At 44.8% G+C, this 57,038-nt stretch carries 37 protein-coding genes; 26 read left to right on the forward strand and 11 right to left on the reverse strand.

The window, feature by feature from the left end:
• Positions 1 to 9: 9 nt before the first annotated feature.
• Complete coding sequence (locus tag U2P89_RS03135; protein ID WP_322190591.1) at positions 10 to 648, reverse strand: multiheme c-type cytochrome; 639 nt, start codon at positions 646 to 648, stop codon at positions 10 to 12.
• Between the two features lie 11 nt (positions 649 to 659).
• Positions 660 to 2,177 carry a GMC family oxidoreductase gene (locus U2P89_RS03140; protein WP_322190592.1) on the reverse strand — a complete coding sequence of 506 codons (1,518 nt, stop codon included), beginning with the start codon at positions 2,175 to 2,177 and terminating at the stop codon, positions 660 to 662.
• A 313-nt stretch (positions 2,178 to 2,490) separates the two neighbouring features.
• On the opposite strand from U2P89_RS03140, the gene U2P89_RS03145 reads away from it, so the two are divergent.
• Positions 2,491 to 3,456: a bile acid:sodium symporter family protein gene (locus U2P89_RS03145; protein ID WP_322190593.1), complete on the forward strand. Its 966-nt coding sequence runs from the start codon at positions 2,491 to 2,493 to the stop codon at positions 3,454 to 3,456.
• Positions 3,457 to 3,501: 45 nt separating this feature from the next.
• Positions 3,502 to 4,812, forward strand: a complete 1,311-nt coding sequence (locus tag U2P89_RS03150; protein WP_091905445.1) for a 1-acyl-sn-glycerol-3-phosphate acyltransferase — start codon at positions 3,502 to 3,504, stop codon at positions 4,810 to 4,812.
• 65 nt (positions 4,813 to 4,877) lie between these two features.
• Here the strand turns inward: U2P89_RS03150 and alaS are convergent, their stop codons facing one another.
• The 4 genes from alaS to U2P89_RS15225 all read right to left on the reverse strand — a co-directional run bounded on the left by alaS (position 4,878) and on the right by U2P89_RS15225 (position 10,027).
• Positions 4,878 to 7,496, reverse strand: coding sequence for an alanine--tRNA ligase (gene alaS, locus U2P89_RS03155; protein WP_322190594.1), 2,619 nt, complete (start codon positions 7,494 to 7,496; stop codon positions 4,878 to 4,880).
• Positions 7,497 to 7,658: 162 nt separating this feature from the next.
• Entirely contained in the window at positions 7,659 to 8,603 is a 945-nt protein-coding gene (locus U2P89_RS03160; protein WP_313380863.1) for a sugar phosphate isomerase/epimerase family protein, read from the reverse strand.
• Positions 8,604 to 8,611: 8 nt separating this feature from the next.
• Positions 8,612 to 9,934, reverse strand: a complete 1,323-nt coding sequence (locus tag U2P89_RS03165; protein WP_313380865.1) for a Gfo/Idh/MocA family oxidoreductase — start codon at positions 9,932 to 9,934, stop codon at positions 8,612 to 8,614.
• A 24-nt stretch (positions 9,935 to 9,958) separates the two neighbouring features.
• Positions 9,959 to 10,027: a RagB/SusD family nutrient uptake outer membrane protein gene (locus tag U2P89_RS15225; protein ID WP_139233419.1), complete on the reverse strand. Its 69-nt coding sequence runs from the start codon at positions 10,025 to 10,027 to the stop codon at positions 9,959 to 9,961.
• A gap of 123 nt (positions 10,028 to 10,150) precedes the next feature.
• Between U2P89_RS15225 and U2P89_RS03170 the strand changes: the two genes are divergently transcribed.
• The 4 genes from U2P89_RS03170 (at position 10,151) to U2P89_RS03185 (ending at position 13,903) form a co-directional block, all read left to right on the forward strand.
• Positions 10,151 to 10,909: a LexA family transcriptional regulator gene (locus tag U2P89_RS03170; RefSeq protein WP_091905458.1), complete on the forward strand. Its 759-nt coding sequence runs from the start codon at positions 10,151 to 10,153 to the stop codon at positions 10,907 to 10,909.
• Between the two features lie 374 nt (positions 10,910 to 11,283).
• A complete protein-coding gene (locus U2P89_RS03175; protein ID WP_322190595.1) occupies positions 11,284 to 12,162 on the forward strand; it encodes a class I SAM-dependent methyltransferase in 879 nt (292 codons plus the stop codon).
• A 103-nt stretch (positions 12,163 to 12,265) separates the two neighbouring features.
• Complete coding sequence (locus U2P89_RS03180; protein WP_076928294.1) at positions 12,266 to 12,658, forward strand: MerR family transcriptional regulator; 393 nt, start codon at positions 12,266 to 12,268, stop codon at positions 12,656 to 12,658.
• A 78-nt stretch (positions 12,659 to 12,736) separates the two neighbouring features.
• Complete coding sequence (locus U2P89_RS03185; RefSeq protein ID WP_322190596.1) at positions 12,737 to 13,903, forward strand: DUF1343 domain-containing protein; 1,167 nt, start codon at positions 12,737 to 12,739, stop codon at positions 13,901 to 13,903.
• Between the two features lie 56 nt (positions 13,904 to 13,959).
• Here the strand turns inward: U2P89_RS03185 and U2P89_RS03190 are convergent, their stop codons facing one another.
• Positions 13,960 to 14,832 (reverse strand): AraC family transcriptional regulator, encoded by an 873-nt coding sequence (locus tag U2P89_RS03190; protein ID WP_322190597.1) that lies wholly within the window; start codon positions 14,830 to 14,832, stop codon positions 13,960 to 13,962.
• 472 nt (positions 14,833 to 15,304) lie between these two features.
• Here U2P89_RS03190 and U2P89_RS03195 point away from each other — a divergent pair, with 472 nt between their 5' ends.
• From U2P89_RS03195 to U2P89_RS03245, 11 genes are all read left to right on the forward strand, one after another.
• On the forward strand, positions 15,305 to 18,289 hold the full coding sequence (locus U2P89_RS03195; RefSeq protein WP_322190598.1) for a TonB-dependent receptor: 2,985 nt from the start codon (positions 15,305 to 15,307) through the stop codon (positions 18,287 to 18,289).
• A gap of 13 nt (positions 18,290 to 18,302) precedes the next feature.
• On the forward strand, positions 18,303 to 19,970 hold the full coding sequence (locus U2P89_RS03200) for a RagB/SusD family nutrient uptake outer membrane protein (protein ID WP_322190599.1): 1,668 nt from the start codon (positions 18,303 to 18,305) through the stop codon (positions 19,968 to 19,970).
• Positions 19,971 to 19,972: 2 nt separating this feature from the next.
• On the forward strand, positions 19,973 to 20,848 hold the full coding sequence (locus U2P89_RS03205) for an alpha/beta hydrolase (protein ID WP_322190600.1): 876 nt from the start codon (positions 19,973 to 19,975) through the stop codon (positions 20,846 to 20,848).
• Between the two features lie 12 nt (positions 20,849 to 20,860).
• Positions 20,861 to 23,371 carry a right-handed parallel beta-helix repeat-containing protein gene (locus U2P89_RS03210; protein WP_322190601.1) on the forward strand — a complete coding sequence of 837 codons (2,511 nt, stop codon included), beginning with the start codon at positions 20,861 to 20,863 and terminating at the stop codon, positions 23,369 to 23,371.
• A 76-nt stretch (positions 23,372 to 23,447) separates the two neighbouring features.
• On the forward strand, positions 23,448 to 24,965 hold the full coding sequence (locus tag U2P89_RS03215; RefSeq protein ID WP_322190602.1) for a right-handed parallel beta-helix repeat-containing protein: 1,518 nt from the start codon (positions 23,448 to 23,450) through the stop codon (positions 24,963 to 24,965).
• A gap of 22 nt (positions 24,966 to 24,987) precedes the next feature.
• The gene (locus U2P89_RS03220) at positions 24,988 to 26,010 is read left to right on the forward strand and encodes a glycosidase (protein WP_322190603.1); all 1,023 of its coding nucleotides are present in this window, start codon (positions 24,988 to 24,990) and stop codon (positions 26,008 to 26,010) included.
• Positions 26,011 to 26,063: 53 nt separating this feature from the next.
• Positions 26,064 to 27,308, forward strand: a complete 1,245-nt coding sequence (locus U2P89_RS03225; protein ID WP_322190604.1) for a serine hydrolase domain-containing protein — start codon at positions 26,064 to 26,066, stop codon at positions 27,306 to 27,308.
• A gap of 121 nt (positions 27,309 to 27,429) precedes the next feature.
• Positions 27,430 to 28,953, forward strand: a complete 1,524-nt coding sequence (locus U2P89_RS03230) for a hypothetical protein (RefSeq protein WP_322190605.1) — start codon at positions 27,430 to 27,432, stop codon at positions 28,951 to 28,953.
• A gap of 6 nt (positions 28,954 to 28,959) precedes the next feature.
• Positions 28,960 to 30,537 (forward strand): sodium:solute symporter, encoded by a 1,578-nt coding sequence (locus U2P89_RS03235; protein WP_322190606.1) that lies wholly within the window; start codon positions 28,960 to 28,962, stop codon positions 30,535 to 30,537.
• Positions 30,538 to 30,878: 341 nt separating this feature from the next.
• Positions 30,879 to 33,503: a valine--tRNA ligase gene (locus U2P89_RS03240; protein ID WP_322190607.1), complete on the forward strand. Its 2,625-nt coding sequence runs from the start codon at positions 30,879 to 30,881 to the stop codon at positions 33,501 to 33,503.
• Positions 33,504 to 33,580: 77 nt separating this feature from the next.
• The gene (locus tag U2P89_RS03245) at positions 33,581 to 34,450 is read left to right on the forward strand and encodes a fructosamine kinase family protein (RefSeq protein ID WP_091905471.1); all 870 of its coding nucleotides are present in this window, start codon (positions 33,581 to 33,583) and stop codon (positions 34,448 to 34,450) included.
• Positions 34,451 to 34,906: 456 nt separating this feature from the next.
• Here U2P89_RS03245 and pbpC read toward each other — a convergent pair whose 3' ends face one another.
• The 3 genes from pbpC to U2P89_RS03260 form a co-directional block, all read right to left on the reverse strand.
• Positions 34,907 to 37,237: a penicillin-binding protein 1C gene (gene pbpC, locus U2P89_RS03250; RefSeq protein WP_322190608.1), complete on the reverse strand. Its 2,331-nt coding sequence runs from the start codon at positions 37,235 to 37,237 to the stop codon at positions 34,907 to 34,909.
• A gap of 270 nt (positions 37,238 to 37,507) precedes the next feature.
• Positions 37,508 to 43,081, reverse strand: coding sequence for an alpha-2-macroglobulin family protein (locus U2P89_RS03255; RefSeq protein ID WP_322190609.1), 5,574 nt, complete (start codon positions 43,079 to 43,081; stop codon positions 37,508 to 37,510).
• 73 nt (positions 43,082 to 43,154) lie between these two features.
• Positions 43,155 to 43,949, reverse strand: coding sequence for a helix-hairpin-helix domain-containing protein (locus U2P89_RS03260; RefSeq protein ID WP_076928286.1), 795 nt, complete (start codon positions 43,947 to 43,949; stop codon positions 43,155 to 43,157).
• 257 nt (positions 43,950 to 44,206) lie between these two features.
• Here U2P89_RS03260 and U2P89_RS03265 point away from each other — a divergent pair, with 257 nt between their 5' ends.
• Positions 44,207 to 45,439 carry a nucleoside recognition domain-containing protein gene (locus U2P89_RS03265; protein ID WP_076928285.1) on the forward strand — a complete coding sequence of 411 codons (1,233 nt, stop codon included), beginning with the start codon at positions 44,207 to 44,209 and terminating at the stop codon, positions 45,437 to 45,439.
• 38 nt (positions 45,440 to 45,477) lie between these two features.
• The gene (ybeY, locus tag U2P89_RS03270; protein WP_076928284.1) at positions 45,478 to 45,906 is read left to right on the forward strand and encodes an rRNA maturation RNase YbeY; all 429 of its coding nucleotides are present in this window, start codon (positions 45,478 to 45,480) and stop codon (positions 45,904 to 45,906) included.
• Between the two features lie 45 nt (positions 45,907 to 45,951).
• On the opposite strand, the gene U2P89_RS03275 is transcribed toward ybeY, so the two are convergent.
• Complete coding sequence (locus U2P89_RS03275; protein WP_322190610.1) at positions 45,952 to 46,599, reverse strand: hypothetical protein; 648 nt, start codon at positions 46,597 to 46,599, stop codon at positions 45,952 to 45,954.
• Positions 46,600 to 47,001: 402 nt separating this feature from the next.
• Here U2P89_RS03275 and mnmG point away from each other — a divergent pair, with 402 nt between their 5' ends.
• The 7 genes from mnmG to U2P89_RS03310 all read left to right on the forward strand — a co-directional run bounded on the left by mnmG (position 47,002) and on the right by U2P89_RS03310 (position 56,894).
• Positions 47,002 to 48,876 carry a tRNA uridine-5-carboxymethylaminomethyl(34) synthesis enzyme MnmG gene (mnmG, locus tag U2P89_RS03280; RefSeq protein WP_076928282.1) on the forward strand — a complete coding sequence of 625 codons (1,875 nt, stop codon included), beginning with the start codon at positions 47,002 to 47,004 and terminating at the stop codon, positions 48,874 to 48,876.
• Between the two features lie 300 nt (positions 48,877 to 49,176).
• Positions 49,177 to 49,701: an adenine phosphoribosyltransferase gene (locus U2P89_RS03285; protein WP_019538136.1), complete on the forward strand. Its 525-nt coding sequence runs from the start codon at positions 49,177 to 49,179 to the stop codon at positions 49,699 to 49,701.
• 89 nt (positions 49,702 to 49,790) lie between these two features.
• Positions 49,791 to 51,596 (forward strand): excinuclease ABC subunit UvrC, encoded by a 1,806-nt coding sequence (gene uvrC / locus U2P89_RS03290; protein WP_076928281.1) that lies wholly within the window; start codon positions 49,791 to 49,793, stop codon positions 51,594 to 51,596.
• Positions 51,593 to 52,045 (forward strand): D-aminoacyl-tRNA deacylase, encoded by a 453-nt coding sequence (gene dtd / locus U2P89_RS03295; protein ID WP_076928280.1) that lies wholly within the window; start codon positions 51,593 to 51,595, stop codon positions 52,043 to 52,045. The genes uvrC and dtd overlap by 4 nt, the downstream gene beginning before the upstream one ends.
• Positions 52,046 to 52,152: 107 nt before the next feature.
• On the forward strand, positions 52,153 to 52,494 hold the full coding sequence (locus U2P89_RS03300) for a nucleotide pyrophosphohydrolase (protein WP_091905478.1): 342 nt from the start codon (positions 52,153 to 52,155) through the stop codon (positions 52,492 to 52,494).
• Between the two features lie 27 nt (positions 52,495 to 52,521).
• On the forward strand, positions 52,522 to 53,391 hold the full coding sequence (gene deoC / locus U2P89_RS03305; protein ID WP_091905482.1) for a deoxyribose-phosphate aldolase: 870 nt from the start codon (positions 52,522 to 52,524) through the stop codon (positions 53,389 to 53,391).
• A 104-nt stretch (positions 53,392 to 53,495) separates the two neighbouring features.
• On the forward strand, positions 53,496 to 56,894 hold the full coding sequence (locus U2P89_RS03310) for a glycoside hydrolase family 2 TIM barrel-domain containing protein (protein WP_416188607.1): 3,399 nt from the start codon (positions 53,496 to 53,498) through the stop codon (positions 56,892 to 56,894).
• The last annotated feature ends 144 nt before the right edge of the window (positions 56,895 to 57,038 follow it).

Genomic DNA, 57,038 nt, shown 5'->3' on the forward strand with positions numbered 1-57,038 from the left:
ATTTCCCTTCTATTTCTTTGTCAATGGTTTGAGGGAAGTGCGAAACATGAGTAACGAGGTATATCCAATTCGCTTATCTTGTCCACCATGCATCTGGTGACATGTCAGGCAGGTTATCGTCGGACGATCGGCCTGTTTGCCGTCCCTTATCTCCCACGCTGTGGCATCTCCCTCAAGTGACATCAGATCGTGGATATTGCCGTCATAATGTGCGCCGTGGCAACGAAAACAATCCCAATAGGGCTTTTCCATTTTATTGTGATCCACATCCATAAAAATATCCCTGTAGGTAGTGGAATGCGCCCCCGATTTCCAGGCCGTATACTCCGCCTTGTGACATTCCGCACACTTGTCTGCCATGGCCATAGCCTGCGATTCGTTAAGGTAAAGGTCTTCGTTGGTCTTTTTCCGGGTAAAGTGGACATATACCATCCGGGCCTTCTCCGACAGGCTTGTAAAACCATCACTTAATGCTGTGCCATGACACTGCGTGCAGGAAATATCTGTATGGACGGAGTTTTTCCAGGAGACGCAACTGGGTCTTATTTCATGGCACAAAGCGCAGGTGAAATCCGGATCCATTCTGTTCCATGCAACATAGGAGATTGCTATAGTGAGAAATCCTGCGACCGCAATTGCAATGATCATATAACTTTTTTTCATGCCTCACCCCCTGTATATTTTTTCACAATCTGTTCACCGGTACGGTAAGCCATGGCCATAATGGTAAGAACCGGGTTAAAACCGCCGTTGGTGACCAATACGCTTCCATCGGCTATATAGAGGTTATCCAGATCATGCACCCTGCAAAACCGGTCGACAACCGATGTGGCCGGATCATCTCCCATACGGCATGTACCTGCCTGGTGCTGCCCGCCTGTCATTCCACCACCGCCACCATGTGCCCATGCCCGGGAGGCTCCTGCACGTTGCATGATCTCCAGTGCTTTCCCCGAAAGGAAAGCACAATGCTTTTGATCAATGGGATGACGTGATCCGGAGATGGCTGCAACCGGTACCCCCCAATAATCCCTTACCGTTTCGTCTACTGTCACCCGCATATCAAAATTGGGCATTTCCTGTATAGGTCCTATCATCCGGCTCACCCGGTAATAATTCTCACGCTGGAAACATTTATGTTCAGCCCCCCACCGGGGTGACCCACCCGGCCTGAAACCGGAAAAGGCATATGGCATCATAAAAAACTCATTGGCCAGCAAACCTCCTCCAACGATACCTTCGTTATGGTGATTATAATCCATTATGGCAACACAAGCGCCCGGGCCCTGGAGATCGAGGACATCGAAATCAAATATCCCTGTTGCACCTGTATATGCGTGTCCCTGCAGGTTACGCCCTACCCAGTCGTTATCATTGCCTATCCCTTTGGGAAATTGCTGCGATTTGGAGTTTAGCAGGAGGCGCGCTGTCTCCGTAGCAGAAGCCGCTACAACAATGATATCCGCCTCCATCTGCCGGCTTTTATTCTTTTCGTCGAAGTAGGAGACAACCGTTGCCTGTTGCTGGCCGTCGGTATGGACTTTATAGACAAAACAATGGGTCTTTACCTGGCAATTGCCAGTCTGCATGGCTACGGGTATAACGGTGTTGTGCGTCCCGTTCTTGGCATCCACGGGGCAGGCATAACCGCAGCAAGTACGGTTCCTGATACATCCCGGCCTCCCATTGTAGGGAACCGAGTTCCGAAGCATGGGTATCGGGAAAGGGTGCAATCCCATTTCTTTGCATACTTTTGCCAGGAAACGCCCTTCCTTATTATATTCAAAAGGCGGCATCGGGTAAGGTTCCTCTCGATTGGGAGCGAAAGGATTCCCGCTCATATCCCCTGCCACACCTATTTCATGCTCTGCCTTCGTGTAATAGGGCGCCATTTCTTCATACGAGAACGGCCAGTCTTCCAGAGTAGAGCCTTCTACAGGACCATAGATCGATTTCAGGTGAAAATCCTCCGGCATAAAACGCCATGCCATCGCACCGTAAGAGACCGTACCTGAACCTACACAAGCTGCCACATGGTTATAACCACCATTCTGGGGTGTAACTATATGTTTACTCCCGTCATCCCCTATAACTACTCGGGGATTCTTTTTCCACCCTGCGCACACAGCCGGGTAACAGCAGTAGGGAACCGTAACAGATGGCTGCTCGCTTGACAAACTGACGTCGATTAATCATATGAAAATCCAAATATTTGATATCCAAACCAAAACGATCCATTGAAATTCACTATAAATATCGAAAGAGAATCACCTTTTCATCTGCAAAAGGTAACGGTATTATTAAATATGCTCAATCCCGGTATTTTTGATTAGTTGATTTGCCTTCTCTCAGATTACAAAAAAAGAAAAAAGAGCAACAAAACAAAATTTTATCTCAAAAAACCAATCAAACTTATTACCAAAAAAATCTCAGGATGTTTCAGAATGATAATTTTTGTACTTTTGTAACTTACAATCAATTAGTCATCCAATGCAATTCACTCCATTATTGTCCCTTTTCGGAAATCTGGAACAACTCGACACGGTCCGGCTAAACTTTAACCAGGAGAGTGTCAACCTGATGAATATCGCCATTGCCTTTATCATGTTCGGTGTGGCACTAAGTATCAAACCCCATCATTTTAAAACACTGGCATTCAACCCGAAACCGGTATTACTGGGTGTTATTGCGCAATATATACTTCTTCCGGCATTTACTTTTGTCTTGGTGATCCTGCTTCGTCCCAGTACCGCCGTAGCTATGGGGATGATATTGGTAGCAGCCTGCCCCGGTGGTAACGTATCGAATCTGATCTCCTCCATATCGAAATCGAATATCACTCTCTCAGTAAGTCTCACCGCCATCACTACCGTGATGAGCCTTTTTATGACACCGTTCAATTTCGCTTTCTGGGGTGGACTCTATGCGAAACATTCCCCCCTGCTGGTTCCTATCACAATTGATCCGGTAGAGATGTTCCGGACAGTTTTCCTGATCCTGGGTATCCCGGTGATTTTAGGCATGTTCGTAGGAATGAGGTTTCCCAAGTTTGCAAGAACAGTGGAAAAACCAGTACAGTCCGCCTCGATCATCTTTTTCATCGGATTTATTGTGGCTGCACTGGCTGGAAATTTCAACCTGTTCCTCCGTTATATCCATCTGATATTCTTTTTGGTTCTTATTCATAACGGCTTGGCTTTCCTAGGTGGATATCTTTTGCCTAAAACACTCAAAATAAGCGAGATCAATTGCAGAACAATTTCCATCGAGACCGGTATCCAGAATTCAGGGCTGGGGCTTGCGTTGATTTTCAATCCCCGGATATTCCCTCCCGAATTACATCTGGGAGGAATGGCTTTTATCGCCGCATGGTGGGGAATATGGCATATCGTTGCCGGGCTCTTGTTGGCTTTTTACTGGAGAAGACGTGTGATTACTTCCGCAGTAATGCCTTAAACCAACCCTGTTTCTTTAATAATATTGTTTAAAACATCCAAGATTATGATATACCGTTACGATTTTCGATATACATTGGCCAAGATACCGGTAAATACCGCTCTGAGGTTGTATTTCAAAAAACTGGTATTTATCGGAAAAAAAGAAAATGTATCGAAGAAAAGGGCAATTATCTTTGCTCCTAACCATCGCAATGCACTCATAGATGCGCTGATGCTGGTTTTCTCCAGCTATCACCTGAAACAGATCGTCTTCCTGGCGCGTGCCGATATTTTTAGAAAGAGCTTTGTGGCTTGGCTGCTGAGAGGAATGCGTATTATGCCAGTCTTCCGCATCCGTGACGGCAAAGACAATCTTGACAAAAATAATGAGATCTTCGATAATGCGGCCCGTATCCTGCGTAAGAATAATCCGCTCGCACTCTTTCCCGAAGCAAAACATAACCCTAAGCAATCACTGCTACCTATACAAAAGGCTGTTCCCCGCATTGTATTACCGACCGAAGCCTCTGTCGATTTTCAACTCCAAAGCCAAATCGTTCCGGTAGCCATCTATTATAGGGATATTACCGGTTTCCTTTCAGATGCCTATATCACTTTCGGCACTCCCATTGAAGTTTCTGATTACAGGGACATTTACAAAGAGAATCCCGTCCTGGCGATCAATCAGTTAAGGCAGGAACTGGAAAACCGTCTGAAATCGATGGTAGTAAATATATGGAATGATGCGTTTTATAACGAATATTGCCACGCTATTGACTGGAACGGTGACCGGATTGCCCGTGAAAAATTCTCAGAAAGAAAAGACGATTTTCTGCAGGCATCGCTTTATATCGTGAAAAAACTGGATGAACTGTACGAAGACAATCGCACGGAATTCGATCAAAAAACAGCCGGTTTTCGTGAAGCCCACGCCCTATTGAAAGAGCATGGACTCACTTCGAAAGACCGGCTATGGAAACCTTCCTCCGGATGGAATCTTTTTGCCCGTTTCATGGCACTTATCCTTAGCGCTCCTATAGCATTCCTGGGATTCCTGAATGGTATCTTCCCCATCCTGATCAATAAAAAGTTATCAGGTCTGTTCAAGGATAAGCAGTTTATCCCATCGGCAAGATATGCCGCGGGACTCTTTTTTGTCCCCATATTCGACCTGATCCAGTCGCTTATCGTCGGTGCCGTTACAAAGGACTGGCTGCTGGCGCTCGGTTATTTTATCCTGATGCCGCTCACCTTCTATTTTGCCCTCTACTGGCGCAAGTGGCTTAAAACAACCCTGCGGGACAGTAAAGTACGCCGGTTCACAAAACAGCACCCGAATACATGGAAACGGGTGCTGGAACTTATCCGATTGTAATTTAATTACCAATTATTAATTACTAATTACCAATCAACACATCAGTAAATCATCACATTATCAAATCAATAATCATTCAATTTCTGTACAATTGAGTCTACAGCCGCAATCAACCCATCGGCGTTCTTGCCGCCCGCTGTGGCGAAGTGAGGTTGTCCGCCGCCACCGCCCTGAATATATTTGGCCGCTTCACGCACCATATTCCCGGCGTGTAATCCTCCGGCCACCAGATCATCGCTCAGCATAACGGTAAGACTGGGTTTTCCATCGGCAGAAGTTCCGGCCACAAACATCATCTTCTCCGGGAACTGTCCTTTCAGTTGGTAAGCGATATCTTTCACCACATCAACCGATCCTATCGGCATGATCAGCTTAAAGAGGGTTATACCCTGGATATCCTGCTTTTTATCGATAATTCGCTGCTTCAACTGTTCGGTTTTCTCTTTCACATACTCCCGGATCTCTTTTTCCATCTCTTCGTTGTCGGCAAGTAACCGGCGGATCCCTTGCATCACATCAGGTACATTATTGAACACACTCTTTATTTCGAGCAAGACGTCCTCTTTGGCGTAGAGATACTCTTCGCACACCTTTGCCGTCACCGCTTCAATACGGCGTACACCGGCAGAAATAGCGCTTTCGGTAATAATACGGAATGTGCCAATACGTCCGGTAGAGGAGATATGGGTACCTCCGCACAATTCAATAGACGAACCGAAGCGGACGGTACGCACGTCATCACCGTATTTCTCACCGAACAACGCCATTGCTCCCTGGGCTTTTGCCTCTTCTATAGGCACATGGCGATGCTCTTCAATAGGATAATTACTCCGTATCTTTGCAGTCACCCGTCTTTCCACTTCACGAATCTCTTCGGGTGTCATCTTCCCGAAATGGGAGAAGTCGAACCGCAACAGTTCAGGGGATACATACGACCCTTTCTGTTCGACATGCATGCCTAACACCTCACGAAGCGCTTCGTGCATCAGGTGGGTAGCAGTATGGTTACATTCGGTAGCCGTCCGCTTTTCCGTATCGATCCGGGCAGTAAAGGTTCCTTCTATATTCGCCGGCAATTTCCGCGTAAAATGTACCGCAAGATTATTCTCCCGCTTGGTATCAAAAATATCGATCTTCTCGCCTTCTTCAGGAATCAGCCAGCCGGTATCACCTACCTGCCCCCCCATTTCAGCATAAAAGGGTGAGCGTGAAAGTACAATCTGAAAGAATTCCCTGTTCTTTTGTTTTACAGCACGATAACGCAATATACGGGTTTCGGTTTCGGTTTCGTCATATCCTGTAAACTCCGGTTCACCATCACGCACTTTAGTCCAATCGCCGGTCTCTACCGCAGCGGCATTACGGGCACGTTGTTTCTGTTTCTCCATTTCAGTACTGAAGCCGGCTACGTCGACCGTCATTCCGTGTTCACGCAGGATCAGTTCCGTTAAATCCAGCGGGAAACCAAAAGTATCATAGAGCTGGAAAGCCACTTCGCCGCTCAACACCCCACCCTCCTGTTCGGGCAGATTTTTCTCCAGGAGACGGATACCGGTTTCCAACGTTCGCAGGAACGACTCTTCTTCCTCTTTCATTACCTTCTCAATAAGTATCTGCTGTGCTGCCAGTTCGGGATAAGCATCACCCATCACTTCAATAAGCGTAGGGATAAGTCTGTACATAAACGATTCGTGCATTTCCAGGAAAGTATAACCGTAACGTACCGCGCGCCGCAGGATACGGCGGATCACATAACCCGCTTTGGCATTTGATGGAAGTTGTCCGTCGGTAATGGAGAAAGCGATGGTACGCAGATGGTCGGCAACGACGCGCATTGCTACATCTTTCGCAGGATCTTCGCCATAAAGCGCGTTACTTATCTCTCCTATTTTTCGGATTATAGGCTGGAAAAGGTCGGTATCGTAATTCGACAGTTTACCCTGTACCGCCATACAGAGTCGTTCAAATCCCATTCCGGTATCAATCACTTTAGCGGGGAGCGGCTCCAGCGAACCGTCTGCCTTACGGTTATACTGCATAAACACCAGGTTCCATATCTCAATCACCTGAGGATGACCCTGATTCACGAGCGACAATCCGTCTATTTTAGTCCGTTCTTCTTCCGGACGGATATCGATATGAATTTCGGAACAGGGACCGCAGGGGCCCGTATCGCCCATCTCCCAGAAATTATCATGTTTATTGCCATTGATAATCCGTTCTTTGGGCAGGTATTCTTCCCAGTAAGCAGCTGCCTCATCGTCCCGTGCGAGATTTTCTTCAGCAGCTCCTTCAAAAACGGTGACGTACAACCGTTCTTTATCTAATCTAAGCACCTCCGTCAGATACTCCCATGCCCATGCAATAGCCTCTTTCTTGAAATAGTCGCCGAACGACCAGTTGCCCAGCATCTCGAACATGGTATGGTGGTAAGTATCATGTCCCACCTCCTCCAGATCGTTATGTTTACCGCTCACGCGCAGACATTTCTGCGAATCGGCTACGCGAGGATATTTTACCGGCGCATTTCCCAGAATAATATCCTTAAACTGATTCATACCCGCGTTGGTAAACATCAGTGTAGGGTCATCCTTTATCACCATGGGAGCCGAAGGCACGATCCGGTGTTCTTTCGATTGAAAGAAATCTTTAAACGATTGTCTTATCTCTTTGGAAGTGATCATATAAACTATTCTTTGCTTCTTATTTATTCTAAACAAGATGCAAAATTACATGAAAAACTCCGTATCCCCAAGTGTGTGAATAAAAACCGTGAAGGGGAAGTCGTGAAACAGGTAAATAAGTTGTTTGTATTATATCGTGATGAATAAGGCCATTATAACATATTACAAATATCCAATAATCTCATCCATCTGCATGGAGATCTTTTTCAGATGATCCCTGTTTCCACCCGGAACCTCAGCGGTGAGCCATCCGCCCGTGTGACCGATCTCACGTACTGCTTCCATGACCACCGGCCAGTTATTGTCTCCCTTCAACAGATCCACCTTAAAACCTTCCCACAATCCTTTTGAATTCATCAACTCACGGCTGAATTCCTTGATATGGAGTTTCATGATACGCCTGTTCAATGTACGGATCCAATGTTCCGGCCATCCATAACGCAACACATTACCGATGTCGAAATACCATCCCACCAGCGGATGATTGATCTCATCGACATATCTTTTGGCTTCCACGGGGCTGATGAGGAAATTGTTCCATACATTCTCCAGGGCAATCTGCATGCCGGTCTCCTCTGCAAAAGGGATCAATTCACGGATAGAATTCTGGGAATTGATGTATGCCTGTTCATATGACACCTTTTCGTTAACGACTCCCGGTACCACCAGCACGGTATCACCACCCAGTTCCTTTACTTCGCGCAGCGAAGCGGCTACCGACTGAATGCACTTTTTTCTCACTGCCGGATCGGGATCAGAAAGCGGTGAACTCCAGTGATCCTTATTGACCACCGAGGGGAGTTCGATTCCCGACTTTTCTTTTGCGTCAAGTATCTCCGCTATCGGCAAGTCTACCGGGCTGTTGAGTTCCACTCCATCGAAACCCAGATCCCTGGCAAGTTTGAATTTGTCGGTTAACGACAAATCTTCATTGATCATTCCGAACCCTAAACTCTTTTTTAAGGTTACATTCCTTACTTGCTCTCCGGATTTGTCTTGCGGGACAGAAGCTAAGACCGAAGAAGGGATAACAACCGAAGAGAGGGGGGTAACTGCCGTGGCTCCTGCAATAACGGCAGCAGATTTGATAAATTCCCGTTTGTTCATATGCATTATTATTTGAATTCTGTGATACCGGGTATCGCTATCTCTACATCATACTGAGTTTCCCACGACAGGTCTGCCGGAAACAGGACTTCTTCTGAAGAAAGTGCCTGTTCCAGCGAAATTGTCTGCCCTGTATAACCCGCCATTCGTCCTGCTAAAGCCACCAGATTGGAGCGTGCCATCCATTCTCCGTCGTTTATCGGTTTACTGTCACGGATAGAGGCAAAGAGTTCATCATGCTCCTGCTGATACATACTTCTGCTTTGTGATTTTTTATAGGCATTTTCATCTGTAAACTTCGTCTCATCATCATATTTCCAGGGCATTTTACCGGTTATTTCATGTTTTCCGGTACGGCAATCCACAAGACACCGACCTTCATCTCCGGCCAGTTCGACAGCATAAGAGGGGGCGGTATTGTTTTGCTGACGGCAAAAGAAATAGGCTTTTACTCCTCCTTCATATTCGTAGGTCAAAGCAAAATGATCGAATACGTTTCCGTATTTGGGGTCTATTCGCTTTTGGCGTCCACCGCTACCCGTCACACGCAAAGGAGTTACATCTCCCATTGCCCATTGAAGCATGTCGACACTATGGATGGCCTGTTCAACAATATGGTCTCCGGAAAGCCAATTATAATAAAGCCAGTTACGGAGCTTATACTCCATATCTGACCATCCCTTCTGGCGCTCCTTATACCATAGTTCACCAGTATTGTAAGTAGCCTCCGCAGTTAGTATTCCTCCGATCTGTCCGTCCAGCACTTTTCCGAACGTTTCTCTCTTCGGAAGATGATAACGCCAGCAAAATCCGGAAACCAGCGACAACTGCTTTTCTTTTGCTTTTTGAGCAGCAGCCATTACCCTTCGTAGTCCGGGAGCATCTACGGCAAAAGGTTTCTCACAGAAAATATGTTTCCCGGCGTTTACCGCAGCTTCGAGATGGTCGGGACGAAAAGCAGTGGGAGCCGCCAGTAAGACTACATCCACATCTGACTCGATAAGTCTTTGGTAAGCATCAAGACCCACAAACTTACTCTTTTCCGTTACCTGCACTTTACGAGGTTCCTTCTCTTTGAGCTTTTGGAAAGAAGATTCCAGGCTATCAGAAAATGCATCGGCCATGGCAGATAGCACGACATTGTCATCGGCGTTCAGTGCTTCCTGTGCTGCAGCCGTACCCCGGCCGCCACAGCCTATTAATCCTACCTTCAACGTATTGCTGTTAGATGTCCATGGTGTACTTTCCGCCCACGTCAGATGGGGAATAACAACGGAACCTGCGGTGGCGATTCCTGCCTTTTTAATAAATTGTCTTCTTGAATACTGCATAATATTTATTTTTTATGGGAATAACTAATAACCGGGATTCTGTTTAAGTTGGGGAGCTTTATTAATCTCTGTTCTGGATATCGGTAACCATATTGCCTGTCATGCCTCCTTCTGGTATCTTGCATATTTTTATCGTCGCCTCTTAAATCGAAAGCGATAAAGGTAAATTATTATGATTTATTAAACAAGAAAAACAAATCTTTTTGATTTATTATTATGTTAAGTATTGCAAAGATACGGAAAGAGTGGTTTATAGAACAGATAGAAGGCTTGAAAGAGAAAGGAACTTCTTATGCAGAAATAGCCGCCTCTTTAGGTGTTAAACCTCAGTATCTAAACCTGATAAAAAATACAGAAAGGGGAGCGTCGGAAAAATTGACGCTGAAGCTTTGCGAAGCATTCAATATAAACCATAATGATTTATTGAAACGCATCGGTACCTATGAGAAGCAAATCACGGAGATCCCTGAAATAAACGAACCATCATCCACAGAAATATCGTCTCAGGGAAGAATACCGCTGCATGATAATGCTCCGGCTGCCAGCAGGAAAGGGAAGAAAAGAGGATTCAGCGCAAAGGAGTCTCTTAACAGGGAAGATGAGTGGATTGATGCCGGGGGGTTATTTCCGGAAGCCACATCAGCCGTCCGTCATTATGGCGACAGTATGCCCGAATATCCGTCGGGCTCCATCCTTGTACTCAAACGGCTGACAGATTTCAATCTTATTATATGGGGGCGGAATTATCATGTAGAGACAAAAGAAATTGCGGTTACAAAGCGGTTGCAGAGCGGAGGAGAAAACCATATCATCGGCTACAGTTCCAACCTGAAAACATATCCTGACGGCCGGCTTATCCACGAACCCGTGAAAATCCTAAAGAAAGATATCCGTCATATCCATATTATTCTGGGATGTATTATCAAGGAATTCGGTGAAGGGATAATGCCAACCGCCGCTACCGAAACTATTTGAAAAGGAAGCCGTTTCAAGTCAAAAATAAATACCCAGTTTGATGATACCGGGCAAACCCTAACTAAGTATAATAATAAAACCGTGTGAAACAAAAAACAACCACTTACTGTTCTATCTATACATGGAATTAATCAGCTATTTTAAAAACTCGAATATTCGGGCTCAAAAGGCAAACGACGAGAAGAATAGCTGCTCCGGTATAGGCATCTAATGATTCCAGCTATATGCCTGCGCGCTGACTTTTTTCGCATCTTTGAGAAATCAGTGAAATAAAAAAATTTGTCTTTCCACGTGAATAGTCGTACTTTTGGATTCAATCCAGATATATGTCCATCATTACCATTACAAGCTGTCCTGTTTGCGGCAGTAACGATTTGAAGAAAACTTTTGACGGTGTCGATTACTTCTCAAGCGGAGAGGTATTTCCCGTCTGTGATTGTGCCCATTGTGGGTTTCGCTTCACGAATAATTTTCCTTCGGAAGATGCTATCGGGAGATATTATGACTCACCGGACTATATCTCCCATTCCGATTCAGACAAAGGGCTGATCAACCGGTTATACCACCACTTCCGGAAAAAGATGCTGAGAAAAAAAGTCGGCCTGGTAGCAGCTAATGCGACCAAGTCCCCCATCCGGTTACTGGATATCGGCTGCGGCACGGGTTATTTCCTGCAGGCGGCAAAGGAACGGGGATGGGTTGTTTCGGGTATCGAGAAAGATAAAAAAGCCCGGGAAAGCGCAACTCTCCGTTCCGGCCTGTCGGTAAACGACGAGAATTTTTTCTGGGAGATAGAGAGTTCCTCATTCAATGTCGTAACGCTGTGGCATGTACTGGAACATCTGGAAAAGCTAAATGAAACTATCGACAAAATAAAGGAGATCACCACCCCGGAAGGAATTATCGTACTTGCACTCCCTAACTGCCACTCTTACGATGCTGAATTTTACAAAGAGCTGTGGGCTGCCTACGATATTCCACGGCATCTCTGGCATTTCTCCCCCGGCACCGTCGATAAACTACTTACCAAACACCATCTGAAAATAGTAAAGAGGGTACGTATGCCTTTGGATGCCTTTTATATCTCCCTGCTAAGTGAAAAATACAGAGGGAGTAACCGATTAACACGATACGCCAGGGCATTCGGAGTGGGTACAATGGGGTTTATACGCTCCTTATCTAATCCGGAGCAAGCAAGTTCTATCATTTATATTGCGAAAAAAACGGGAGATAAACAGAAATCAGGCGAATAATAGCGAAAAAACTTGCCCCTCCTAACGGAAAATATTATTTTTGAAATGGATAACATTTATCCGGCCAATTATTCCAACCGTGCCCATTTACAAAAAGATTATTATGGGAAAAAGAAAGAAACCAATTCAGTTTGATGACAAGCGCCTCTTCTATTCCATTCAGGAAGTGGCCGATCATTTTGCGGTCAACGTGTCACTTCTACGTTTCTGGGAAAAGGAATTCGAAAATATCAATCCTAAAAAAACAGCGGGAGGTACCCGCCAGTACACCCGTGAAGATATACAACAGGTAGAAATCGTGTATCATCTGGTAAAAGAGAAAGGAATGACGCTGGAAGGAGCCCGGCAGACGCTAAAATCAAAAAAAGACGAGGAAGAGAAGCGGGTTGAAGTTCTTTCCAGACTCACAAAAATAAAAAAAGAGCTGCTATCGCTGGAGACGGAATTCGACTGGCTCCATGAACAGCAGAAATACACCAAAATAAAAACGGAATAACAATGAATGTGGGATGTCGGATGTAGATAATTCCCAATTCCCAATTCCCAATTCCCAAATCCTTTAGTTCAAATAAGTATGAAAAAATATATATATCTACCTATTCTACTCCTTTCTACTTTTATATTTGCTCAAAACGAAGCGACCGTAAAGGTAGGTGCTGAACAGACTGATCTTTATTTTCCCCTGTTGACAGGAAAACGGGTTGCAGTAATGACCAACCAGACAGGAATGGCCGGAAATGAACATCTGGTGGATATGCTGGTCAGGCACCAATTCAATGTAGTAGGTATTTTCTCTCCCGAACATGGTTTTCGTGGCACTGCGGATGCGGGAGAACATATTTCGAATTCGGTTGACGAAAAGACAAATATCCCTATTTGGTCACTCTACGGCAGTGGAAGCAGTAAACCATCACCGGACAAGATGGAGCAATTCGATGTACTACTATTCGACCTGCAGGATGTGGGGCTCCGTTTCTATACTTATTACGCCAGTATGGCCCGCCTGATGGATGCCTGCGCGGATCACGAAAAAAAGATGATCGTGCTGGATCGTCCCAACCCGAACGGATTCTATGTGGACGGCCCAATCCTCGATATGAAACATAAATCGGGTGTAGGGTGGTTGCCTATTCCGGTGGTACACGGCATGACACTCGGTGAGTTGGCGTTGATGATCAACGGGGAGAAATGGCTTCCGGAAGGCAGGGTGTGTGATGTGACAGTCGTTCCCTGCAAAAACTATACCCATCAGACCCGTTATGAGCTACCCATCGCCCCGTCCCCAAACCTCCCCAATATCCACTCGATCTACCTGTATCCTTCCACCTGTATTTTCGAAGGGACGGTGATGAGCCTGGGGCGTGGGACATCATTCCCTTTTGAGGTATACGGACATCCGCAGTATAAAGGATCTGACTTTTCATTCACGCCACGGAGTGTGCCGGGTGCCAAGAACCCGCCGTTGCTCAATAAAAAATGCTATGGAGTGGATCTGCGGGAGGTTCCCAATGAACTGATATGGGAAAACAAATTCGACCTGTCCTATGTGATCGATGCCTATAACAACCTGAATATAGGTGAAAAATTCTTCTCCTCTTTCTTTGAAAAGCTGGTCGGCGTAGAGTATATCCGCAAAGATATTACCGCTGGAAAACCTGCGGAAGAGATCAGGAAAAAATGGGCGTGTGATGTGGAAACTTTTAAGCGGCAACGGAAACCCTATCTCCTCTATCCTGAGTAATTGGGGAAATAGGATACCGGAAACGGAAAGTGCTACTCTCACTGATAGAAAAGATATTAAAATTTTGTCATTATTTTTTGAATATTTATTCTATACTCTGAGGGCGTTTGTCCTTTTTTCTTTTTGAACAGCCGGTTAAAATTGGAAATATTATTGAAGCCCGAGGCGTAGCAGACTTCGGCAATCGTATGCGACGTCTCATAAAGGATTTTGGCTGCATATCCTATGCGTATGTCATTCAGATAGTCTATGAAATTCCTGTTGGTTCTTTTCTTAAAAAAATGGCTGAATGCCGATTCGGACATACCCACGCTTTCGGAGACAGAGGATAATGTGATATTTTCCTGAAAGTGCTCCTGTATATAGGTTATTACTTTATTTATCCTTCTGCTTTTTGACTCTCTGATGGCGGAATCCAGCCTGTTATTGCTATCCAGCAGAAACCTCTGACCGGGTGAAATCGAGAGAAGGTAGAGTATCCTGAAAAACTCAAGCGCCGATTCCACGCCCTCTTTATGGGAAAGATTGAGCAACAGATCTTTCATATTCATCTTCGTCTCCGTTGAGAAATCGATCCCATAGGCCGAATTTTTGAAAAGTTCCCGGATGGGATGGAAGATTTTCTTGTTGAAAATAGGATATTCAAGTGCCTCTTTATGGAATTGTATGGTTACGACATGGGCATCGCCGTTATCGTTGTCGGATATCCAACGATGGGCTATATTGGGGCCTATCATAACCAGGTCAAGGTCATTATATCCATCCACACAATCGCCTACAATGCGCGTCCCTTTGCTGTTTATAACGAGGTTTATTTCGTAATCGGAATGGAAATGCGCGGCATAATCGAATCGTGCCTGAGGATGATCCAGCACGATAAACAGGTCTTCATTATTTATCGGGGTGATTTCTCTTTGTATATACTCCATGATTTCTACAAATATTGTTGATAGAGGATGAGAATTTTATCTATTTATTTTCATGATTCTCTCACCGAAATGCATAATTATTTCGCAAACATACACAAAACATTCAAAAAAATACAATAATCCATGAAAATAATACATAGACACATAACACTGATAATAAGACATATATATGTTTTGTACTTCCTAATGTTCAAAATAATATCATATATTAGTGATATTGTATTACAATTAGTATAAATCCTGTCTTAAGTTTGCAACCTGAAAACAACGAATCTATTAACGTATTTTCATTTTTCCGGCATAAGAAATTTTAATGTATCTAAACCAAGTTTGATTATTGACGACACTGATCTGAAATACTTAAATTTTGAAAGCCTATCGCAGGCAGGCTGATGGAGCTTGCGAAAGTTGAATTATTTGATATGTCATGAATTTAAAAAGACTTTTTACTCTAATTTTACTCGTCCTTCCTGTGATTCTAATCGCTCAGGAAATAGAGATCAAAGGACGGGTCACCTCTTCTGATGGTATGCCTTTGGCCGGTACAACCGTCTTGATAAAAGGTGGAAATGTGGGAACCGTTACAGATATAGATGGGGAGTTCTCGCTTAACGCGTCCCGAAACGACATTATTCTATTCTCGTTTCTGGGTTTTAAAACAATTGAACGACAAGCGAGTTTGTCTTTTATGGAGATAATTCTCGAAGAAGATTATGTTTTAACGGAAGAGATAGTTGTCGTGGGTTATGGAACACAACGTAAAATTGACATGACAGGTTCAGTATCTTCCCTTAGTGGAGATGCTTTGTTAACCGCTCCAACACCAAATCTCACGAATACGCTTACAGGTAAAATGACCGGAGTGATCACCTCTCAACAGTCGGGAAAGCCTGGAGATGACGCTCCTCTATTCTATATCCGGGGAAAAAGCACTTGGGGAGATAATGCGACACTAACAATTGTCGACGGGGTTGAACGACCTATAAATCAGGTCGATCCGAATGACATTGAGAGTATAAGCATACTTAAAGATGCAGCATCAGCCGCAATTTATGGGGCGCGTGCTGCCAATGGTGTAATTCTGATTACAACAAAACGGGGTTCGGGGAAAGAAACCCGCTTAAATTATTCGGGGTCGTTTGGAGTACAGACTCCGACAATAATCCCGAAAATGATGAATTCCTATCAATATGCCAAATATCTGAATCTTGCCAGATATAATATTGGTAGCCAGTTATTGTTTACCCAAGATCAAATAGACGGATACCAAAATGGCACATTGCCGGATACAGATTGGTGGGATGCATCATTGCACAAATATGCCCCGATGCATCAACATAGTGTCACGATAGATGGAGGCGTCGACAAGACCAAGTACTTCATTTCCGGAGGATTTCTTGATCAGAAGGGTTTATATGATTTAGCCTCATTTCAACGTTATAATGTTCGTTCTAATATTGATACAAAGATTGGCAGTTACTTCACCTTAGGGTTTGATTTGTCAGGCCGATTAGAAGATATCAGCGATGCAGCTTCAGGTGATGGCGTTTTCAGTACTGTACTCAACTCTGCCCCTACTGAAGCGCCTTATGTTCCGAATCATATTGCCGAGAGAGGTTTACAGGCAAACGGACAAAATGTTTCACCCATAGGTGTTGCCGACCACTCCGGATATGCTAAACGCAAGATATCATCCTTCAACAGTAGTTTTAAGGCAACGTACAATGTTCCATGGATTGACGGGTTGGAGGCAAATTTTTCGTATTCTTATGACCGGTCTTATGCCAGGAATAAGACATTTACAGATGTATACGATTATTATATCCACGATCGCCTGACAGACACCTATGACAAAAAAACATCAGGAGGAGGTAAAAATCTATATGAAATAGCCGGGGATGAAACCCGCACAACATTACAGGCTTCCTTAAATTACCAGACTACCTTAGCAGAAAAACACAACATATCTGCCGTACTTGTCTATGAAGAATCGGCATACACAGGAACGAACCTATCGGCAAGCCGCTATAGCTACTATTCCTCTTCTATTCCCGAAATATTTGCCGGTCCCGAAAAGGATCAAAAAATGGGTGGATATAGATGGAACAACGCCCGCAGAGGCTATGCAGGGCGCGTAAACTATGGCTACATGGGTAAATATCTACTCCAGGCCAATTTCCGTGTCGATGGCTCATACAATTTTCACCCGGATAATCGTTGGGGCTTCTTTCCTGCCATATCTGCAGGTTGGAGAGCCAGTAAAGAAAATTTTCTTAAAGACCTCAATATATTCGACAATCTTAAGTTCCGTGTTTCATACGGAGAGTTTGGAAACGATCGTATAGAACAATTTCAGTACCTATCTGCATTCGTCGTGGGACCAAGTTCTGTTATAGGAGACTCATACATACCAGGACTCCAGGAGAGCGTGCTGCCGAATCCGAATGTGACCTGGGAAACCGCACGCAATACAGATATAGGCCTTGACTGGAGTATCCTGAGAGGCAAATTATCAGGAGAATTCACTTACTTCAGGAAAAATACCCGCGATATACTTATGGTTCGTGATGCTGTTGTTCCTGAATCGGCCGGAGTTTCAGGCTTGTTGCCACAGGAAAATCATGGTGAAGTAGATAATTATGGTTTTGAGGCACTGCTGCGCTATACCGACAAGTGGGGCGATTTTGGAGTAACGGTTGAGGCCAATACAACTTTTGCGCGCAGCAAAATCGTTTATATCGGCGAAGCTGACGGTATAAATGATCTCCAACGCCGCACGGGACGTCCATTCGACCAGTTCTTTGGTTATAAGGCTGTCGGCATTTTTAAAACGCAGGAAGAGGTTGATACATGGGCCGATCAATCAGGATTTGGCGCTTATGGAATTGGTGATATTAAATATGCCAATATTGATGATCGTGATGGTAAAAATGTAATTGATGGCAACGACATTACGGCCATTGGACGAAGCCAGGTACCTGAGCTTGTGTATGGTTTGAATTTAAATCTTAGTTATAAGCGTTTCAGTCTTACTACGAACTGGCAGGGTGCAGCAATGTTTGACCAGATGTTGCGTTGGGATCCCTTCAACCTGGATGCAAATGCATTGGCTATCTTCATGGATTCGTGGAGCACAGACAATCCCGATGCGAAATATCCAAAATTATATGCCGGTATGAGACCTAACAATCGTGTCAATTCTTCACTCTGGCTATATGATGGAACCTATGTACGCCTGCGTAATCTTGAATTGGCATATTCATTCGATTGCAATCAGGAATGGCTGAAAAGGGCAAATATAAACGGGTTACGCCTTTTTGTCTCCGGGAACAACCTCCTGACTTTCTCTGCGATGAAAGATTTTGACCCTGAATCACCACAGATCGAACCAGGGCACAGAAGCTATTTCTATCCTCAAATGAGGACATACAATTTTGGGGTAAATATTCAATTCTAAAAATTTGACGACAATGAAATCATTAACAATATATATATATGCAGCATTTTTTGCCCTGCTGGCATTTAGTTGTGCTGATCTTGATGAGGCACCGAAGGACAGAATTGTAAGTTCATCAATATTCCAAGACCAGGAGTTGGTGCTTCAATATCTTTATCATATCTATTCTTCCATGCCATGTGGTTATGGAGCCATGGCCTTTGGAACGGCCCCCCAGACCGCAATAAACACAGGAATGGGGATTACGGACCTGCTCGATGGGAGTACCGATCTGCTTCGATCCAGGGCCGGCTGGAATGAGAGTAACAGTGTGATCATACCCGGAGGAATGTCTGCCCAGTGGAATCCGCATGACGTATGGGGACAACGCTATGCTGCCATTCGCAAATGCAACCATATGCTGGTCAATCTGGCTACATCCGGTTTTTCCGACGATTTTAAAAACAGGATTGCGGCTGAAGTCCGGTTCCTGCGGGCCTATATGTATTCAGACCTGGTTCGACGATATGGAGACGTACCGCTGATTGTAGAATTACAGGATGTCAACAATCTGGAAGAGATGCAGGTTCCCCGTGATCCGGTATCTGATATATATGACTTTATTGAAAGGGAATTGGAAGCCATAGGTGCTGAGGATGGAGGCTTGCCTTCTGCAGAGAATCTACCTCCGTCACAACTTGGTCGCGTTACACGGGAAGCAGCATTGGCGCTTGGCGGACGTGCAATGTTATATGCAGAGCGTTACGAAAAATCGGCATGGTTCTCAAAACAGGTCATTGATAGAGGGATTTTCTCTCTTGTCGATAATTACAATGCCTTATTTCAATCTAAAGGAGGGGAAACAAGCGAGGTTTTGTTTGAAGTCCTTTACGATGGCGTGAATAAAGGGCATTCGGCTGACTTTTTATATATGCCTTTCAGCCTTGACAATGGTTGGGGGAACCAAACCTGCCCGACACAAGAACTGGTCGATTCTTACGAGATGCTGGATGGCACTCCTTTCGACTGGAGCAATCCGGAGCATGCAGCCAATCCATATGAAAATAGGGATAAGAGATTACAGTGGAGTATTATTGTAGATGGCGCTACATTTAAAAATACAGTTATCCGCACTGCATACAGGACTACATCCGATGGATTAGGAATGAATGAGGGAACAAATACAGGCTATATCCTGCGCAAATTTTTAGATGAGACAATACCTTTCGAAAAACTGGCTATTAACTATTTGGGAAGTTCAACAAGCTGGAAGGAAATCCGCTATGCCGAAGTATTGCTTAACTATGCGGAAGCCCAAAATGAAGCAGTCGGAGCAGACGAATCGGTTTACAACGCGATGGAAGTCGTTCGCCGGCGTGCCGGATTGGGGGGTACACTCCCTGCAGGACTTGACCAGGCAGGAATGCGTGAAAGAATACGCCACGAACGTAAAGTAGAGCTCGCATTTGAAGGACATCGTTTCTGGGATATACGCCGTTGGCGTATTGCCGAAGAACTTTTGCACGGGAAACGTTTTCATGGAATAAAAATTACAGAGAATGATAATGTGAAAAACTATGAGGTTTTTGAGATTACAACCTCTCCTGTACAGGTATTTCTTCCCAAACATTATCTGATGCCTATAAACTTTAACGAACTGGCAAAGAATCCCAAATTGGGACCGAACAACGAAGGTTATTAACGATGAAACGTATAAGATTTGAACTTATAGCCATAAGCCTGTTCCTGTTATCAGGGACAATTGGTTGTTTTGCAGATTCAAAAACAAAAGAATTGAAATTGCATGACATTGCTTATGGGAAAGACGCTCTCCACAAAATGGATGTGGACTTTATTGCCAACAGGACACCTGAAACCCCTCTTGTGATACTTATTCATGGAGGAGGATGGATGGCAGGCGATAAAAAAGATGCCTATTTCATGCGTGACGGTTTGCTGGCGGCAGGTATGAATGTGATCAATATCAATTATCGGTTAGCGTCCCCCGGGAATAGCATCCATTATAAAGAAATGATGGCAGATATTGATGAAGCATTAAGCTTTGTGATAGCCAACGCAAAAAGATGGAATATCAGAGACTCTCAGTTCATCTTTTGGGGAGGTAGTGCCGGTGCACATTTAGCGCTGCTCTATGCTTACAGATATGACAAGCGAAATGTCATTTCTTCTGTTATTACCCTTGGCGCACCTACCGTATTAGATACCTTCTTTTCGATGGAAGGGGCAAAACCCCAGGACATAGAAGGACTATTACCCTTAATCACAGGCAAGCCCTGGAGTTACGATTCTACAAAACTTGCCAGAGAATACAAGGAAGCAAGCCCGTATTATAGTCCAATTTACAAACCTACCATGTTGATCCACGGAGAAGCAGATGATATCGTACCGGTAGAACAATCACTGGTGATGCGACAAAAACTCAAAGATGAGAATATTGCCGACACGCTGATTATTATTCCGGGTGGCGGGCATGGGGGTGAAGGTGCCCCACAGGAGTTTTATCATCGCCTCAATACCGCTATGTTTGAATGGATTATCAAATACAGTAAGAAACAATAAAACAATATTATCATGATAAAAAAAATAGTACATTTAGCAACTATTGCATCCATATGCTGCATCATTTTTTCATGTAGTGATGTGCAAGATCTGCTTAGGAATTATCCAACCTTAGCCGAAAGTGATGCCACCTATTACATTGACTCCGAATCGGGAGACGACACGAATAAGGGAACTTCCCCCGGAGCACCCTGGAAAACTCTTGAAAAAATAAATCAACAGACTTTTGTAGAGGGCAATACAATTGCCCTTAAAGCCGGAGGTAGTTTTGAAGGAATGATAGCTCCCGGTGGATCGGGAACGGCTTCAAAGCCTATTATCATCACTTCATATGGAGAAGGAGCAAAACCAATCATCAATGCCAATGGAGCTGAAGCGGGAGTAAAACTCGTCAACCAATCCAATTGGGTAGTCGATGGACTGGAAATTACCAACACGGCTGCACAACGCAATGCTTACCGCTGTGGAATTCTTGTCCTTAACGAAAACGGAGGAGTGGTCAGCAATATTACAATCAAAAATAACAAAATTCACGATGTCGTTGGTTCATTTGGTTATGCCGGTATTTATCATCCCCATTCATTCGGAGGTATTGCCGTGGCAACTTATAGCACAGCTGCTACCGATAAATTCGATAAAGTATTGATCGAAAACAACGAAGTGGAAAAAGTGGGTCGAAGCGGCATTGTTGTATGGGATTACATATGGGGTAGTAATGCCGAATCGTCTACGAATGTCATCATTCGCCGCAACTCGGTAAAACAAAGCGACTCGGATGGCATCCTTACCTATGGCTGTAATGGAGCACTGATAGAGTACAATGTCTGTGAGGCGGCAGGCTCATACAGGGAAGATAACCAGTTCAATGGTTCAGCCGGTATATGGTGTACCCGCGGGTATGGTTGTATCATTCAACATAACGAAGCATTCAACACACGTGCCCTGGAAGGCAATACAGATGGCACAGGTTTCGATATAGATATCGACTCATACGATTGCATAGTGCAATACAACTACAGCCATGACAACGATGGAGGGTTTATGTTATTTGTGGATGGACATAAAGACGTAGGAGGTGAAGGTTCGAAAAATAATATCGTCCGCTATAATATCTCCCAAAACGATAAAGAACGAATTTTCCTGTTTGGAGGAGGGGTTCCTGCTTCCACTCAAATCTATGGCAATACAATCTATCTCAGAGAAGGACTGGACACAAAAATTTTTGACTATAGCTGGGAAACAGGTGGAAACATAAATGCCAGATGGAGTTTTCAGAATAATATCATTGTCAATTACGGAAATGGCGGATACAATATCCCCGGCACAGGAGGAAGTTTTGCCGGCAACATTTACTATGGCAACCATCCGGCAAGCGAACCCGAAGAAGAAAACAAACGGACATATGATCCCAGATTCGTTTCTCCCGGCAACGGGGCACTAGGAATTGCAAGCCTTGATGGATACAAGCTGCAGGAAAACTCTCCTGCAATAAACGATGGCGTGGAAGTTCGTAAAAACGGGCGTAAAGACTTTTGGGGCAATCCTGTATCAAGCAAAGGTGCGTTAACCATAGGTGCCTACGAACCAAACGGAAATGACGATCCCGACACTGTACTGTTTGACCCGCTTGAAGACTGGAGTATTGCAGATTCTCATTCTTCTCATTTTGAATTCGATTCATCCAACCCTCAATATTTCAATGGTGATGACTCCCGTATAGTCAGGTCGGCAAACAATGATGCCAATATAGTATATAAATATGAAGGGTTTAAGTCGGCAACAGTGACATTCTCAATAGGTAAATATACTTCGCTCGGCATAACCGACGTGAGCGATTTGCACCTATCCGAGGCCGAATCAACAGAAGGTCCATGGAGTCCTATACCGGTTCAATATTCAAAAGTCGGCAAAGAAGTAGATGGTTGGCAAACCTATGAAGCTAAAATCAATTCAGCGGTATCAACCGGAGCCAGATACCTGAAAATAGAAGTAAAGGAAAAAGGAGATGACGTATGGGGACTTCAGATAGGGTCGGTAGAAATTGACAGTGAAGAGCCAATAATTACTCCGGTGGATAAATTCCTGTTTGATGATTTTGAAGATGCATCGAAAATTGCAGGCGCTTCTGCCAATATGACAATTATCTACGAATCTCCTGCTGATGCATTCAATGGAGATGCTACCCGCGCCACAAGGACGAACATTGCCGAAGGATATATTTTATATAACACCCCGGAAGATATTAGCGGATTTGCAGTTACCTCATTTGTAAGCATGTGGGCTCCGGTGGATGAGTACGTGGAGATCCTCTGCGGAACAACCGGTGATCCGGCACAAATGACCTCAATCCCATTCACACGGCAGGATATGGGAGGAACAGAATGGTTGGGTTACAGATATATTCCGGCAAATGCATTAGCCTCAGGCTATAGGTATTTTGCTATCAGGCTGAAAACGCTTGAAGTTCCTGAAGGCAATGGATGGTTAGTACAACTTGGAAGCGTAAAAATAGAATTTGAATAATAATCTCAGTGAATCAGACATTGCCTGTACAATAATCGGTATTGTATGGGCAATGTTTACACAACAACAATCAGAAATGAAACGACATCTTTTAACAACTCTCTTTATTTGCTTTTGCATTATTGCAAATGCAACAGACTATTATATCGACTCCCAAAAAGGGAATGATAACAATGCCGGGACATCGGAAGGTGCAGCATGGAAAACATTTGCCAATGTCAACGATAAAACATTTAATCCGGGCGATAAAATACTATTACGAAAAAATGGAGTATGGGAAGGCTCATTAGCCCCCAAAGGCTCCGGAACAAAAGAAAACCCCATCACAATAGGAGTTTGGGGCGAAGGCGGGCGTCCAAGAATCAATGGTAATGGCCAGGTAAATGCCACAATATATATCCGGAATGCTTCATACTGGATTATCCAGGGTTTGGAAATCACGAACACAGCCACCGAGAGGGGCAATACATACCGCAATGGCATACTTTTCGAAAACGACGGAGCGGGCGAATTGTACGGCATTGTTATCCGGGATAATCATGTACATCATGTAACATGTTCATTTCGCTATTTAAATGGTGTGGATCCTCATCAATATGGAGGTATCTCGGTTAGCGTAAGTCATACATCAAAAGGGACGGACAAATACCGGGATGTTTTGATTGAAGGCAATACTGTGGAATATTCAGGACGTACAGGTATTGTTGTCTGGGACTACACCTGGGCTGAACCCAATCAATCTACAACAGGAGTTGTAATCAGGGGAAATACAGTGCGTGAAATAGATTCGGATGGCATTTTAACCTTTGGGTGTGACGGAGCACTTATAGAATACAATTATGCCGAGGGTTGTGGTGCTTACCGGGAGGATGATGGATTCAACGGAGCGGCAGCCATATGGTCTACCCGTGGACGTAACTGCATTGTACAGTACAATGAAGCATGCCATACCTATAAGCTTGAAGGAAATGCCGATGGAATGGGATTTGATCACGATCTGGACTGTTTTGACTGTGTGATTCAATATAACTACAGTCACGATAACGAAGGCGGGTTTGTACTGATAATAGATGCGTCAAACTCGACCAATAATATCGTGAGATACAATATATCACAAAATGACAAGGAACGCGTAATAATGATGGCAGGAGGAGTGACTCCCCACACTCAGATTTACAACAATGTTTTCTATATTGGCGAAGGGTTGGACACCAAAATTATAGACCACTTGTGGGACGAAGGGGGTGATGTGAACGCTCCATGGATATTTAAAAATAACATTATAATAAATCACGGTACAGGAGGCTATTCTATTCCGGGTACAGGCGGTATATTTCTCAACAACCTTTATTGGGGGAATCATCACCCAACCGAACCTGATGAGATAAATAAAATAACGAGAGATCCGATGTTGATCGCTCCTGGAACAGGAAAAAAGGGACTTGAATCACTTGAAGGATACAAACTTCATAAAAAATCCCCGGCCCGTAAAGCAGGTGCTCTTATAGATCATAATGGAGGAAAGGATTTCTGGGGTAATAAACTTCCTGTATATGGAGCCCCTTCAATCGGAGTTCATCAAGTAGACAAATAGCAGAAGATAATAAAAGCAAATTATGAAGCTTACCAAACATAGTGCAAACCCAATACTCTCTCCCAACCCGAAAAACGAATGGGAAAGCCTGGTAACGTGCAATCCGGGAGTGTGGTACGAAGATGGAAAATTCCACATGCTTTACAGAGCTGCCGGAGCAGATACAGAACACGTCATCAGATTGGGACTGGCAATTAGTGACGATGGGGTGAACTTTGAGAGAGTCTCCTCCGAACCCGTATTTTCACCTGTGCCGGGATACCCCGACGGAGGTTGTGTGGAAGACCCCCGCATCGTAAAATTTGATGATGATTTTTATATCACCTATGCTTTTCGTCCATTTCCTCCGGGACAATACTGGAATTTTGCACATGATGTAGTGAACCGCCCCCCTCAGGGAAAACATGCTCCTATCTTTGTGAAAGAAAATATGGGAAATTCGGGGTTGATGCGTACAAAAGATTTTCGTACATTTGAGCGCTTAGGGCGGATTACCGATTCGTACCTCGACGATAGAGATGTGATACTTTTCCCTGAGAAAATAAACGGGAAATATGTGCTTATGCACCGGCCCAAACAATATGTGGGTGAAAATTATGGCGTGAAACATCCCTCCATCTGGCTAAAATTTTCGGATGACCTGCTTGATTGGCAAGGTAAAGAGAGTCACCTGCTGATCACTGGAATCGACGGAACCTGGGAAGAGAAAATCGGAGGAGCTACTCCTCCGCTAAGGACCAAAGAGGGTTGGCTGACATTATATCATGGGGTTGATAAGGGTGGAAGCGGCTATTATCGTGTAGGAGCACTCCTGCTGGACCTTGAAGATCCCCTGAAAATTATAGGACGTACAAGAGATTTTATTCTGGAGCCTGAGACTGACTGGGAGACCAAGGGATATTATAATGGCTGTGTATTCCCCACGGGAAATATCATAGTAGATGATACGCTATACGTGTATTATGGAGCTGCGGACAAATATGTATGCCTTGCAACATGCCCTGTACAGGAATTGGTAGATTTTATAAAGAATAATAATAAATAAACTCTTTCATGCTCAGATACAGTAATCCCGAATAGAGAAAAACCAATATGCATATGAGAAAATTAATTACACTGATAGGTTATTTATTTTTCATAGGGTATAGCTTTGGGCAAACGGTTCAAAGCTTTACTCACTGTGAGAATGTAGAAAATATTGGATTCGTCAGCAAGCGCTTAAACAGAATCGATTCGCTGTTATCACAATATATAGAGGACAAAAAACTGCCTAATGCAATAGCCCTGGTGATCAAAGATGGCCAGATAGTTTATAGCGGGGCTTATGGATACAAAGATGTGGAAAATAAGATAATTGTAAAGTCAGATGATATTTTCAGGAATGCATCACAGACCAAAGCAATCACTTCAGCCGTTTTACTCTCTTTATTCGAAGAAGGTAAATTTAAACTGGATGATCCCATAGAAAAATACCTCCCTATGTTTGCTGATCCGCAGGTTTATGAATCGGGAGATGCAAAGGAGGGAACTCTGAAAACAAGACCCGCAAAAAGAAGTATCACGATCCGTCATTTACTTACCCATACCGCCGGATATGATTACAATCCTTATGGGCAGGAAGTGGAAGGTTTTTTCTACAGATATCCGATCACATCACAGGAAGTTTTGGAAAGAATGGCTAAAATACCTTTACAACACGATCCGGGTGAGAAATTTACGTATGGATTCAGCACCGATATTGCCGGTTATCTGGCAGAGGTAATAGGTGGAAAAACATTGGATGTACTGATGAGGGAACGGATACTTGACCCTTTGGGTATGAAGGATACATACTTTGTACAGCCTGAAGGAAATTATGACAGGTTGGTGAAATTATATACACAAGATACCGGGACCAATAGTTATCAACTTACAGATGATCAATTCGCCCAGGATGCCCCGAAAATAACATACAAAACAGCGCTTTGTGGTGGGGCCGGGCTTTCGGGCACAATAGAAGACTATGCCAGGTTCTGCCAGATGATACTGAACGGGGGAGAATTCAATAACCAAAGAGTTTTGGGAAGGCAAACTGTCGAGCTGATGACGAGCAGTCAGATGGAAGGAGTGGAAACCTATCATGATTTCAGTATGGCTTTCGAACTAACCGACAAATACAGATATAACAAATGTATGGTACCCCCCAATTCTTTGAAATGGGGAGGAGCCTTTGGCACAGACTATATCATTGACAGAAAAAACAATATGATACTGTTGTTCTATACCAATATAAACCAGGCATACAATGACAATGTCAGTATGCACGAAGCATTCCATATATCGGTATATCAAAGTATGAAATGAGAAAATTTCACAAATTATAAGTCCCTGAAGATATGAAACGAGCATGATAATCATTCTCACTCAAGATCATGATTAAAAGCGAGTTCCATATGATACCTTTGAAAATAATAATTTTAATCATATGAAAAAGAATATTTTAATCCTGACCGTCAGTCTGGTATTAATAACTGTGGGATGTACTTCCCCTGAAACCATTATAATAGACTCTCAACCCGTGTCAGAGAATTTTATTGGTCATGGCGTCGAGTGGTCGGCCTATCCACACGGTGATTCTCCGGATGCCGAATGGGGCTATCTTATGACCGATGAGAAACTGGAAATGGTATATAAACGTCTCGACTACATGAAACCACGTATTGCCCGTGTGATGGATGTAGCAGGATGGAGGTATTTCAAAGGGGTAAACTCAAAAGGAGAACCGATACTTGATTTCGATTGTCCTGAAGTTCAGATGGTATGTAAGATTTTAGACTATTGTCAACGCAATGGAATAGTTGTTTTACTGGGTGACTATGGGGTGCCTGGCTTTTGGGGTTATCCGGGAAATATAGACCGGGTGGACGATCCTCGTTTTATTGAGATGACTACCCAATATGTCTCTTTCCTGGTGAAAGAAAAAGGTTTTAGTTGTATTAAATATTATATCATAACGAATGAACCCAACGGTGATTGGGCCTGTACCAGAGGCGACTGGGATCAGTGGAAAAAAGGAGTGGAGATGATGGCTGAGGCTTTTGCCAATGAAAAACTTGACATTACAATGGCAGCACCGGATGTGGTAGAACTAAGCAATAATCATAAATCGAAATATACCGGGTGGCAATGGGTTGAACAATCGGTGAAACAATTAGATCACTTAACAGGAGTTTATAACGTGCATTGTTATGCCGACTACCAATTTATCCGTAGCGGAGCATTCATGGAACATTATGCCGCTGTGGGAGAAACTATCCGGCCAACAGGAAAACCTATGATTTTCGGTGAGATTGGAGGCTGGTACCACACGCTGGAACTAGGTGGAGAATACAAGAAACGGATGCAATCGACCGAATTTGCCAGCGAAGACTCACAACTATTTGTTTATGATTATCTGTATGGTGTAGATATGGCCGATATGCTCATTCAAACAATGAAAGCCGGTTGGCATGGAGCCAGTGCTTGGATGCTGGACGATGCAATGCATACAATCGGCGATCTTGGAGATAAAAACCAGTTGAAAGTATGGGGATTTTGGAATTCACTTGGTACAGAGCTGATCGGTGATCCTAAGCACGAGGAAATACGTCCCTGGTTTTTCACATGGTCGTTAATGTCTCGCTATTTTACACCCGGGATGAAGATATACAATCCTACACAGGCAGAACCATTCAACAGATTGAGGGTTGTTGCCGGAAGTTCCGGTACAGGATCCACCATAGCAATTGTAAATGCTGATGAGGTCGATCATACATTTGACTTGAAGATGACTGTAAATGGAAAAAGCGATCTGGATATTTATGACTACGTAGAGTCGGGTTACCAAACCGATGAAAATTCTTTTCCTGTACCAGTTGATAAAGTAACCCCCGAAAAGGTCAAAAAAGGATTTACCGTTACAATTCCTGCGAGAAGCTTCAAACTTCTAACCAATATCCCAATAAATTAAGAGTGTATGACAACCTCTGTTTCAATGATTGATATTGCCGTCATAGTATTATCTATGGCGGTAATTGTTTGGTGGGCTTTAAAAAACGGAAAAAGCAGAGATTCTAAATCCTACTTTCTTGCCGGGCGTAGCATGTCCTGGGTAGTAGTAGGATTGTCCCTCTTTGCTGCGAGTATATCCAGTACAACCCTTATAGGACAAACAGGTGACGCCTATTCTACAGGCATAGCTGTTTTCAACTACAATCTGATGGGAGTCGTAGTGATGGTGTTCTTTGCCACTTTCCTACTACCAATCTATATTAAAAGCGGTATTTTCACTATTCCCGAATTTTTGGAGCGCAGATTCGATGCCCGCTCCCGATATTATTTTTCGGCTATTTGTATATTAGGGAATGTATTTTTGGACGCAGCAACAGCCTTGTATGCGGGTGCTTTGATTGTCAAGTTGCTTGTGCCATCGGTCGAAATACAAACAATTGTCATTGTCTTTGCCCTGTTAGCCACCTCGTATACAATTCCCGGCGGACTGTCGTCCGCCATAAACGCGGAGATCATTCAGGCTGTAATTTTAATCGTGGGATCCATCCTTCTTGCCGTATTCGTAACCATGAGTGGTGGTTTTGAATATTTCAAAGAACTCCTTACTTCCGGTGATTATATGACCAGGCTGATCCGCCCTATAGACGATGCATCCACACCGTGGTTAGCGTTGCTGGTAGGAATGCCTATAACAGGTTTGTACTTTTGGGCAAATAATCAAACTCTGGTGCAAAGAGTACTGAGTGCCAAAAGCCTGAATGCTGGCCGCAACGGAGTAATGCTTAACGGAGGCATCACTCTGACCACCCTGTTTCTTTTCGCCATTCCGGGAGTTATGTCCCAAAAAATATTTCCGGGGTTGGAAAGTCCCGATATGGTGTACCCGGCAATGATAATAAACCTGATGCCTGTGGGTCTGCTCGGGGTTATGATTGCTGTCCTTTTTGCAGCGCTCACATCTTCCCTCAGTGCCATAATGAATTCTACATCAACCTTATTTACGATGGATTTTTACAGCAAATTGAATAAAAAAGCAAGTGACAAACAATTGGTTAAAGTCGGAAAGATTGTAGCATTAGTCGTAATTATCATAGCTGCATTGTGGGCTCCGCAGATAGGACGTTTTGGGTCAATCTTAAAATACTATCAGGAAATGTTGGCTTATTTGTCACCTCCTATTGTGGCTTCGTTCATTGTAGGTATCTTCTCGAAACGAGTGAACGCCCAAGGGGTATTTATCGGCTTAATCAGCGGCTTAGTAGTTGCCGTGCTATTACTTATTTTCAAAAACGATATTTTTGGAGATATGCATTTCCTGTTTATTGTCCCTATATTATTTGTAATTAGCTTATTAGTGATGTATATATGCAGTCTGTTCTCCCCGGCTCCAGACAAAAGCAAACTAGAAGGAAATATTTTCACCGTAGCCCAATTTAAAGAGGAAACCCTGGAGTTGAAGAAAGTTAAGTGGTACACTAATTATAGGGTATGGGGATTAGTATTACTTTGTTTTTCAGCGCTAATGCTATTTGTTTTTTCATAAATCCCATTTTCGTTCCCCCTTATTATAGAAATAACTCAATGCTCCTGACGGGCATTTTTCCACCTGCCCGACAATCTGTTCCGTAGATACCCCGTAAAAAAGATGCACAGTGAAAAAGGCATACCCCCTCTGCTGAGAGTTCACGATAAATAAAACTCCAAGAACGTTTTGAGTTATTTTTTGTACTTTTGCACTTCGCTTCCGTCTTTTTGACGTTACGTCCGCCGGACAAAAAACCGGAGGAGAAGCATCATCATAAAACAGGATAAGACCGCACAAGGCGAGACAAGATGATCGTAGTTGTGTGCGGGTTTCGTATGATTAAACTCAATTATGTTCGTATGGAGATTGCAAGCAAATACAACCCTGCAGAGGTAGAAGAGAAATGGTATAAATATTGGATGGACAACAAATTGTTCCATTCTGAACCGGATAGTCGCGAACCCTATACTATTGTTATTCCACCACCTAACGTTACCGGCGTACTGCATATGGGGCATATGCTCAATAACACTATCCAGGACGTACTGGTCCGCAGAGCGCGGATGCAGGGTAAAAACGCCTGCTGGGTACCCGGCACGGACCATGCTTCTATTGCTACCGAAGCAAAAGTGGTGAACAGGCTGGCTGCACAGGGTATCAAAAAGAATGAACTCAGCCGGGAAGAATTTCTGAATCATGCATGGGACTGGACTCACGAGCATGGAGGAATTATTCTGGAACAGTTGAAGAAGCTGGGTGCTTCCTGCGATTGGGACAGGACTGCTTTCACTATGGATGAGATCCGTTCTGAGAGCGTACTAAAAGTATTTTGTGATCTACATGATAAAGGACTTATTTACCGCGGAGTAAGGATGGTCAACTGGGATCCAAAAGCCCTTACAGCACTTTCTGACGAAGAGGTGATCCATAAGGAAGTGACCGGCAAACTCTATTATCTACGATATAAAATAGCGGGTGATCCCGACGGAGCCTACGCGGTTGTCGCCACCACCCGCCCCGAAACTATCATGGGTGATACGGCCATGTGTATCCATCCCGATGACCCCAAAAACAGCCACCTGAAAGGGAAAAAAGTAATCGTTCCGCTAGTCGGACGAGTTATTCCTGTAATTGAAGATGACTACGTGGATATCGAATTCGGTACCGGTTGTCTGAAAGTGACTCCGGCACACGATGTGAACGACTATATGCTGGGCGAAAAGTACAACCTCCCGTCCATCGACATATTCAATCAGGACGGCACACTGAATGAAAACGGCGACCGGTATGTGGGAATGGATCGTTTTGAAGTACGCAAGCAGATCGAAAAAGACCTGGAAGAAGCCGGACTATTGGAAAAAATGGAGCCTTATACCAACAAAGTAGGCTTTTCGGAACGTACTGATGCAATAATCGAACCGAAGCTCTCAATGCAGTGGTTCCTGAAAATGGACGATTTGGCGCGTCCTGCTCTTGAAGCGGTGGAAGATGGAACCATCCGCTTCTATCCTGAAAAATATAAGAACACTTACCGCCACTGGATGGAAAACATCAAGGACTGGTGTATCAGTCGCCAGTTATGGTGGGGACACAGGATACCGGCTTACTTTCTTCCGCAGGGAGGCTATGTGGTGGCCATGAGCCGGGAGGAGGCCTTCGAGAAAGCATTGGCTAAAGTGGATTATCCGTTATCGATCAATGATCTGAAGCAGGATGAAGATGTGCTCGATACCTGGTTCTCTTCATGGCTGTGGCCTATTTCGGTATTCGACGGCATCAACCACCCCGATAACAAGGAGATTGCATACTATTATCCCACAAGCGACCTGGTGACTGCTCCCGAAATTATTTTCTTCTGGGTTGCACGTATGATCATGGCTGGATATGAATACCGCAAGGAACCCTGCTTCCGCAATGTCTATTTCACGGGGATTGTCCGGGATAAACTGGGACGGAAGATGTCCAAATCGCTCGGCAATTCACCGGATCCTATCGCACTGATGGAGAAATACGGAGCTGACGGCGTACGTATGGGTATGCTGCTCACTTCCCCGGCCGGGAACGACCTTCCTTTCGATGAATCGGTCTGCGAACAGGGACGTAATTTCAACAACAAGATATGGAATGCTTTCCGCCTTATCAAAGGATGGGAGACCGATGACACCATACCTCAGCCGGAAACGGCTAAGATCGCGGCTGAATGGTTCCGGAGCAAACTCTCCGAAACTATCGCCGAATTAGATGACCTCTTCTCCAAATATCGCCTTTCGGAAGCGTTGATGCTGCTTTACAAACTCTTTTGGGACGAGTTCTCTGCCTGGTACCTCGAAATGATAAAACCGGCCTATCAACAGCCTATCGACACGGAAACATATAAGATCACACTCTCTTATTTTGATGCGCTGATGCGGCTGCTACACCCCTTTATGCCGTTTATTACCGAAGAGTTATGGCAAGCTTTGTACGACAGGAAGGCGGGTAAGAGCATCATGACCAGCCTTCAACCTAAACAGACTCCGGCAGATAAGGAACTACTGAACGATTTCGAAACACTGAAAGAGGTAGTTGCCGGTGTACGTACTATCCGTCTGGAAAAGAATATCCCCAACAAAGATGAATTGGAATTGCAAGTAATCGGGAGTCACAATCATCAATATGATAGTGTGATTTCCAAGATATGCCGTCTCTCCTCTGTTTCATCTGTTTCTGAAAAACAACCAGGAGCAGTCGGATTCCTTGTAGGAACTATCGAATACAGCATTCCCCTGACGGATAAAATGGATGTGGAAGCTGAACTCCAAAAATTGAAGGTAGAACTCACCTATACCGAAGGATTCCTGCAATCGGTATTGAAGAAGCTAAATAACGAACGGTTTGTACAGAATGCAAAACCTGAAATCGTGGAAGCGGAACGCAAGAAACAGGCTGACGCTGAAAGCAAAATTGCTCTGCTGAAGGAGAATATCGCGGTATTAGAGAAATAAACAGAGGATTACAGTTTGTATATCCGGGATACCGGCCCTGTCCGGTATCCCCCATTTAACTATAATACGGCTGAATAATGAGTAAACCCTTAGCACATATTCTGCCATATATCACTTCCTATCTGGGAGAAAGAGTGGTGAACGCCAGACCGGTTTACGGCGGGGATATTTCTTCGGCATACTGCGTTGACACTGAAACAGGACAATATTTCCTGAAAGTAAACAGTGACTCTTCTGCCTTGGGAATGTTCTACTCGGAACAGGAGGGATTACAAGCCATTGAAGAAACTAAAACCATCGCTGTTCCTCATGTGCATTTTGTCGACTCCATAGATGGGCAAGCCTTTCTCATGATGGATCTTGTGGAAAGCAAACGCCCCGATACTTCCGATTATCACCGCCTCGGCAGCCAACTGGCAGAATTACATCTGTGCTCACAAGCTGATTTCGGATTTTCATCTGATAACTTTATCGGCAGTCTGCCCCAACAAAATAATATTCATGCCAACTGGGCAGAATTCCACTGGTTCGAGCGTATTCTCCCTCAACTTCAACTGGCACTCAGAGACGGATTAATACAATCACAAATGATACCGGAAGAAGAGAGAGCCATCACCCTGTTCCGGGAAATCTCCGGCGATATAAGACCTGCTTTACTGCACGGTGACCTCTGGGGTGGCAACTACCTGATCGCAGCAGACGGCACGCCCTTCCTGATCGATCCTGCCGTATATTATGGCCACTCAATGGTCGACATTGCCATGAGCCGGCTCTTTGGCGGTTTCGGTGCCGGTTTTTATGATGCCTATCACGAAATTATCCCCAAATCGCCCTACTACGACATCCAGATCGAATTGTACCAACTCTACTACCTTCTGGTACATCTGAACCTCTTTGGCAGCAGCTATTATTCTTCCGTCGCATCTATCCTCAAAAGATATTTTTGAAAATAGCCGATCTCCCTGAGGTGGAATTTTCTATGAAAGATCCTTACCCCAGGCGTTTCAGATAGCTTACCAGATCGGCCCAAATGGTCTTATTTAGATATCCATATTCTCCATCCGGAAAACAAAGCTATACCTAAGTTCAACTTAGGAGGCTTTCTGATTACCGACCATATGTATCGCCGTATCCGTAAGGTTAGTGATCCGGTATATTTACTTTCAAACGGAAAAACACATTTAGTGAAAGAGGAAGAGGATCTAAGGGTATTAAGGTACGTTCCCCGGTGACATTCTCGATTTCGTTTGCGTTACAATATCCACACCCACAAATATCAATAACGAAGCAATGCTCTCATCTAACTTTGTATTTTCAAACAATATCCGGGATCATCAAAGGTAACAGACGAATTACGGTCGATACAGCGCTACGTTTAAGCCTCTTCTGTGGATAGAATAAATTCACTCTACTTCAAACCGTATTGACAACGAAATACCATTCTCATCCACAACGGTAAGGATATACTCACCCGGATCAGGAGAGAGTTCCATCTGGTGGATACTGGATGTTTCTCCCAAATAATCTGTCCCGAGATGCCAGAAGACACGTGCGGACGGATTCCGGTGTGCCAGCTCAAAAACAGCTTTTCCCCGTGAACCGTCCATTTGCCTGGTTATTCTGAGTACTGCTCCCGGGTAGGGATAGATAAATTGCATCACTGCGTCGGACAGGTTTCCCGAAGCACACTCAGGAGAAAACGGAGGAAGGGAGCGATAATCAGGATGGCGCTGTTTGTAGTACCATTCCCACGACGGCGGTAACTGGAACCACGAAACGGAACGGATTCCCCGGTCACCTACACATTGCTCATACACGCGGTATTGCCCATCGTCCGACAAATGGATCCGCCTGTGGAAATTACAGACAGCTCCCTGCAATCCTTTGGCCGGAATGAGCAGGGTATCGATAGAACTCTCAGGACAATACATTCCTTTCAATTGGCCGCTTTCACGGCATACAGCCGCTTCGGCCAACTCTCCATAAGGCATTTCAAACCATCTTGTGACAGGCAAAATATTGAACAGGTCGAACATCACCTCTGCCGACGTTCGTGCCCCTGTGAGTCCCGGACGGCCCTCACCGCTTGCATTGCCTGTCCATACGGCGACAAGATATTTGGGTGTAACACCTACCGACCACGCATCCCGGAATCCGTAACTGGTACCTGTTTTCCATGCGACTCTCCGGACAGAGGGTACAAAGTCCCAGTTCAACTCTTCCGGCCGGTTCACATTGGTCAGCGCCTGTAACGTAAGCCATGCAGCACCGGCATTGAATAAAGGTGACTCATCTTCCTTACGTTCCCCGGATTGATAATCATCCCTCACTAACCTGAAATTCTTCCATTCATAATATTTCCCATCGCGGTTATAATCTATTACGCTATGTGCCATTCGCGCATAAGCATTGGCTATATCCCATAACGTACCCTCCGTACCGCCGAGGATCAGGGAAAGCCCGTAATGGTCGGCCGGCCGGTTGAGGGTGGTCAGTCCCGCCTTTTTTAAAAGATCGTAGAATTTCGGTACGCCATACTTCCTTAATGAAACCACTGAAGGGACATTCAACGAACGTGCCAGTGCCTCATCGGCATGTACCGCACCGTCATACCCCAGACTAAAATTCTTAGGTGCAAATCCGTTTATATTGATGGGAACATCGGGAAGCAGCTCTGTGGGCAGCAATACACCCTCCTGCAACATGGCACAGTAGAGAAACGGTTTCAATATACTACCTGTACTTCGGGGAGATTGAATAATATCTACCTGGCTACCATAAACATTGGCTCCGAATCCCACGTTACCATTATAGGAAAGTATGTCGTTCGTCTCCAGGTCGACAATCAATGCGGCAAGGTTGAAAATACCGTTTTGCGAGAATTCGGTATTCCAACGATCCAGTATCTCCTCAGCACGCATTTGTAGATGTTTGTCAACCGTAGATTGTATATGATTTCCGGGATTCCGTAAAAAGGCTTGTGTCACCAGGTGAGGGGCGATCTGGGGCAACGGATGTGGATGATCGGGTAACGGTTCTGACACAGCCAGTTCATAATCTGTTTGTTCAATGATATTGTTGTCAAGCAATTGTTGCAAAAGACGATTACGCTTCTTCAACAATCCTTCCCGGTCACGACCAAAGTGCATCATCGCGGGTGAATTGGGCAATACTGCCAGCACAGCCGCTTCACCCCATGAAAGAGACTCTGCGCTATGTCCGAAATATCGCCACGACGCAGCATCAATACCCACCACATTTCCACCCATCGGCGCATGCGAGGCATACAACGCCAGAATCTTCTTTTTTGAGTATGATAATTCAAGCCGGGTAGCGAGGATGACTTCGATGAACTTTTCGAAATAAGTACGTTTATTCCGGCGCATCAGCCGGACTGTCTGCATGGTGATGGTGCTTCCGCCACTCACTACCCTACCCGCTTTCACGTTCTGTATCATCGCCCTGCCAAGCGCTAAAGGGTTTACGCCCGGATGATAACGAAAATACCTGTCTTCAAACTGGATAAGGCATATTTCATATTTCCCGGGGACGCTGTCGGCCGGTGGAAAGCGCCATTGTCCGTCGGATGCAATGCGTGCACCCAACAGTTCACCGTTCCGGTCGGAAACCAGCGTACTATATGGCGAATGGAACAAGGTACCAGGCAGGAAAAACAGGTACCAGACCAACAGAAAAGCAAGTACAAATAAAGCAGTTTTTTTTCGTATGCCCATCGCTCGAAACCGTTTTAATAACGTTTTCCCGTAAGACACTATACGCCTCCCTATCTTCTTATCAGCATGCTTTACCATCTCACTCTCTATCCCATATAGATATGTGCAACTAAAGCGAAGACCTTTAGATGTTTTGTGGGGACCCATAGCTCAAGAAGAGCGTTAAAAGAGTAGTTAGCCAAGCGACTTCTACTCTTTTAGCGATCGAGAGCAAAAATGGGTCACAAAACATCGTCAGTCGAACGATTTAGTTGCATACACCCGATCTACTTATTCTACAACCTTCACCCACGCACCTCTGTTTCTTGCCTCTTCCTGCGGTGCATACATTGCCTGGCACGATACCGGCGGCAGATAATAATTTCCCCGGTATGCTGCCTGTAAGCGCACACGGAATGTTTTCGTTTGCCCCGCACCAAGGTTGAAATAGGTCAGTACCCGGTCGTCGCGAATATCGCGGTAGTTATATCCTCCGCCGGGAGCAGACGCATCCGCTTCGAGTATCCGTTCATTGAAAATCTCCCAACCGGACGGGAATACCTGTGTCAACGCCAAATCAGTAAAGGCCTGTTCGGCACTGTTCTGGACAGTTACCACTGCCGTGAATTCCGTTCCCTGCGGGAGCGATTCCACATTCAGCGGGTTGCCGTTCAGACCGACATACCTTACCGTCATCCTAAACCGCCCTTGCGTCGGTTCCCGGTCAGTACCGACCTGTGGAATTGTCCTGGCCGAAAGGCGTGCATAAAGCTTGCCCTCCCCCTTATTGGTAAGATTCACCGAAAGACTCTTATTTGGATTTATATCAACCTGATAAATCGCTTTCGGCGTATTCACATTCTCCATATTCTTCCCATTCAATGTCCAGTCGACATAGATATTTCCCGAACCGATGTGCCCGGCGAGTTTAGCCATTGCCACCAGTCCGAACGCCGCAGTCTGGGTAGTGACATAACCGGACGACAATGATTGTGCCACTGACGGCGCCACCGACATCGCTTTTTCCACATTATCGAGCAACAGGTATGTCTCCAGGATCATCGCCCTGTCCCGCGCCGATGTTCCATAGGTATCGTTATTGAAACTATAGTCTTCCACCTCATCCGGCAGGTTAAAGACAAGCGAATTGGCGACATCCTTTCTTCCTGCCAGTGCATAAGCAGCAGCCAACCGCCAGCGTGCCTGCAGCGACAAACCGGACAGTTCCCGCATTCGGTTCATGGCTCCGAGTTCCGTACTTCCGTTCAACGCCAGGGTGTAGAGGCGATACGCCTGTTGCAGTTCGATCATCGAAAAAGCGTAATAACTGCGGTTGGGATTGGTGGGCAGCCAGTTCTGTGCAAGCCTCCTCTGGAACTGGGTCCATCGGGACAACACGGTTTCCGGCACCTCATACCCTTTGTTTTTCGCCTCAACCAGAAAATGCCCCGCGTAGGTGGTCGCCCATTCCGATGAGTAATTATCTCCATACCAGTACATAAACCCGCCATCGGCCAATTGCCGGGATGAAAGCATCCGGATCACCTCATTCACTTTCGCAGTCATCCGCTTCTTTTCATCTTCTTTCAGTACCGTGAATTCCTCAATATAGAGCAACGGGAAAGCCTGCGAAGTGATCTGTTCGGTACATCCGTGCGGGTACTCGAGCAGATAATTCATATTCTGACTGAAATTGACACTCGGCAGACGTGAGAGCTCGAGGGTAGCCCAATCATCAGGCTCCACACTCTCGGTCTGAATATCGAATGTAGCAGATTCTCCCGGATTGATTAGTTTTGCCTGTGTGATAACGGTAGGCGGATTCGGGTTACGGACTGCGATATCAATGGTCTCCGAGAATGACATACCATTACCGGTAGCTTTAATTTCCACCTGTTCAGCTCCGGTCTCCTTACCGGATGCAAGTTTGAAGAAAACAATTTTATCGCCCGGCTTGTCAAACGACACGTTTTTGGTTGTCCCGTCCGTTGGGTTAAGTAAACCTTTTGTCTGAATGGAAACCTGCACATTTTTCACGCTATTCCCCATAGCAAAAACATTGACAGGGAGCCATACTTCTTCGTCCGGCCCCATGATGCGTGGAAGTGTGGAAAGCGTCATCAGGTCGTTTTTCACTTCCACGGTTTTCTCGGCGTTGCCATAGGCACCGTCTCCACCGGCCACCACCATCACCCGTACCGACCCGATATATTGCGGAAGCCTGATTGTATGCGATTTTGTCTCACCACCTTTCAATTCAAATGGCCCGATAAATTTCACCACCGGCTTAAAGCGGTTCACATTGTCACGCGACGGCCTCAATGCTTCATCACCGCCGATACTCAGCAACGGCCCCATCATACCGGTGTTTGCTCCCAGTACACGGTCGAACAGGTCCCACGTGCGTACGCCAAGGGCTTCACGGGCATAAAACTCGCTCCACGCATTGGGCGTCTTGAAAGCGGTCAGATCGAGTAACCCTTCATCCACAATAGCAAGCGTATAGGTCATCGGTTTTTTTGTTTTCTCCGATACCGAGATGGTGAACTCTTTTTCAGGTTGAAGTGTATCCGGCATCCGGATAACCGGTTCGAGAGTACTGTTCCTGTTCTCCACACCCACATTCACCACACCATACATCCGGATAGGCAGGTCGTTCACGGTCTGCGCGTGTGGTTGCAGCATGGTGGCGAATACATAGAAGTTGGGTGCCATATTCTCAGTAACCTCTATCACATATTTGGTATCTTCCTCACCGGAAGTTTTCACCCATTCCCGATGAAGGATTCCCGATCCGTTTTCGATGCTGATGAGCACGCGGCCTTCCGAACTTTTCGGGATGATAACCGTTGCCTTCTCACCGGTTTCATACGACGGTTTGTCGGTGGAGAATGCCAACATGGTCAGCCCTTCCGGGTCGCTCTTGGCCGAGCGTCCCCGCCATAACGGCCAATCGACATAAAAGACCGTCCCGGTAGCATGTTTACCCTCTTTATCTTTCACCAGAAGGAGATAGCGTCCCCAATCGGGATAATCCACCTGAAAATCGATTTTACCCTTTCCGTTGGTGAGTGTTACATCTCCGTTTGCCACGATGTTGGCGGCAGTATTATTCACGTAAGACCCCAGATCTTCCTGCGTACTGTTCCACCACCAGCTCCAGTTGAGTTTATAAACCGTATATTCCACATTTCCCGAAACAGCCTTGCCATAAGCATCTACCGTAACCACATCGAACGGGACCGGGCTGTCGGTCTCCAGGAACTGGCCGGGACGCAAGTCAGGTGCTTTTACCCCTACATACCTTTTATAAGGCGAATAAAAGACTGTCTGGGCATAAAAACTCATATCCCCACCGGTTTCGTACACGCGTGAAAGAATATTCCCGCGCAACATTCCCGGGGCATTTTCGGCCACAGGGACTTTGGCATTGACTCCCGCCACACCGGAAGCATTGAGTACCCCCTCGAATATTTTCGTCTTACTTGTTTCGAATTTCACTATCGGATTATTGAACGAATAGCCGACATATCCTTTGAACGGGTTATCAGATGCATAGAGCGTCAGGTCTACATCTGCTTTCAGGTTCGAAGCAGGTGCGCCGTGCAGCCATTGTGATGTAAGCGTACCCGAGATAACGCCATTTGACGCATCAATAATGGAGTCGGTATCCAAACGCACCCTTAACCGGTTGGGTTTGATGGTTTCTATGCGAAGCGACTTATGGAAGGTGGTACCGCCCACTTTTACCTGTCCCTGCCAGACACCGGTCTCTGCAGCCGGATCTGTCGGCACGGTGAAAGTGTAGAACCCGTTCAGGCCGTCGCTCTTCACCTGCCTTTGGTAAAATTGCCCCCGGGGCGTATAGACCTCAAGGGTCACGGGGTGTCCTTCCGGCAGTTTTTTCTCCCTGTCTTCAAGGATAAACGATACGAAAATGGTATCACCGGGGCGCCAGACACCGCGCTCGGTATAAACATATCCTTTTAATCCTTTTTGTATCTCTTTTCCGCTTACATCAAACCGGCTGAGTGGTAACGACGCCTGGTCCGCCACTTCCAGATAGCCGATGTCATCACCTTTGGCTGCCGTTACGACAAACGGACGCCCTTTCTTATAGTCGATCTCTATAAATCCATTGCGGTCGGTCTTGCCCGAACCCATGACCTGCATCTGATAGTTGTATATAGTCACTTCGGCTCCGGAGAGAGGCTCGGTGGAGAGTATATCAGTCACAGCCACACTCATGATATGCCCCTGCCCTGCTTTGGCAATGATTCCCACATTGGATGCCATGACCATTGTTTGGATCCTGCGCTCCTGAAGCATATAATAGGTCGGCTTACAAGGATCATCCCGCTCTTCCCATTTATATCCGCTCCAGTCGATCGGCTCATAATAATAAGGATATGGTTCATCCCACACCGCTTCATCCTCTTCAGATAGCTGGTCATCGGAAAAACGTTTCATGATCGCTTCATCGGGAGACTGTGGCCTTATCCCTTCGCAGGGATAGAGCGAATAATCGGACCGCATGGAGAGCTGTACCATATAGAGAGCACCGGGATCTTTCCCGATCATCTGGGAAAGATCGATGGTGAAGTTGTTCCATTTTGAAAGATCCAATTGTTTATCCCTATCCAGACGGATGCGTTTCTTCATCACCAACCGTCCGAAACGACGCAACTCACTACCCGACTGGTTATTGTTCAGTGAAGAGGATTGCAGGTAATAAAGGAGATTGTTGCGGTATATTTTCACCACTTGCACATCTACCGCCCAAAGGTTTACAGCGCTGAATGGTAATAATAGTTGTTCTGCATCGGGCAGGATATTTCCACTCTTTTCGAATTTTATCTGCGGTTTATCATCGTCCACTTGCAATTGATAAAGATAACTCTTGTCAAGGTTCAATCCGGAGTTATTTTTAATACCCTCATAGATCTGCAGTTCCATCTGTCCTTTCGGCAGGGTTTCAGGATATATCTTGATCACATTCTTGTCGATACGGTAAGTGAAATTCTTCACACCGGAGGGTACGATCAATCCTTCCAGATCCTGCGTCTGTGAAACCGGATCACTGAAAGTCAGCCGGATATGAGGATCGGCAACCTGCATCATACGCACATCCGTCACTTCAAAATGATCCTTCGAAAATGCGGGGATATCGATCGTATATTCAACCTTCTTCTTTGAATTAATTGCTTTCCCGTCAATGGTCAGCGCATATTGCTGCGGCTTATCCGTCCGCTGCAGGCTATCTATCGAAACGTGAAACGCAGTGGCACCAGCAGGCTTTACCTGTATATGGCTCTGTTTCGCTCCTTTCACATCGAACATTCTGGTAACGTCGTCCGACGAAACAGGATTGGACAGATTCATCGTCACTTCTACCCTGTTCCATGTCAGGTCGGACATACTCATCGGTGAAAAGGGAAGCAGGTCGGCAGTAAAACTTTGCTCATTTACACGGATGGAGAAGTTAAATTGTCGGAATTTCTCCTCCACGTCCAACACTTTTCCCAAAAGGAAGCCAATATGGTATTCCTTTCCCGGCTCCAACTCTCCCGCATCGGGCATAAAACGGATGGTGTTCCCATTCACCCAAAAAGTTTGTCCTTTCAAAGAGGGCGAAAACGAAAATAACTTATCTTTTACTTCAGCATTCAACTCCACGGCAGGAATCTCCTGCACAAGTTCTATCTGGATAAATGCATCGGAAGAGACATTTCCATACGTAAATGCTGAAATATAACGGGCAAATTCCGGGTCAATTTCTTTACCGCTTTTTGTACTACAACCGGCTAACAACAGGAGAAGAGCCACACATATAACAGAAAAAAAAAGGAGAGATGTTCGTCTCATACGATAAAAATTAGATACAAGAGTCAAGACTTGCTTAATTATTCAATTTATTAATCTACAGAAATATCAATTATCAGAATTCCAAATAGGGTTCAAGACGAAGGATGTCATCCGGTGTAAACTCATCGAGGATGGAGAGTTCACGAATAGAGGTGATATTACCTTTTCTCCGGCGAATGCTCATGATCGCTTGTACCTGTTTGTAATTCAGGTAGGGATGACGCAATAATTCCTTGAAATCTGATTGATTAACCTGGATCCTGCGGAAATTGCCATCAGGTTCAATATAAACAGCTATGCGGGAGAAAAGTTCCTGATCAATACCGTACACTTCCAATAGTTGCTCAACATATACAAATCCGCCCAGCAAGTCGCGGTACTTCACAATACGGGAAGCATACACACTACCGATACCGGGCACTTTCTTCCATTCGGACGTATCGGCTTTGTTCAGGGAAATAGTTTCCCCTTCGGAAAGTTTCTCCATAGACGGATAAGCAGCACGGAAGGATGATATGTCACTGCTTCGTGAGGAATACCTTTCTGTAGCATTCTTCTCACCTTGACGGGAGATGCTCTTATTTGCAGAACCACCCTTGTCCGACGAACGCTCTGCAGCACTTTTCCGCTCCATTGGAGCCTCTCTCTCTTCTGGAACAGTAACGGCGGAAGGTTCCCTTACCTTTAATGTACGCCGAAATTCTTCAAATTCCCGAACCAGCGAATCATTCTGCATCAGGATAACATCCGACGAGTTCTTGTAGCTGAGAAGTGCATTCAAAATAAAGGTTAACACAATAAGAATAAGCAACAGGATGACTGCTGTCTTTGAACCTCTCTGAAAATATAGAAAATCTTTCCAGCGCATGTCTTTCTAACGTGCTAATTAATCAATATGCCAATGTGCCAATTAAATTATTAAATCATTGTGCCATCCAAATTCATTGGCATATTAACCACGATTTGCTCCGTTGAACGTTGTTTGGCACATTATTCTCATTGGCACATTAACCTGCCTTAAAGTTAGAAATTATATTGTTTTCTTTTTGATAAATAGTCATAAATTGTATCTTTGGTGAATCTTTGTCCGTTAAATGTCCGTCTAATCTCAGATTCCCGCAGAATATGGTATTGAATTATATTTGGATTGCTTTTTTTCTGATCGCTTTCGTGGTGGCTTTGGTAAAGCTGGTTTTCTTTGGAGATGTAAATGTCTTTACCGAGATCATGAATTCTACTTATGAGTCCGCCAGAACCGGTTTTGAAATTTCTCTGGGATTGACGGGGGTGCTGTCACTCTGGCTGGGGGTGATGAAGATAGGTGAACGGGGAGGCATGATAGAGCTCTTTTCGAGGGCTGTCGCCCCCCTTTTTTCCCGGCTTTTTCCCGATATACCCAAGAATCATCCTGCTTCGGGCTCCATCCTGATGAACCTCTCTGCCAATATGCTGGGCCTTGACAATGCAGCTACACCGTTCGGGTTGAAAGCGATGCAGGAACTGCAGGAGATTAACCTGAGAAAAGAGGAAGCCTCCAATCCCATGATCATGTTCCTGATCCTGAATGCATCGGGTTTGACATTGATTCCCGTCACTATTATGGTTTATCGTGCACAGTTGGGTGCTGCCAACCCTGCCGACATCTTCGTCCCGATTATGATCGCTACCTTTTCCTCTACCGTGATCGGCATGATTGCCGTCTGTCTGAAACAGCGTATCAATATCTTCAACAAGGCGATCATGGGTTTTGTATTGAGCATAGCAATACTTATCATCGGCACGATAATTCTCTTCCGGTCGATGTCGCAGGAACAGATCAATATTGTCTCGGGTCTTGCTGCAAATATCTTTCTCTTCACTATTATCGTACTTTTCATTGTAAAGGCACTACGCCGTAAAATAAATATCTTTGATGCGTTTATCGACGGGGCAAAAGAGGGTTTTAAGACTGCTGTCACCATTATTCCTTTCCTTATCGCTATACTGGTAGGGATTGGGGTCTTCCGTGCTTCGGGAGCGATGGATTTCCTGATGGAAGGGCTGCGGGATATGGTAGCGCTGACAGGCCTCGATACCCGCTGGGTGGATGGTATGCCCACCGCATTGATGAAACCGCTGAGCGGTAGCGGTGCCAGGGGAATGATGATCGATGCCATGCAGACATTCGGAGCCGACTCGTTTGCCGGCAGATTATCCTCCGTACTTCAGGGGGCTACCGACACCACCTTCTATATCGTGGCTGTTTATTATGGTGCGGTGAACATCAAAAATTCCCGCTATACCGTTCCCTATGCGCTTTTGGCCGATTTGGCAGGTATTATTGCCGCCATTTTTGTGGCCTATCTCTTTTTCGGATAAAAAATAAAGCATCCTCCAGGTGAATAAATGTTAATAAAATGGCAATTACTTTCGAAGCTGAAAATATCGATTTCCCGAAGATCAAAAAAAGGGAGACGGCAAACTGGATAAAATCCGTTACGAAAAGTTACGGGAAACAAACCGGTGATATTTCCTATCTTTTTTGTACCGACGAAAAAATTCTGGAAGTCAACCGGCAATACCTTCAACATGATTTTTATACCGATATCATCACCTTCGATTATTCCGAAGGTAATCGCATTTCGGGAGATATTTTTATCAGCCTCGATACGGTACTATCCAACTCAATTCAATATGACACTGATTTCGAAGAGGAGTTATACCGTGTCATTATCCATGGCGTGCTCCACTTATGCGGTATCAATGATAAATCGGAAGCCGAAAGCAAACAGATGAAAGAGGCTGAAGAAAGAGCCCTCAGCCTGAGAAAAGAAAAAGGGAATTAATTCTGTAATTCCCGCCATATAAAGCACCTTGGAAAAAACAAATCGTTAAAAAGAGAAATCAATAGCGGCTGAAAGACCTACTCTGCCGATTCTCCTGGAGAAATCCTCACCATGTGGTCCAGTCTTCAAATTGGGATTACTCATTCTGGAAAAGGGTGCATAAATACCACTGGTTTGGACAGTTATTCCTGCAAAAGGGAGAAGTTCGTAACGGATAGCTCCGGACAAAGTAAAACCTGCAGCAATTCCTTTATATGCACCACCCATTTTTCTATCCTCGGGTAATTGACTTTGATCAACGATTAAATCAGGAGAATCAATAATATAAGTAATTATCTTTTCTATTCCTGTCAATTCATTATAAAACATCACTACTCCGGCATTAGCCATGATCATCCATTTCGTTTCACCCAAAGGCCATCTTCCATAAATGGCGGGACCAAACATATGCGATTTCTCTTTAAAAGCTAATGACTTATATTCATACACAGGATAATCATAGGAGTGTTCTGTATATTCCAGATAAGATTCTTTATTGTATTTGGAGGTATAGAAAGCATACTTTATCCCAACTCCATAATTCTTTGAGAAAAACCAAGCACCATCAAAACCGGGAGAAAATCCCCTTTTGGTTGGAGGAACGATAAGTTCATTCGATAATTCAATACTTGAAGATCCTAAGTTGAAGTTCATACCGGCATTCAACGACAAATAAATTTTTTGGTATTGCTATCCACTGTTATCAGATTGTCCATATACAGAAAAGATAAAAAATATGCAGAATGCAGCCAAGAAAAGTTGTTTCAGATTCATTATCGCAAGTTTTAGAAATTTTTTATATAAAATATATGTCGATCGCAGAATTAACAATCGAGGAATAAAGGCGACTCAAAACGAATAATGTAATTGAACAATTGATATTTTGGGTGCAAATATATAAAGATTCCGATAAACAAACGAATGAACTTGAAGAATCATTTTCTCTGTAAACATCTGAATTAAAAGGGATTTTATACCTCTTTCCGGTAATTAACATTACTATAACAGGTAACTTTTTCTTTTTTAGTATCTTTGCTATCTCAAATCAAAAAAAAAATGACTTTCAATTACGACATCATAGTGGTAGGGGCAGGCCATGCCGGATGCGAAGCGGCTGTAGCCGCTGCCAATCTGGGATCCAAGACACTCCTGATCACGATGGACATGAACAAGGTTGCCCAGATGAGTTGCAATCCCGCCGTAGGTGGTATTGCCAAGGGACAGATTGTGCGTGAAATTGATGCATTGGGTGGGCAGACGGGAATTGTGAGCGACAAGACTGCTATCCAGTTCCGCATGTTGAACCGTTCAAAAGGCCCTGCCATGTGGAGCCCCCGTGTACAAAGTGACCGGATGAAATTTATCGAAACATGGCGCACAATTATAGAAAACACACCTAACCTGGATATGTGGCAGGATATGGTGACCGGGCTTCTTTGTAAAGACTCTACTATTTCCGGAGTAAAAACCGGCATGGGAGTAGAGTTTTTCAGCAAAGCAGTAATACTTACAAACGGCACTTTTTTAAATGGACTGATCCATATTGGCAAGGTACAGATCGGCGGAGGACGTGTTTCCGAACCAGCCTCCTACGGGATGACAGAGCAATTGCGTGACCTGGGATTCTCCACTGACCGGATGAAGACAGGGACTCCAGTACGTATTGACGGGAGAACGGTTGATTTTTCCCTGCTGGAAGAACAGAAAGGAGATGAAGATTTTCATAAATTCTCCTATCTTCCGGATGTACAACGAACACTCAAACAAAGAAGCTGCTGGATAGCTTATACCTCTGAAGAGGTACATGAAGCCTTACGTGATGGATTAAGTGATTCGCCACTCTACAACGGACAGATACAAAGCATAGGGCCTCGCTATTGCCCCAGCATAGAGACCAAAATCGTCACTTTTTCCGAGAAGACGAGCCATCAACTGTTTTTGGAACCTGAAGGAGAAACAACCCATGAGTGTTATCTCAACGGCTTCTCTTCTTCCCTACCCTTGCAGACACAATTGAGCGCCTTGCAACGGATACCGGCCTTCCGGAATGCACATATTTTCCGTCCCGGTTATGCCATAGAATATGATTTCTTCGACCCCCGGCAATTGTATCCGACACTGGAAACAAAGTTGGTGAAAAACCTCTTTTTTGCAGGACAAATCAACGGCACTACGGGTTATGAAGAGGCGGCAGGGCAAGGATTGATAGCAGGCATCAACGCCCATATCAACTGTCATGGGGGAGATCCTTTTGTATTACGCAGAGACGAAGCATACATAGGAGTATTGATCGACGACCTGATCACGAAGGGTGTTGACGAACCCTATAGGATGTTCACCTCCCGTGCTGAATACCGTATTCTTCTCCGTCAGGACAATGCAGACGAAAGACTCACAAAAAAGAGTTATGAGTTAGGACTGGCGACTCAAGAGAGACTCCGGCTACTCAACCGAAAAGAAGAAAAAGTTGCACAAATCATCAATTTCGCACACAATTTCTCCATCAAGGCAGATCGTATCAACCCATTCCTCGAACACATCGGCACAGCACCTTTGAAGCACGGCGTGAAGCTACATGACCTGTTAACAAGGCCACACATCGACCTGACGCTAATGGCGCAAGAGGTGGCTCCGCTCAAAGAGCTATTAGAGACTATCGACGAACGGGAAGAGGAGATCATTGAGTCGGCCGACATAGAGATAAAATATAACGGCTATATCAAGCGTGAACGGATGATGGCGGATAAAATCACACGTTTAGAAGATATTCGCATCAAGGACAAATTCAACTACAACGAAATACAATCGCTCTCGACAGAAGCAAGACAAAAACTGACCAGAATTAACCCGGGGACGATTGCCCAGGCGAGCAGAATTCCGGGTGTTTCACCCAATGACATATCCGTTTTGCTTGTCTTATTAGGACGTTAAAACAGAAATGTTTCACGTGGAACATTCAAAAAAGATAAATTATATAACAACGTTTCGTTAAGCTAAAATAACGCGTAAGCGAGGGCAGTGTCAAGCTCGCTTGAACATTGCCGAGCGAGAGTTATTTATTTAAATGAGCATAGTATAAACTCGCTTATATTACCATCGCGAGTACTATTTCGACAAGAGAGAACATAAGCAAAACAAGTTTTACTTATGTCGGACGCAGAAATAGTCTGTAAAGAATTGAAAATCGAGGAGCGAAAGCGACTCAAATAGACTAATTTTAATGAATAAAAAATGAGTATCGAAACACTTACTTCCGCTGTCAGGAGCATCCCTGACTTCCCTATTCCGGGGATTGAATTCTACGACATCACGACCCTGTTCCAATCAGCATCCCACTTGAAAGAACTTTCGGATATCCTATATGACAGATATAAGGACAAGGGTATTACCAAAGTGGTGGGGATCGAATCCAGGGGTTTTTTTATGGGGCCGGCTACCGCGATCCGGTTAGGTGTAGGATTTGTACCTATCCGTAAACCCGGAAAACTCCCTTATAAAGTAATAGAAGAAACTTACACGAAAGAATATGGGGAAGACACCATCCAGATCCACCAGGATGCATTGACGAATGAGGACGTGGTGTTGCTTCACGACGACCTGCTGGCTACCGGAGGAACGATGGTGGCTGCGTATAATCTTGTAAAGAAATTGGGTGTAAAGAAGATTTATATCAACTTTCTTATAGAACTGGAAGAGCTAAAAGGGATTGATCATTTCCCGAAAGATGTCGAAGTAAATTCGGTAATCAAATTTTAAGGAGAGAGAATATCCCTGATAGTATCGGCAGATAGAATTGCTGACCGGCCATCAGGGATTTTCACTCCAATTTAGACTAAAACCCAGCCATGACCGACGAAATTAAAAATACGCTTGCCGTTATCCCTCACCAACCGGGCTGCTATCAGTTCCTTGATGAGAATGACACCGTTATATATGTCGGTAAAGCCAAGGATCTCAAAAAAAGAGTCTCTTCTTACTTTAACAAACACCATGATCATCCGAAAACACGCATTCTTGTAAGAAAGATACGAAAGATAAAATACATTGTCGTCAATTCTGAAGAGGACACCTTCTTACTCGAAAATAACCTGATCAAAAAGTTAAAGCCACGATACAATGTGATGCTTAAGGATGACAAATCCTACCCCTTTATCGTGGTGAAAAATGAATATTTCCCCCGGGTCTATAAAACCCGGAATATAGTGAAAGATGGGTCCAAATATTTCGGCCCCTATACCTCGGTACAATCGGTGAATGCACTGCTGGATATTTTCAGGCGTGTATACAAAATACGTACGTGCCGGCTCAATCTGACTCCAGAAAACATAGCCGCCGGAAAATTCAAGGTATGCCTCGAATATCATATCAAACGATGTGAAGGGCCATGTGAGGCTTTGCAATCACTGGCAGAGTACAATAAAAATATCGAAGAGATCATTGAGATATTGAAGGGGAATGTAGCTATTATCGAAAGACAGATTCATGAAAAGATGCAGACCCTTGCGGGACAACTGCGGTTTGAAGAGGCACACAGGTTAAAGGAAAAATTGCTGCTGATCCAGAATTTCAGAGAGAAATCACAGGTAGTAAGTAACATAAACTATAATCTGGATGTCTTCTCCATTGAAGAGGCTGAAAATTCAGCATACATTAATTACCTACACGTAGTGAATGGCGCTGTGAATCAAGCTTATACGTTCGAATATAAAAAGAAACTCGATGAATCTCCTGAAGAACTGCTTGGAATGGGGATTGTAGAGATGCGGCAACGATTCGGCAGTGACATGAAAGAGGTGATCGTACCTTTTATTCCCGACCTGAAACTGCCGGACGTAGAGTTCACCATTCCACAAAGGGGAGAAAAACGAAAACTGCTCAGTCTGTCAGAAAAGAATGTAAAGCAATATAAGATCGACAAATTGAAAAAAGCAGAGATGCTCAATCCCGAACAACGGGCAACCAGAATCCTGAAGGGAGTACAGAATGATCTCCGGTTAAAAGAAATTCCATGGCACATCGAGTGCTTCGACAATTCCAATATCCAGGGGACAAATCCGGTGGCAGCCTGTGTTGTTTTCAAAAAAGCAAAACCATCAAAAAAAGATTACCGCCATTACAACGTGAAAACGGTTGTAGGGCCTGATGATTTCGCATCAATGCGCGAGATTATAGAAAGACGCTATTCTCGGCTACTTAACGAAGGCGCTCCCCTACCCCAACTCATTGTAATTGATGGAGGTAAAGGACAATTGCATGCTGCTGTGGAATCGCTTCAGAAAATCGGACTATACGGAAAAATCGCAATTATAGGTATTGCCAAGCGCCTGGAAGAAATTTATTTCCCTGAAGATCCCATTCCGCTCTATATCGACAAGAGTTCAGAAACGTTAAAACTTATCCAGCAGGCACGGGATGAAGCGCACCGGTTTGGGATCACCTTCCACCGGCAAAAAAGGAGCAAATCTCAAACAACTTCGGAATTGGACCAGGTCAAAGGTATCGGCCCTGAAACAAAAAAGAGATTGTTGATCTATTTTAAAAGTATCAAACGGATTAAAGAGGCAACCAAAGAAGAGCTCATTTCTGTGATCGGAAAAAGTAAAGGCGAGATCATCTGGAAATGGATAACAAGGGAAAATGAGCAATTATGAGACTACTTATTCAACGCGTAAGGGAAGCAGCCGTTCATATCGACGGGCAAAAAATAAGCAGTATTGGCGAAGGGATGCTACTATTGGTAGGAATAGAAGAAGCCGATAATGAAGAGGATATTGGCTTCCTATGTAAAAAGACGGTAAATTTACGTATATTTGACGATGGAAAAGGGGTTATGAACCGGTCGGTGCTTGAAACCGGGGGCGATATATTAGTGGTTTCACAATTTACACTGCATGCCAGCACAAAGAAAGGCAATCGACCTTCTTATCTACGTGCTGCGAAACCGGATATCTCCATCCCTCTTTATGAGCAGTTCTGCTCTACTCTGTCGGAGATGTTATTAAAACCGGTAGCGACCGGGAAGTTCGGGGCCGACATGCAGGTCAGCCTGGTAAATGATGGACCGGTTACGATTTGGATCGACTCAAAAAATAGGGAATAGAAACCGGAAGAAGGAGGAGACCGGGAAACCAGGAAGATTGGGGAGAAAGTAGGTGTAATCACTCCGGACGAATTCCAAAAAGTAACGAGAAACAAAAACGAAACAATATGACGATACAGGAAGCCCAACAGCAAGTGGATGAATGGATCAAAACCTATGGGGTTCGCTATTTCAGCGAGCTGACCAATATGGCGATCCTCACTGAGGAAGTCGGTGAATTGGCACGGATCATGGCACGTACGTATGGTGATCAATCTTTCAAAAAATCTGACTTATCGAAAAATATGGCCGATGAAATGGCGGATGTGCTTTGGGTACTCCTTTGCCTGGCCAACCAGACCGGGGTAAACCTGGAAGAGGCATTAATCAAAAACATAGAGAAGAAAACCGTGAGAGATGCCGACAGACACCTTAATAACGCAAAATTACAGGATAACAATGATAAATAATTTATTAAATATAAGATAAAAAGACCGATGGAAACAAACAAGTATAGCAAAGCTATCAATACACATCCGTTTATGCTGACGGACGAAGAAGTTACTAAAAAAGTAAACGACCTTCTCGCTGAAAAATATAGTGAAAATAATAATTCCGCAGTCTATAGGAAACTGTATAGTTGTATAGATCTTACATCTCTCAATAGCACCGACTCCAATGAAAGTATCTGGAAATTCGTCGAGAAGGTAAACAGTTTCGACGGCTCTAATCCCGAAATGGATAATGTAGCAGCCATCTGCGTCTATCCCAACTTTGCCCATACGGTGAAAGAGGCATTGACTGCAGATGTGAAAATCGCCTGTGTCGCAGGAGGATTTCCTTCATCCCAGACCTTTAACGAGATCAAGATAGCCGAAACATCGCTCGCTGTAGCAGACGGGGCAGACGAGATAGATGTGGTCATCAACGTAGGAAAATTTTTAGAGGGTGAATATGAAGAGATGTGTGAAGAACTCACCGAAATAAAAGAAGCCTGCCGTCACGCTTCACTGAAAGTAATTCTGGAGACCGGTGCACTACAAAATGTAAAGAATATTCATGATGCAGCCATCCTGGCGCTCTATTCCGGGGCTGACTTCCTGAAGACATCCACCGGAAAAGGATATCCCGGGGCTTCCCCTGAAGCGGCGTACGTAATATGTCAGGCCATCCTCTCCTATCATGCCAAAACAGGGAAGAAAATCGGCCTGAAAATGTCCGGAGGGATTGCTACTACAGAGGATGCCGTGAAATATTATACTATTGTGAAAGAGATACTTGGCGAAGAATGGTGCAACAATACCCTGTTCCGTCTCGGGGCAAGTCGACTGGCCGATGATCTTCTCTCACAAATAGAAGTTAAATGATGTGCTAATGTGCCAATTGAAGCGCAGCGAAAATCCCGGTAAACGGGATGAAAATAATATGGTAATTGGTAATTTTTAATTGGTAATTTTTAACTTATAAATATATGAACATCAAATCTTTTCTCCTGGCAGCTATTGTCTGCTTGTGTAGTCTAAGCACATTGTCAGCGCAGGATCACAGGTCAATTTCACCTCGCCGTACAACCCCCTACTGGCAGGATGTGAACGTAGTACAGGTAAACAAGGAGCATCCGCGTACGCAATTTATGACCTACGAAACCAGATCGGAAGCGCTTAACATCCCTTTCGAGGAAAGTAAATATTATCTTTCTCTTAACGGAACATGGAAATTCTATTTCGTGGATTCCTACAAACAACTGCCCGAACATGTCACCGATTCTACCGTCGTCCTCACCGGATGGAAAGATATCAAGGTACCGGGCAACTGGGAAATGCAAGGTTTCGGTACTGCGATCTATGTAAATCATCCCTACGAATTCGTAGAACGTGATCCGGAAACCCGCTATCCGAAGATGGAGCCGCCTTATCTTCCGGAAGAAAATCCGGTGGGCGTATATCGCCGTGAAATAGATATCCCCGAAGATTGGAACGACCGTGAGATATTTTTGTCCATTGACGGAGCCAAATCGGGAGTTTATGTATATATCAACGGAAAAGAGGTAGGATATAGCGAGGATTCCAAAACAGCTGCCGAATTCAGGATCAATCCTTATGTACATCCCGGCAAAAATTCACTCGTACTGAAAATATTTCGCTGGAGTACGGGCTCCTACCTTGAGGCCCAGGACTTCTGGCGTATCAGCGGTATTGAGCGGGATGTCTTCCTCTGGTCGCAACCCAAAACATCGTTACGTGATTTCAGGGTGAAATCGACACTTGATGATAGTTACCGCAATGGTATCTTCGAATTGGAAACGACCGTCAGCAACTACCTGTCCGGCGCTTCCTATGCCGAAGTCTCTTATGAACTGCTCGATCCCGTCGGCAAAGTGGTTGCCTCAGAAACGAAACCGGTGGCAGTCCAAAGCCATGGAGAGAATACCGTCCGCTTCAACGCGCAACTGCTGCCTGATGTGGCTACATGGACTTCTGAGCATCCCCATCTTTACAAACTGCTTATCACCGTGAAGAAAGAAGGGGAAACGTCGGGAGAGGTAGTCCCCTACCCTGTCGGTTTCCGCCGTTTCGAGATCAAACCGGTAAAGACCGGCGATCGAACCGACCGGCTTTTCCTTGTGAACGGGCAACCCATCAAGTTAAAAGGGGTCAACCTGCATGAGACTAACCCCAAAACCGGGCATTATGTGACGGAAGAACTGATGCGAAAAGATATCGAGCTGATGAAACTCCACAATATCAATACCGTCCGTCTCTCCCATTATCCGCAACCACGCCGCTTCTATGAACTGTGCAGCGAATACGGGCTCTATGTATACGATGAAGCCAATATCGAGTCACACGGGCTTTATTACGGTGAACGGTCCCTCGCCAAACACCCGGAATGGGAGCAGGCCCATATGGACAGGACCGTAAATATGTTCGAAAGGAACAAAAATCATCCGTCCGTCGCCATCTGGTCGCTTGGCAATGAAGCCGGCAACGGTATCAATTTCTTCCATACCTACAAATTCCTGAAAGACCAGGAGCGTAGCCTGATGGATCGTCCGGTGAACTATGAACGGGCGTTATGGGGCTTTAACTCGGACATGTATGTGCCACAATATCCCAGTGCTGCCTGGCTGGAAGAGATCGGCAAAGCAGGGAGCGACCGGCCGGTGATCCCCTCAGAATATTCACATGCCATGGGTAACTCCAACGGTAATCTTGATATCCAGTGGGAAGCAATCTACAAATACCCGAATCTGCAGGGCGGATACATCTGGGATTGGGTAGACCAGGGTATGGAAGCTTACGACAAAGAAGGAAGGCTCTACTATAAATATGGCGGGGACTATGGTGTAGATATGCCCAGTGACGGAAACTTTCTCTGCAACGGACTGGTAAATCCAGACCGTACCCCCCACCCTGCCCTGGCCGAAGTGAAATATGTCCACCAGAATTTTGCTTTTGAAGCGGTCGATCTGTCAACAGGCGTTTTCCGGATCATTAACCGGCAATATTTCTCCAATACGGATGACTATACTTTCCGCTATACTATCACTGAAAACGGAAAAAACATATCCGAAGGAATGTTGCAAGTCTCCCTGCGACCTCAACAAACAACAGAGGTTTCATTACCTGTCGGTAAGTTGCAGCCCAAACCCGGTATGGAATATTTTGTCAACTTTGAAGTGATTCAAAAAGAGGCTGCACCATTAATTCCTGCCGGTTACATCGTAGCCATCGAACAATTCAAACTACCGCTCTCGATACCTAAGCAAGCATATACGGGGAATAGTGACAATCCCCCGCTACAAGTGGATCAATCCGGAAACAGCATCCGTGTAACCTCACCCCGCCTGGAATTTGTATTTGACAAAGCAAGCGGTATGGTTACCTCCTACAAGGTGGAAGGGAATGAGTATTTTGACAAAGGTTTCGGCGTACAGCCCAACTTCTGGCGTGCCCCGAACGATAACGATTACGGAAATGGAAATCCTCACCGCCTGCAGATATGGAAACAATCAAGCAAAAATTTCAATGTCACCGACGTGAAGAGTTATCCTGAAAATAATAAAGTGGTGGTTGAAACCGCTTATCTGCTTGCTGCCGGCAATCTTTATACTGTAAAATACAGTATCTATCCTTCCGGGGTTATAAAGGTAGATGTGAAATTCTTCTCTGCTGATATGGAGGAGAGACAGGTTGGTGCTTCCGAAGCGACGCTCACAGCCACTTTCTCACCGGAAGCATCCGCTGCCCGTAAAGCTTCATCCACTCTGAATGTCCCCCGTATAGGCGTGCGATTCCGTATGCCGGTGACGATGAATAACGTATCTTATTTTGGCCGTGGCCCGGGAGAGAATTATATCGACAGGGCTTCCGGATCCAAAGTAGGCCTTTACCAAACCACTGCAGAGGAAAATTATTTCCCTTATGTTCGCCCGCAGGAAAACGGACATCGGACCGATACACGATGGGTAGCCCTCACCAATGGCACCGGCGGATTGATGGTCGTTGCCGACAGTACCATAGGATTCAATGCATTGCGTAACAGCGTAGAGGATTTTGACTCCGAAGAGAACAAGGACAAGCCTTATCAGTGGAACAATTTCAGCAGTGAGGAAATCGCTTCCCGTTCCGATGAAGAGGCAAAGAACAAGCGACCCCGCCAGACGCATATCAATGATATCGTCCCCCAAGACTTCGTGGAGGTATGTATCGATATGAAACAACAAGGCGTTGCGGGATACAATAGTTGGGGAGCCCGCCCCCTTCCCGAATACAGTATTCCTGCCAATCAGGATTACAAATGGGGTTTCACACTGATTCCGGTGAAAAACGAAGCGGGGATCGCAGAGAAATCACCTTTGAAATACTAAAGGGATTTAGTTGCATCAAATCGTTTCAGATCTTATTGCAACGGGCAGAAGGTTGGTTTTCCGGCTTTCTGCCCGTTTTGTTTATGTTTTTCCTTTGTACTCGCTTAACGAAAAAGTTCACTAAAGTTAGACTTTTTCTCGCTA

The sequence above is a fragment of the Proteiniphilum sp. genome (assembly GCF_034331125.1).
Lineage (GTDB): Bacteria > Bacteroidota > Bacteroidia > Bacteroidales > Dysgonomonadaceae > Proteiniphilum > Proteiniphilum saccharofermentans.

Excerpts from the sequence above, each read along its gene's own strand:
- dtd (WP_076928280.1), top strand. The coding sequence starts at position 51,593 with ATGAGACTACTTATTCAACGCGTAAGGGAAGCAGCCGTTCATATCGAC.
- alaS (WP_322190594.1), bottom strand. The coding sequence starts at position 7,496 with ATGATCACTTCCAAAGAGATAAGACAATCGTTTAAAGATTTCTTTCAA.
- uvrC (WP_076928281.1), top strand. The coding sequence starts at position 49,791 with ATGACCGACGAAATTAAAAATACGCTTGCCGTTATCCCTCACCAACCG.
- ybeY (WP_076928284.1), top strand. The coding sequence starts at position 45,478 with ATGGCAATTACTTTCGAAGCTGAAAATATCGATTTCCCGAAGATCAAA.
- U2P89_RS03185 (WP_322190596.1), top strand. The coding sequence starts at position 12,737 with ATGAAAAAATATATATATCTACCTATTCTACTCCTTTCTACTTTTATA.
- U2P89_RS03260 (WP_076928286.1), bottom strand. The coding sequence starts at position 43,949 with ATGCGCTGGAAAGATTTTCTATATTTTCAGAGAGGTTCAAAGACAGCA.
- U2P89_RS03225 (WP_322190604.1), top strand. The coding sequence starts at position 26,064 with ATGAGAAAATTAATTACACTGATAGGTTATTTATTTTTCATAGGGTAT.
- U2P89_RS03210 (WP_322190601.1), top strand. The coding sequence starts at position 20,861 with ATGATAAAAAAAATAGTACATTTAGCAACTATTGCATCCATATGCTGC.
- mnmG (WP_076928282.1), top strand. The coding sequence starts at position 47,002 with ATGACTTTCAATTACGACATCATAGTGGTAGGGGCAGGCCATGCCGGA.
- U2P89_RS03235 (WP_322190606.1), top strand. The coding sequence starts at position 28,960 with ATGACAACCTCTGTTTCAATGATTGATATTGCCGTCATAGTATTATCT.
- U2P89_RS03190 (WP_322190597.1), bottom strand. The coding sequence starts at position 14,832 with ATGGAGTATATACAAAGAGAAATCACCCCGATAAATAATGAAGACCTG.
- U2P89_RS03240 (WP_322190607.1), top strand. The coding sequence starts at position 30,879 with ATGGAGATTGCAAGCAAATACAACCCTGCAGAGGTAGAAGAGAAATGG.
- U2P89_RS03205 (WP_322190600.1), top strand. The coding sequence starts at position 19,973 with ATGAAACGTATAAGATTTGAACTTATAGCCATAAGCCTGTTCCTGTTA.
- U2P89_RS03275 (WP_322190610.1), bottom strand. The coding sequence starts at position 46,599 with ATGAACTTCAACTTAGGATCTTCAAGTATTGAATTATCGAATGAACTT.
- U2P89_RS03215 (WP_322190602.1), top strand. The coding sequence starts at position 23,448 with ATGAAACGACATCTTTTAACAACTCTCTTTATTTGCTTTTGCATTATT.
- U2P89_RS03300 (WP_091905478.1), top strand. The coding sequence starts at position 52,153 with ATGACGATACAGGAAGCCCAACAGCAAGTGGATGAATGGATCAAAACC.
- pbpC (WP_322190608.1), bottom strand. The coding sequence starts at position 37,237 with ATGGGCATACGAAAAAAAACTGCTTTATTTGTACTTGCTTTTCTGTTG.
- U2P89_RS03150 (WP_091905445.1), top strand. The coding sequence starts at position 3,502 with ATGATATACCGTTACGATTTTCGATATACATTGGCCAAGATACCGGTA.
- U2P89_RS03160 (WP_313380863.1), bottom strand. The coding sequence starts at position 8,603 with ATGAACAAACGGGAATTTATCAAATCTGCTGCCGTTATTGCAGGAGCC.
- U2P89_RS03180 (WP_076928294.1), top strand. The coding sequence starts at position 12,266 with ATGGGAAAAAGAAAGAAACCAATTCAGTTTGATGACAAGCGCCTCTTC.
- U2P89_RS03135 (WP_322190591.1), bottom strand. The coding sequence starts at position 648 with ATGATCATTGCAATTGCGGTCGCAGGATTTCTCACTATAGCAATCTCC.
- U2P89_RS03255 (WP_322190609.1), bottom strand. The coding sequence starts at position 43,081 with ATGAGACGAACATCTCTCCTTTTTTTTTCTGTTATATGTGTGGCTCTT.
- U2P89_RS03220 (WP_322190603.1), top strand. The coding sequence starts at position 24,988 with ATGAAGCTTACCAAACATAGTGCAAACCCAATACTCTCTCCCAACCCG.
- U2P89_RS03310 (WP_416188607.1), top strand. The coding sequence starts at position 53,496 with ATGAACATCAAATCTTTTCTCCTGGCAGCTATTGTCTGCTTGTGTAGT.
- U2P89_RS03165 (WP_313380865.1), bottom strand. The coding sequence starts at position 9,934 with ATGCAGTATTCAAGAAGACAATTTATTAAAAAGGCAGGAATCGCCACC.
- U2P89_RS03230 (WP_322190605.1), top strand. The coding sequence starts at position 27,430 with ATGAAAAAGAATATTTTAATCCTGACCGTCAGTCTGGTATTAATAACT.
- U2P89_RS03245 (WP_091905471.1), top strand. The coding sequence starts at position 33,581 with ATGAGTAAACCCTTAGCACATATTCTGCCATATATCACTTCCTATCTG.
- U2P89_RS03285 (WP_019538136.1), top strand. The coding sequence starts at position 49,177 with ATGAGTATCGAAACACTTACTTCCGCTGTCAGGAGCATCCCTGACTTC.
- U2P89_RS03200 (WP_322190599.1), top strand. The coding sequence starts at position 18,303 with ATGAAATCATTAACAATATATATATATGCAGCATTTTTTGCCCTGCTG.
- U2P89_RS03265 (WP_076928285.1), top strand. The coding sequence starts at position 44,207 with ATGGTATTGAATTATATTTGGATTGCTTTTTTTCTGATCGCTTTCGTG.
- deoC (WP_091905482.1), top strand. The coding sequence starts at position 52,522 with ATGGAAACAAACAAGTATAGCAAAGCTATCAATACACATCCGTTTATG.
- U2P89_RS03145 (WP_322190593.1), top strand. The coding sequence starts at position 2,491 with ATGCAATTCACTCCATTATTGTCCCTTTTCGGAAATCTGGAACAACTC.
- U2P89_RS03170 (WP_091905458.1), top strand. The coding sequence starts at position 10,151 with ATGTTAAGTATTGCAAAGATACGGAAAGAGTGGTTTATAGAACAGATA.